Origin of the sequence: Planococcus sp. ISL-109 (assembly GCF_018613655.1) — a bacterium.
GTDB lineage: Bacteria > Bacillota > Bacilli > Bacillales_A > Planococcaceae > Planococcus.
The window spans coordinates 55,871-113,175 of the sequence record NZ_JAGGPW010000006.1 but is presented as its reverse complement, the minus strand read 5'-3'; the positions used below and the strand labels follow the sequence as shown (position 1 = coordinate 113,175).

Below are 57,305 nucleotides of genomic sequence, written 5' to 3'. Positions count from 1 at the left end.
CAAATGGGCATGGATTTAGTGGAAGGGCGCGATCTGGTCGTCCGCAATAATATCGTGTACATGAAATCAATCCGTGGGCTGAGGCGTGTCGACATCATTTACCGGCGCATTGACGATGACTTCCTTGATCCTGAAGCATTCCGGGAAGATTCGGCGCTTGGTGTCCGTGGATTGATGGAAGCTTACCATAAAGGCAACGTCGCCATCTTGAATGCGGTCGGCAACGGAGTCGCGGACGATAAAGCGATCTATGCGTATGTGCCGGAAATGATCCGTTATTACTTAGGGGAAGAGCCGATCATCGATAATGTCAAAACTTATTTGCTTGATAAACCGGAAGAGCGGGAGTGGGTACTGGAGCGGTTGGATGAGCTCGTTGTGAAAAATGTCGGCGCATCCGGCGGCTATGACATGCTCATCGGACCCCATGCATCCAAAGAACTGATCGAAGAGTTCAGGGGAAAGATCCTTGAAGCGCCCCATCAATATATTGCTCAGCCGACGATCAAGTTGTCACGCGCACCGGCCTATCAGGGAAATCAGTTTTATCCTTGCCATGTCGATCTTCGCGTATTCGTCATGAGAGGCAAGACGACACATGTCCTTCCAGGAGGCTTGTCGCGTGTCGCACTCAAGGAAGGTTCGCTCGTCGTCAACTCGTCACAAGGCGGAGGCGGAAAAGATACATGGGTGTTCAAGAAGAAAGACGAAAGGGAGGATGCGTAGATGTTAAGCCGTGTTGCGAATTCATTGTATTGGATGTCACGAAACGTCGAGCGGGCGGAGAACAACGCACGCATCCTCGATGTGCAATTGCTGCAGATGATTGAAGCGGCTGATGAAGAACTGGTGCGCGATTCGGATTGGAGGCTGATTTTCGAGATTTGCGATTCCACGGAGACGATGCGTGAAATCAAACAAAACCCGAAATACGAAGAAGCTGAACTTGTGCAGCATCTGGCGGTCGCTAGTGAAAACTCCAATTCGGTCGCAAGTTGCGCGATGGTTGTCCGGGAAAACGCCCGTATCAGCCGTGATCATATTCCGGATGATTACTGGGAAACGTGGAACCGTGCGTATTTGAATCTACAGGATATCGATTTGGAAAATAGCACGGTCAGTGAAATGAAGAAATTTTTGGAGGAAGTGAAAACGACTTCGCTTATCTCTCAAGGGATTGTCGAGTCTTCGATGTCCCGCGGTGTGGCGTATCAAATGATCAAGATCGGCAAATGGCTCGAACGGGCAGAAAAGACGGCCCGCATTTTAAACGTAGTCTGTGAACGGACGCATGAGCGGTTCCGGAAAGAAAATACAGATGATTATTATTTCTGGCTGGCGGCGCTGCGGATGACCAACGGCTACAGCGCTTATCTGCAAAACAATCCACCGCGCATGGAACCGAAAAAAGTACTGGACTTCCTCATTTCCGATAAGAGTTTTCCAAGGTCGATCCGCTATTGCCTTGACCACGTAAGGGATGCAGTGGAAGAACTCGAAGGAGGCAAAGTGTCGCATTATTCATGGGAGTTGTATGCCAAGTTAGATGAAGTGCGGACCTCGTTCAATGAAACAGATATTGAATCGCTCGATTCCGATGAATTGATGCATTTCTTAAATCGTTTTCAGGATGGCTGCAATGACATCAGCAGAATTTTCTCAAGCACATACTATCTGACCGATCCGGAAGCGGAGACGGCTGTGGCCTTCCAATCCCAAGGGATGGAAACGAAAGGAATAACTTCTATGAAATACAAAATCGAACATACTAATATTTTTGAATATGAAACGATCGTCGACCAAAGCATGAATACCATCCGGCTGAAGCCAAGAACCGATGAATGCCAGCGCCTGTTGTCGTACCGTGCGGATATTACCCCGGCGACACTGACGACAGATCATGTGGATATATTCGGCAACAACGTCGAGACCTTCTTTATTGCTGAGCACCATCAGCATCTGGAAGTGAAGGCGACGTCCATCGTCAGCATCCAGAAAAGCCCGTTCATCCACCGCATCGATTATTCGCGGGAAATGAATATCATCTTCCACTCCCAATTGTTCGCCGAGCATTACATGGCGTATTTAAGTAATACCGCCTATACGTACATCCTGCCGGAGCAGATGGAACTGGTCGACCGTGAACTTGGGGTGATGACCAATCCGGTTCAATACTCGATAGATGTGATGGAATACTTATTCGATCATTTCACTTATGACGGTGACTCGACCACCGTTACGACAAAAGCGAGCGAATCGTTTGATCTGAAAAAAGGCGTATGCCAGGACATTACGCACGTCATGCTGGGCATCTTGCGCAGCAAGCATATCCCGGCCCGCTACGTCAGCGGCTATTTATACGTCGGTGAAGATTCCGCGCTTGTCGGCGATGCAGCGAGCCATGCGTGGGTTGAAGTCATGGTGCCTGGCATCGGCTGGGTCGGCCTCGATCCGACGAATAATGTCGAAGCACTGGAAAATCATATCCGCGTCGGCGCCGGCCGTGATTATAATGATGTCAGCCCGGTTCAAGGCGTATACAGAGGTGGCAGCCAATCACTTGATGTGAAAGTATCGGTAAGCCTGCTCGACCAATAATGCCAATAATCGCTTAACTGCAAAACCGCCCGATCCGTGCCATAATGAAAGGATAAGACAGATGAACGGAGAAGGAGAAACTATGAACACAAATCAATTTAAAGCTTACGGGCTCAGCGAACCTATCGTAAAAGCGCTTGAAGGCCTGGGCTACCAAGAACCGACCGAAGTGCAGCAGCAAGTCATCCCGGCAGCTCTCGAAAAACACGACTTGACCGTCAAATCACAAACCGGCAGCGGCAAGACGGCTGCATTCGGCATCCCGCTTTGTGAGCTCGTCGATTGGGAAGAAAACAAGCCCCAGGCGCTCGTATTGACCCCGACGCGCGAACTCGCCGACCAAGTGAAAGAAGACATCACCCATATCGGCCGCTTCAAGCGCATCAAGGCAGCTGCCATTTACGGCAAGCATCCGTTTGCGTATCAAAAAGCGGAACTCAAGCAAAAATGCCATATCGTCGTCGGCACTCCAGGGCGTGTGCTCGATCATATCGAGAAAGGTACATTGCAGCTCGATAAAATCGAGTATTTGGTGCTCGACGAAGCGGACGAAATGCTCAATATGGGCTTTATCGAACAAGTCGAGTCGATCATCAAACAGCTTCCCAAAGAGCGGACGACAATGCTGTTCTCGGCAACGTTCCCAGGACACTTGGAGAAGTTGCAGCGTGATTTCATGCGCTCTCCGCGCTATATCGGGATTCAGGCAGCCGACACGTTGGAAGAACGGATTGAGCATTCGCTCTATATCGTTAAGGAGCAAGAGAAATTCCAATTGCTGCGCGATGTGACGGTCGTCGAAAACCCGGACAGCTGTATTATTTTCTGCCGCACGAAAGACCAAGTCGATGCCGTATCAGAAGGGCTCGAACGGCTATTTTATACGAGCGATCAATTGCACGGCGGCATGACCCAGGAAGACCGTTTCGGCGTCATGGATGATTTCCGGCGCGGCGAGTTCCGTTATTTGGTCGCGACAGACGTTGCGGCACGCGGCATCGATATCGATGGCATTACCCATGTCATCAATTACGATTTTCCGCTGGAGAAAGAAAGCTATGTCCACCGGGCAGGACGCACGGGACGTGCAGGAAAAAGCGGCAAAGCAATTTCATTTATCACGCCGTTTGAAGACAAATTCCTGAAAGAGACAGAAGACTATTTAGGGTTTGATATTCCGCAAGTGGAAAGGCCATCAAGAGAGCAGATCGCTTTGGCTAAACCGGCGTTTTCAGAAAAAATCGAGAGCCGCCAAAAACCGAAGAAACATAAAGCGGCAGCGCTCAATCAAGACATCATGAAGATTTATTTTAATGGCGGCAAAAAGAAAAAGCTCCGCGCTATTGATTTTGTCGGCACGCTGACGAGCATACCAGGAATCACCGCAGAAGATATCGGCATCATCAAAATTCAGGACGGTGTCACGTATATCGACATTCTGAACGGCAAAGGTACGCTCGTATTGAAGGCGATGAAAGACAAAACCGTCAAAGGCAAAACCTTGAAAGTCCATAAAGCCCGAAAATAACAGAACGGCCTTTCGGAAGCAGACATGCTTCTGAGAGGCCGTTTTTTGCATTGGAAACGAGCGTTTAGGCGTTTGTAGGCGGGATGGAATGGGTGGAAAGAAATTGTGATTTGATGACATAAGTTTTTTTGTCACGAAAAAATGCTGAATTGTAATCAAATGTGCCCAATGCTGTCACACAACTGTAACCTTGGCGTGCTATTTTAATTTTACTAACAAGCTTACAGCATCTTGGACATAAAGGTAATCAACCAATACGCAAAGGGGATAGGAACTTGAAAAAATTAATGGCGGCTTTGGGCATGGCATTGTTTTTATTACTCGGCACTTCACTTACCACTTCTGCAGCATCTGACGTATACACGGTAAAAAGCGGAGATACCCTTTACAAAATTTCTCAACAAACAAAAGTATCCGTTACCAACTTGAAAACATGGAACGGTTTAAAATCCAATCTAATTCATCCAAAACAAAAACTAAAGCTGAAGAAATCGTCCGCGAAGCCAGTAGCGGCTTCCAAGCCGACGCCTTCCCGTTCAGCCAATGGCACGGTAGCGAAAGAATTTACCGTTTCAGCGACTGCCTATACGGCTTCATGCAAAGGCTGCTCAGGGATTACGAGAACAGGCATCAACTTAAAGAAAAATCCGGGGCTTAAAGTGATCGCGGTTGACCCGAAAGTCATCAAGCTCGGCACTAAAGTATGGGTGGAAGGTTATGGCTATGCGGTGGCCGGGGATACGGGCGGCGCAATCAAAGGCAATAAGATTGATGTCTTTATCCCGACTCAAAGCCAGGCGCTCAAATGGGGACGCAAAAACGTAAAAATTAAAATCTTGAAATAAGCAAAAACCGGCCTATAAGCCGGTTTTTTTGTGTCTTAAAACAAGTGATCGTTTATTTGTCCTCTTATAAAACAGTGAGTCAGAAAAGATGTCTTACATTTTTCATCTTTAAATAGCTGGGGCTATGAGATTGCGCTCCAGGGGCGGACGTCGAACCAAGGCGGCTAAAGAGCGCGCCGCCATTGTTTCGCCAGTCCCGCGCGGTCCCCCAGGCGTCGCCCCCTTCCGCTCCGTCTCTAGGTTTATAGGTATTGACCGTTTCTTCATCCTCTCACACTAGTAAGGAGTCGAAGATATCTCTCTATAGCCACAATCGATATTGCACACTTTTCCCGGCAATTGGATATACGAAAAATATTTTCAACATCCACTGAACGAGCTAAGTCGGTTTTCTGTTGAGGACGTCCCACTAAGGAAGCGATTTCTCCACCAGTGAACGAAAGCTCAACCCTAAACAAGTGTATTGCTACACGGAAATTCATCTCTTTCAGCGCAACAAAAAAGCGAATAAAACACGGCAATTAAAGAGTCAAATGATTCGTTTTTTAGTGGAGATATGTATATACTGTTTGTATAGTTAATGTATAACTTTTATAGGGCGAAACGGGGGCTTACGCAATGGAAAAACGAATGATTATTATTGGAGCGGGGCCGGGTGGCTTGGCAGCAGGCATGCTTTTAGCGAGCAAGGGCTACCAAGTCGACATTTATGAAAAACTAGATCGCGTCGGAGGGCGAAATTCCGCTTTGACTCTTGGGGATTTCACGTTTGATACGGGTCCGACGTTCTTGAGCATGATGTATCTCGTGGAAGAATTGTTCGAAACGACAGGGCGCAATGTCCATGATTATATGGAAGCAATCGAACTTGACCCAATGTATGAGCTGCGCTTCGAAGATCAGAATTTGGTGATGACGCGTGATGCAGAGGCGATGCGAAAACAAATTGATGAGAATTTCAAAGGTGACGGGGAAGGTTATCAGCGTTTTATGAAAGAAACGGGCAAAAAGTTGGAAGCACTGTCGCCGCTCTTGCAGACAAAAATGGACCGCATGACGGATTTATTGCAGCCGAAAGTGATCAAGGCATTGCCTGAACTAGAAGCCGGCAAGACGCTCTATGATGTGTTGTCGCGTTATTTCAAAGATGAGCGTTTGAAAATGGCATTTGCATTCCAGTCCAAATACCTCGGCATGTCGCCTTGGGAATGCCCGGGTGCGTTTACAATTCTTTCGTATATGGAGCACGCGTATGGCATTTACCACCCAATCGGCGGCGTCAATCAACTGTCCGCAGCTATGGCGAAAGCGTTTGAGGAGATGGGCGGCCGTATCCATACCAGCAAAGGCGTACAGAAATTGTGGGTGGAAGGGCGCACGGTAAAAGGCGTCGATCTGCTTGATGGCAGCAGGGAAGCGGCGGATGAAGTGATCATCAATGGCGACTTTGCCCATGCAATGACCCATTTGGTGGAGCCTGGCATTTTGAAGAAATATACACCGGAGAAGCTCGATAAGAAAAAGTATTCGTGCTCGACGTTCATGCTGTATTTAGGGCTCGACAAGAAATACGATTTGTCGCACCATACGATTGTCTTTTCGAAGGATTATAAAAGGAATGTAGAAGAAATGACGAAGTCGAGAATTTTGTCGGCCGATCCGTCAATCTATGTGCAGAATGCCAGCGTGACCGATCCGACTTTGGCTCCAGAGGGGAAATCCGCGCTTTACATATTGGCGCCGGTGCCGAATAATTTCAGCGATATCGGCTGGGAAAATGAACACGAAGCATTCCGGGAATTGGTGTTGGATATTATTGAAGAAAAAACGGATTTTAAAAACTTACGCGACCACATCGAAGTAGAGAAGATATTGACGCCATTCGGATGGGAATCGGATTATTCCGTTTACCGGGGGGCAACATTCAATTTGGGCCACCAATTATCGCAAATGATGGTATTCCGGCCGCACAACAAATTCGAAGAGCTCGGCAATTGCTGGCTGGTCGGCGGAGGAACGCATCCTGGCAGCGGTTTGCCGACTATTTTGGAATCTGCCCGCATTACAACGAACGGCATTCTAAAGCAAGACGGCAAAACGGGGATTCCAATCGGGCCGCTTCCGAAAGTGGAGGGATTCGCATGAAAATTGCCATAATCGGCGGTGGAATCGGCGGATTGATGGGTGCGCTTTATTTAACGAAACAAGGCTATGATGTCACTATTTACGAAAAAGAACATAAACTCGGCGGCAGGATGGCGTTTGTGGAGCGTGACGGGTTCTGCATCGACCAAGGGCCGACAATTGTCTTATTGCCGGAAATGTTTCGCGATTTGATTGCGCAGGCAGGAATCGATCCAGGGAAAATCGAATTATTATTATGTGACCCGCTTTATACTATCCGTTTCACTGATGGGAAAGTGTATACGAAATATCCAGGCCGGGAACGGCAATTACAGGAAATTGAAGAGCAATTTCCGCAAGACAAAGCAGGCTTTATCCGCTTTATGGATGAAGGGCAGAAGCGCTTCGACATCGGCAAGCCTGCTTTTCTGGAACATGATTTCGTTCGTAAGGCGGATTTCTGGACGTTCCGCAATATCCGCAATTTGATGAAGCTCAAACCCCAACAGTCTGTCCACAGATTGATGGAAAACTATTTCAGGGATGAGCGTTTGCAGCTAGCCTATTCCTTGCAGGCGCTCTATATCGGGGGCGACCCGTACCGGGCACCGGCGATGTATTCGCTCGTGCCGTTCAGCGAGCACGAACATGGCGTCTATTACGTTAAAGGCGGCTATGCAAGCATCATTCCGGTGATGGAAGAAGAATTGCGCTCCCGAAAAGCCGACATTCGGACTGGCACAACCGTTAAGCGCATCTTAAAGAAAGATGGCCGCGCAACGGAAGTCGAAACGAAAGACGGCATAGAAGCATATGATGCGATTGTCTACAATGGCGATTTTCCCGGCATGAAAGAACTGGTGCCGGCCAAAAAAGAAAAAGAGTTTACAGCTTCTTCCGGCTGTATGTTGCTGTATTTCGGGTTGGACCGGGTTTATGAAGACGTAAATGTCCACCAATTCTTTATCGGTGATGATTATAAAGAGCATATGGAAGATGTGTTTGTCAGAGGAGAGAAGACGGAGAATCCGGCATTTTATACGTTCCATCCTTCCGTCATCGATGACTCACTCGCACCACTTGGCAAGTCGGTGCTGTATGTACTGATACCGGTTCCATCCGGTACGGAAATCGACTGGAAGGGCGATGAGGAATGGATCGGCCGTATTTTGGACCGCATGGAGACACTGTCGTTTCCGGGTATCCGGGAAGCGACCGAGTGGATGGAAGTGCGGACACCGAAAGATGCGGAAGCGTTCGGGTTGTTCAAAGGCGGTAGTTTCGGAATCGGCCCGACATTGAAACAATCCGGTGTTTTCCGCCCGCAGATCAAGCCGGATAATACAGAAAATCTGTATGCGGTAGGGGCATCCGTCCACCCGGGCGGCGGTATTCCGATTGTCATGCAAGGCGCAAAATTACTGGCCGAGAGAATCCACAGCGATCTGAAGGAAAGGGGCGGTTCATGATGGAATTGAAACAAGCCTATAGCTATTGCGAACGCGTTATTGCCGACAATTCAAAAAGTTTTTACAAGGCATTTTCCCTATTGCCTAAAGAAAAGCGCAAAGCGGTTTGGGCAGTTTATGCCTTCTGCCGGAAAGTCGATGACATTGTGGATGAGGGAAGCCAGCCAGAAACCGAATTGCATGCATTCAGAAAAGAGTTTGATGAGTTTCTGGCGGGTTCGATTCGCTGGGATGACCCGATGTGGCTGGCGCTAGAAGACGTATTTGAAAGCTACGATATGGATGCGAGCGCTTTTTACGGTTTGATTAAAGGACAGGAAATGGATTTGACGATCAATCGCTACCGGACGCTCGATGAATTGCTCGATTACAGCTATCACGTGGCCAGTACGGTCGGTCTGATGCTGTTGCCGATTTTGGCGCCGGGGCGCACCGCGTTATTGAAAGACGGGGCAATTTCCCTCGGCTATGCGATGCAGATCACCAATATCCTGCGCGACATCGGTGAAGACTTGTCGATGGACCGCATTTATTTGCCGCAGGACATCATGCGCAAATACGGGCTCGCTGAAGAATCCCTCGGCAATGGAACGGTTTCGGAATCGTTCATCCAAGTATGGGAAGAACTTGCCAAAATCGCTGAATTCCACTATGATCGCGCCTTTGAGACGATGGACGATTATCCTTTGTCTTCCCGCGTGCCAGTCAAAGGGGCCGCGCTTGTCTACAGGGAAATATTGTCGACGATCCGCTCGAAAGAATACACCGTCTTCCACCAAAAGCATTACGTGACGGAAGACTCCAAGCAATCGATCTTGGCATGTTTATAAAGAGCAATTTCAATCAGTGGGGTTCTTCATTATTCCATTGACCGTTAAAGCGGGATAAAAAAGAAGCTGTTTGCATCCGTCGTGAAATCGACGGATGCAAACAGCTTTTTTGTGTTTGTTATGAATAATTCCGGATCAAGCGCCGGGCGACGTTCAGCCCGCTCAAGGTCACCATCGGGGAGCCGCCTCCAGGATGGACGCTGCCGCCGACAAAGTACAATCCCTTGACGTCGCGGCTGGCATTTGCCGGGCGCAAAAAGGCATCTTGCGGGCGGTTGGAAGAAGGGCCGTATAAAGCCCCCCGGTAAGATCCGAATTTGTCGCAGATAAAAGCAGGTGTGAAGATCCGCTCTTCTTTTATATGTCCCCGGATAAAGATGCCGTAGTGTTCCAATAAATCATAGATCCGGTTTTTGTAGCGTTCAGGGTCGACTTGCAGCTGGCCATCTGCTGTTAAGGCAGGTGCATTTACGAGAATGAACAAATTGTCGCCGAGCGGCGAAACGGCGGAATCCGTATGGGAAGAATTGCTGATGTAGATGGTCGGGTCGCCGCTATAGTTTTTATCAGCGAATAACTCACGGAATTCGCGCGGATAATCGGCTGAAAAAAAGACGTTATGGTGCTTTAATTCCGGTAAGCGGATATCGAGTCCGGCTGTAATGACGAATGCGGAAATCGACGGCTCGAACTTATTGCGTTTTGCATCGCGAAAAGATGGGCGCTCTTGTTCGTCCACGAGTTCCGGGAAAGCGGATAATAAATCCCCGTTTAAAATGACGGCATCGGCTTCCACTGTGCGTCCATCCGCAAGTTCCACGCCGCATGCTGCACCTTTCTTTGTCAGGATGCGGGTGACGGCCGTGTCCGCATGAAGTTCTGCTCCGCATTCGGCTGCTACAGCCGCGAACCCTTCCGCAATCGATGTATTGCCGCCTTTCGCATAAAAGACTCCTTGCGCGAGTTCCAAATGCGCAATCATGGCGAAAGTTGCCGGGGCCTTGTACGGTGATGAACCGATATAAGTAGCGTAGCGCCCAAATGCCTGGCGCAAGCCGGCGTGTTTGAAATAGCGGCTGAAAAAGCGGTCCATCGATTCGTATGGACGCACCTGCAGCAATGCTTTTCCGAGTGCAGGGGACAGGTAATCGCGGAACGACTGGAAACTCAAAGGGAAAAAATACTGCTCGGATAAGCGGTAAAGGCGTTCAGTCTCTGCCAGAAAATCAGGGTATCGCTCTGCTGCGAACGGATCGAGCGTTTCGAGTTGTCGGATCATGTCTTCGCGGTCTGCGGTAAAGTCGATATGGCTGCCGTCAGTGAAATGGTTGCGCGTATGGACAGCGAGCTTTTCAAGTTGAAAATAATCCTCAGGGTTGCGTCCTGTTTGCGCAATGACTTGCTGAAATAGGCCAGGCATGGTGATGGTGTTCGGGCCGAAATCGAAACGATAGCTGCCGAGTTCGACGGGCATCAGTTTGCCGCCGAAATGGCTGTTCTTTTCAAACAGGCTGACGCGCATGCCGGCGTGGGCAAGCGTCACAGCAGCGGCCAAGCCGCCAAGCCCGCCGCCGACGATGGCAATATGTTGTCGGTTCATGAATAATGCCTGCCTTTCCATGTATAGGACTCATTTTTAAACGATTTGCGCATGGCGGTCAGCATGACAGCGAGCATCGCCGCTGCCTGGAACGGCATAAGAAACGCCAAGTACCAACGCTGGTTCGTCACCATGTCGACATACCAGCGCTGTAGAACGGTCAAAGCATAAGGGAGGAGCCATAATATGTTCCCGGTGAAGGCACCGGCGACTGCAAGAAACAGCGGGAAAATATAAAAGGCTGTATAAAATAGCGTCAGAAGGATGGCGATCAGCGGCGAGCGGCCGATGCCGGTATAGCTGTTTTTCAAAAAGCCTTCCCATACTTCCCCAGGGGTTTCGTACATCCGGCATTTGACGGAAGCGGTGATGTTCGCGAGCAGCACTTTATGGCCTGCTTGTTTTAGTCGGCGTGCAATATGTACATCTTCGACGAGTGAGGTACGCACTGCCCCGTGGCCGCCGATCGACTCGTACGCCTTCCGTTCAAATGCCATCCACATGCCATTGGCGGCGGTGGCCGCCGGGAATTTCGTATAATTGGCGAGCAGCAGCGGCAGATGGAATAAAACGACGAAATGGAGCATCGGCACAAGCAGCTTGCTCAAGAATACCGGCACTTCGAATGCGGGGAATCCCGACAGCAGCGCGGCTTTTCGTTTTTCCATCAAACTCAATGTCTGGCGTATAGCTTGCTTGCGGAAGCGGACATCCGCGTCAACGAAAAAAAGATAGTCACCACTGGCGTGCTGTTGCAGCTGATGGCAAGCATGGACTTTGCCGATCCATCCGTCTGGCAGTTGAACGCCCTGCAAGACGGTGAATCGGCTGTCGCCGGCAATCTCGCGGTCAAGTATGGCCTGGGTGCCGTCGGTCGATTGGTCGTTCAAGATGATGAATTCGGCGCGTTCCCAGTCCGTCTCTTTCAGAGAACGGACGATGGACGGGACGTTACGCTCCTCGTTGCGCATCGGCACGAGAACGGAGATGAAAGGATCTGCATTTAGGACGGGCTGTTTTGGCAGCGATGGAAGGAAAGAGCGGTTGATGACGATCCACAGGAAAAAGGCGATGTGGATGGCAATTAATGCTGTCATGATTTCCGCCCCCTTTTCAGCAGTTTGAGGAACTCCTCGTAATTTTCCTCGAGAACTTCCTGCTTCAAGCGGTCAAGCGCAGCCGTTTCGCGGTCCTGCAGCCACAGCGTCCTTTCGTGCCTCGAGCCTTCTGGAATATCGATGAGCGATAAGGCTTCGCCTTGGTCGATCCACACTTCCGGATTTTTCTCCCTGCGCATCGAATAATAAAAGCGCACAGGAACGAGCGGCACTTGCGGACATTTCTCCATCAAATAAAGGATGCCTGTATGAAACTGCAATGGGCGCGTCTCCAAGTGAAACTCATCGCCTTGCGGAAACAGGATGACCGTTTTGCCTTCCTTCAGTAATTGCTCTGCATAGCGCAGCGAGGCGAGGATGTCTTTCGGATTGCTTCGGTCAATCGAAAAAGCCCCGAGGCGGCGGAAAAAAGGAAACTGTCTCAATCCCCGCTCGTGCATCATAATGTGCACATCCAATTTCCAAACGCGGTGGTTCAGAAAGAAGAACAATAAGCCGTCCCACCAGGAACTATGGTTCGAGATGATCAAAGCTGGTCCTTTAGGTGCGCGGATGCCGCGGCCATAAAGATGCGAGAACGACTTGTGGATCGACGGCAGCAAATAAACAGCGAATGCGCGTTCAAGAAGCGCGGATTTTTTTGCCCTGATCATTGCGGCCGCCTCTTCCATGCCACAAAGACAATGAGCGCTGTGAGGACAGCGGTCAACAGAGCTGCGAGCCATAAGCCGCCGATGGATCCGAGGAGTATGAACATGGCGATCATCAGCACATATAAAAGGACCATGCGGTTTTCAGCTTGCCCCGCTTCGACGCGCAGCCTCTGCTGTCGAAATGCAACGTCCAGAATCAAGTGGAGAACGAACGCCACGATAAACCAACCTGTGAAGTTGGTCCATGGAATGCCGTAATAAAAGCCGGTATCTTCCCATAGCCAGTAGCCTTTAATCTGATACGCGACAGGGTCGATGATCAAATCGATGATGACTGCGGCGATGCCGCCGACTGCAGCGTAGGCGATGCCGCCGGCCGGCACGATCCAGCGCGCGATGACATGGCTTGTCGCCATGACCATGAGCCAGGCGAAACCGATGGCGATCGGTACGCCGAAGAGATTCGGTGCAAAGCGGTCGGTGTAATCATAGGAGCCGAACAAAAAGCCGCTGTCGGCGCCAGCCCATTCAACGATGAAGGTGGAAATGAAAATAAGCACACCGATCGTTCCGCCGACTACGGCGCCGAAGCGGTTCCATAAATAAAGAAAGCCGAGCGTTCCGGCGAGGATGAGGAAGAATGCATTGGCCCATTCCAGCCAAGAAGGCAATAAATCAAAACTCAGCAAGATGACGCCGCAGATATACCAGAAAATAAACAGTTTGAAAATCCGATCTTCCCATTTCAAGAGCAGCACCCCATCTAAATTTGTTATACAAATAGTGTACAACAATAGTCAGAAAAGACGAAAGAAAAGGGCAGGGCACTTTGCATGCAGGCCGCTAAAGTTTTTTTTGCCGTGTTCGCTGGGACTTTGAAGCTTGATATAACAGTATATTTATGAGGGATTACTTATAAATGCTTGCTGAATTTTCAGTAAAATATTGAAGGGAATCCTGCAGTTGTGTATACTGAATAGAAGCAATAGAGCGTGTTCTAGCAATGGGGGAATGGAATATGCAGGATTTACTGCGAAATGTGTCAGCTTTTTATAAAGATTTCAGTTCAGGGCAGAAAAAGATTGCGGACCTATTTTTCCGTGAACCGATTTTCCTCGCTTTTTCACCTGCCCTGGAAGTCGGGAAGCGGGTCAACGTCAGCGAATCGACCGTCATCAGATGGACGCAAAAACTCGGCTACAGGGGTTATACAGAGTTTCAGCACACGCTACAGCGCAAACTGGCAGAAGAGCGGCTGGAGAAGGCGCAGCAGGAACGGCCTGCAACGGCGGTGGATCAGTCGTTTCTGGAAAATCTACTTGATGCGGATATTTCGAGCATTTTAAAACTTAAGCAAACGATTAATGAAGATAATTTATTGCAAGTGGTCGACCGCATCAGCCGGGCTGAGCAGCGCTACGTGACAGGCAATTTCTTCGATTTCGGCTTAGCCGAATGGTTCGGGGGCTGGCTCACCAGTGCGCTTGGGGATACATCCATGATGCAGCCTGGAACTGCCGTTTATTATAGGCAAATGGCGGATCTTGGGCCGAACGATACGGTGATAGCATTCGCCTTTCCGCGCTATACGCGCACCATAATTGAAACCTTGGAGTACGCAAGGCAAAGAGGCGCAGCGGTTATCGTCTTGACCGACAGGGAAGATTCGCCGGCAGCCAAGTACGCGGAGACAGTGCTCACCGTTTCCGTCAACACCAATCTCAACATCGATTCCTATACGGCGGTCCATGCACTGCTGACGTCCGTCATGCGCTTTGTTTACGTCAAGGAGCATGCAAAAGTGAAAGAAAAGCTCGCGCAATTGGAAGCGGCATACACCGACCAGGACATCTTCATATAACCCAACCCATTGCTGGCACGTCCCGAATCGCTTCGGCGTTTTGGATAACTATATACGAAAAGGGGAGAGCAAGATGAATAAAAAATTTGCAACGGCAGGCGTAATTTTAACAGCAGGTATTCTTTTGGCAGCCTGTGGATCGGATGACTCAACAACCGGCTCGGAAGGATCAAGCACTGAAGGAACAGGCAGCGACTTGAACTTGGTAGAAGAAGGAAAGTTCACGACCGCATCAAGCGGCTTGTATAAACCGTTCAACTACGAAGAAGGCGGTAATTTGACCGGCTTCGATATTGAAATCGGCAACGCACTCGCAGAAGAGATGGGCCTTGAGCCGAATCCGGTGACAACGCCTTGGGAAACGATTATCCAAGGGTTAACGTCAAACCGCTTTGATGCCATCTTAGGTTCAATGGCCATTACTGAAGAACGTGAAAAGCAACTCGCTTTCTCTGATCCGTATTACTACTCAGGCGGCGTCATTTTCGTCCGTGAAGGAAATACAGAAATCAAATCTGAAGAAGACCTTGAAGGTGCAACAATCGGCGTTGTCGGACAAAGTACGTATGACACGGCCGCTCAGCAATACACGGACGATATCCAATATTATAATAGTGATGTTGTCGCTTTGCAGGATTTGACGGTTGAAGGCCGCCTAGACGCTGTTATTACCGCAGACGTTGTCGGCTTTGAAGCACAAAATGCTGGACTTGAAATCGAAATAGTCGGCGAGCCGCTTTGGATTGAACAGGCCGCTGTAGCCGTCAATCCGGAAGATGAGGAATTGCTGGCAGCGATCAACGAAGCACTGGCGGCAATCATCGAAGATGGAACATATGCTGAGATTTCCAATAAATGGTTCGGCCGAGACCTCCTCGATGTCGATCTTGAAGGCGTCGAAATTCTCAAGTAAAGATAGCTGAGAAGAGGGGGAGAGCGAATTATGTTTGAATTGATTTCAACAGTTTTTGAAGTATTCATGCGGACGTATCCAGGCTTCTTGCGAGCTGCTGTGGTTACGCTTCAATTAACCGCAGTCGGAGTTATATTGGGGACATTTATCGGTCTGGCCTTTGCCCTGATGAAAATTTCGGGATCCAAAATCCTGCAAGGCATCGCGAACGTCTATATTACGATCATCCGCGGTACACCGCTGATCGTACAGATCATGTTCCTATATTTCGGTATTGTGGAAATATACACAATGTCGAATTTCTGGGCAGGCGCCATCGCACTCGGTGTCCATAACGGCGCGTATATCGCGGAAATTTTCCGCGGCTCCATTCAAGGGGTCGATCCGGGACAGCGCGAAGCGAGTATGTCTCTCGGAATGAACCGCAAGCAGACTATGCAGCGGATCGTGTTCCCGCAGGCGCTTCGCCGCTCGATCCCGCCGCTCGGCAACCAATTTATCATTACGTTAAAAGATTCATCGCTTGTATACATTATCGGTGTCGCGGAGATATTCTCCCTCGCCAACCGGGAAGCGGCGCAATCATTCCAGCCATTTGAATCGTTCATCGTCGTAGCGCTTTACTATCTCGTGCTGGTCATGATCTTCACGTACTTGCTGCGCTGGTATGAAAATCGACTTGATGTGGACAAAACCTAAGGAGGAGTAGTTATGATTATTGGAGAGAATATACACAAATCCTTTGGTGATCTCGAGGTGTTGAAGGGCGTGGATTTGCACGTCAAACCCCAAGAGGTGGTTGTTCTGGTCGGAGTCAGCGGATCCGGCAAAAGTACGCTGCTCAGATGCTTTAACTTCCTGGAGATGATCAACGAAGGTTCCATCACCATAGATGGAAAAAAAGTCGATCCGAAAAAAGACAATTTGACGAAAATCCGCGCTGAAGTCGGGATGGTGTTCCAGCATTTCAATTTGTTCCCGCATAAAACAGTGCTCGAGAATGTCATCGAAGCGCCGGTGACGGTCAAGAAAATGAATAAAGACGCGGCGAGAAAGCTGGGCCTGGATTTATTGGAAAAAGTCGGCCTGAGCGATAAAGCGGACGTCTACCCGAGCAAGCTGTCAGGTGGACAAAAGCAGCGGGTCGCCATTGCGCGCTCGCTCGCTATGGAGCCGAAAGTGATGCTCTTTGACGAACCGACTTCAGCACTCGATCCGGAACTTGTCGGAGAAGTGCTGCAGGTTATGAAGCAGCTCGCTGAAGAAGGCATGACGATGGTCGTTGTGACACACGAGATGAAGTTCGCCAAAGAAGTCGCAGACCGCATCATCATGATCGATCAAGGAACCATCATCGAATCGGCGGATCCAAAGAATTTCTTTGAAAATCCGCAGCATGAACGGACGCGCCAGTTTATCCAATTGGTGGAATAATATTGACGGAAAGTCAGTAAAGCTGAAAATACCTCAACAAGTAAACTTGTTGAGGTATTTTTTGTTTCTTTAAGCCGCCTTGAAAAAATGACCATTCATCAATATATGCCGCATCACTGCCTTAAACTCGAATATAAAGCCTTTCTTTTGTGGAATGACGTTTTCAATGTCCAAAAAAGGATAAAGAAGACTAATAGAGTGAAGTTGAGGAGGAAACGGCATGAAAGTAGTGGAAATTATGACCGCGGATGTGGAGACGTGTACACCGCATGCGACAATCCAAGATATCGCCGCCAAAATGCGCGAAATAAATGTCGGATCGATTCCTATTTGTGAGGAAGGTCGGCTGGTCGGAATCGTTACGGACCGGGATATCGTCATTCGGGGAATTGTGGAGGAACTGGCATCGGATGCCCCGATTTCTGAAATCCTGTCGGAAACTTTAATTACCGGCACAGAAGAAATGCTTGTCGAGGAAGCGGCTTCCTTGATGGCGCGGCATAAAATCCGCCGCTTGCCGATTGTCCGGAAAGAGCGGGTTGTCGGAATCATTTCGCTCGGCGATATCGCGGTAAGAGGCAAAACACCAAAAGAAGCGGAAACAACGCTTGAGACACTATCAGAACCAGCTAGTCCGCGCGCTGAAGGAAAACCCTGAAAGGAGGCGCCAAATGGAAATCTTAAAAACTCCAGACGTTTTAAGTGACAAAGCGAAAAAAAGCGCTCCGGTGCTGCAACTCGAAAATGCTAAGGTGCTGAACATCCAACTGCGCAAAGGGGAATCAATTCCGGAGCATCACGCAAATGCCGAAGTCGTCATCGTCGTCCGTCGAGGGCGTGTGGAATTCACCGTAGAAGGGGAGACAGTGGTTGCAAGCCCGGAAAACGTCCTGCACCTGGCTCCATTGGAAAACCACCAGCTGACAGCGCAAGAAGACAGCGACCTGCTCGTCTTTCAAATCAACGCATAGAAAATCCCGCGCATATGTGCGCGGGATTTTTTTACCATTCCACATTTTCCGGATATTCTGCTTGAATGCCGATTTCGTGGATCGGCTGTTTGCCAGGCGCAGCCGCACCGATCACTTGTTTGCGGAAGGCCTGGTATTCAGGGTCCTGCATGGCGAGTTTCATGGCAATTGCAGACAAGCTTTTCTCACGCTGCTGCCTGGTCATATCAATATACTTCAAATTCAGCAAGTCGACATACTGGGTGGCGTAGCCATTGACCGTTGGGGCTTTGAGGAACGCCTCCAAAATCGCTTCGTATTCTTCTTTCGGCACATGGCCTTGCAGGCAATCGAGAACGAGCGCCTGAAACTTGGCGATGGCCGGCGCATGGATATCGGCCAATAAATTCCCTTGTTTGCCCTGATAGAGCCAGATGAAATCCCGCAGCGCATAGGCTGCATAAAGCAGCTCCGGCCATAACACTTCCGCTGAGAAGTAAATGTTCTTATCCGGTGCGATAAAGCCATGCTGTTTTTTCGTGTGCTCGTGTAAGCCGTTGAAGACGAAGTCGACGTTGCGGTCACCTTGAGCGGCGTGCCGGATTTCATAGGAAATACCGAGAATCCGCAAGCGTGAACCTTCGTATCCCTGATATTCGCCTTCTTTTCCGATCACTTTGTAGATAGCCTGGTTCAGCTCATCCAAATCGAAGTAATCCCCGCTGATTTTAACGCCGGTATGATTTGGCGTCGTTTTCATGCTTAACATTAAACTGCCTCCTTAGCGTTTCGGTTGATAGCTGAGCTGCTGGAACAGCTCGTGCTTTTCGTCTTCGGTCAAATTGCGCCATTCGCCGACTTTCAAATTGCCGAGACGCAGGTTCATGACGCGGATGCGCTGGAGGCGCCTCACTTCATAGCCGAGTGCTGTACACATGCGGCGGATCTGCCGGTTGAGCCCTTGATTGATCGTCAGCTTGAATACTTGCTGGGCAATCTTTTCCGCTTTAGCAGGGAGGGTTACCGTATCCAAAATTTCCACTCCGTTCGCCATGTTTTCCAAAAACTCATCGGTGACCGGTTTATCGACGGTGACGATATATTCTTTTTCGTGCTCGTTTTCAGCACGCAAAATTTCATTGACGATGTCGCCGTCATTGGTCATTAGGATGAGCCCTTCGGAATCTTTGTCGAGCCTGCCGACATGGAAGATGCGCTCGGGATGGTTGATGAAATCGACGATATTGCCGTCGATATGGCGCTCGGTCGTGCTCGTGATGCCAATCGGTTTATTGAGCACCAGGTAAACATAGGCGCGCTCCGGCTGTTGGATCAGCTTGCCGTCAACGTGCACTTCATCTCCATAATCGACTTTGCTGCCGAGCTCGGCTTTTTGCCCGTTGATCAGCACGCGGCCGGCTTCGATGAATTTATCCGCTCCTCGGCGGGATGTAATGCCTGTTTCGCTCAGGAATTTATTGATTCGCATAAAAAAGTCCTTTCGGTTTGAGTATTTCCTCTATGTCGTCCCATCCCATTATACTCCAGATGTCCCGTGGAATAAAAAAAATTGTAGGCAAACAGTTGCAATTTTCCGATTAATTTGACAATATGTAGAGGCGAGCTCCAAAAAATGTGTGCGTACGAAACGATTGTGTAAGCGCATACAAAGTGGGGCGAAACCAAACGAAGGAGAGATGTAGAATGGTTTATGCAGTTCCGAACACAGATGGGGCAAAAGTTAATTTCAAAGAGCAATATGATAATTATATAAACGGTGGATGGCAGGCGCCGAAAAAAGGCCAGTATTTTGAAAATCTTTCGCCGGTAAACGGCAAGGTTTTCACAAAAGTGGCGCGTTCAAGCGCAGAAGACGTCGAATCGGCGCTGGACGCGGCACACGCAGCGAGAGAGGCGTGGGGGAAAACCTCGACGACAGAGCGTGGCAATATGCTGTTGAAAATCGCTGACCGCATGGAAGAGAACCTGGAAATGCTGGCAGTGGCAGAAACGTGGGATAACGGCAAGGCAGTCCGCGAGACCTTAAATGCCGATTTACCGCTTGCGATTGATCACTTCCGTTATTTTGCTGGTGCAATCCGCGCACAAGAAGGCGGCATCAGCCAAATCGACAACGACACGGTCGCTTATCATTTCCATGAGCCACTCGGTGTGGTCGGCCAGATCATTCCTTGGAACTTCCCGCTGCTTATGGCTGTGTGGAAGCTCGCTCCGGCACTCGCTGCAGGAAACTGCGTCGTTTTGAAGCCTGCTGAGCAGACGCCGGTAAGCATTCTGGTCTGGGCAGAACTGATCGGGGACTTGCTTCCTCCAGGCGTCTTGAACATCGTCAATGGCTTTGGCCTCGAAGCCGGCAAACCGCTGGCATCGAGCCCGCGCATCAGTAAAATCGCATTCACCGGAGAAACGACGACAGGACGCATGATTATGCAGTACGCTTCCCAAAACCTGATCCCTGTAACGCTCGAACTCGGCGGGAAATCGCCGAACATTTTCTTCAAAGACGTCATGGACCAGGACGATGCGTTTTTGGATAAAGCAATAGAAGGATTCGTTATGTTCGCGCTGAACCAGGGCGAAGTGTGTACGTGCCCATCCCGGTCATTGATCCAGGAAGACATTTACGAAGAGTTCATCAAACGCGCCATCAAGCGTGTGGAAGAAATCAAAACCGGCAATCCGCTTGACCCGGCAACGATGATGGGTGCCCAAGCTTCAAACGAGCAGCTGGAAAAAATCCAGTCATACCTCGAAATCGGGAAGCAGGAAGGCGCGGAAGTGCTTGCCGGCGGTGACCGCAATAGGTTGGAAGGCGATCTTTCTGAAGGCTTCTATATCCAGCCGACCGTCTTTAAAGGCGACAACAAAATGCGCATTTTCCAGGAAGAGATTTTCGGGCCGGTGCTGGCAGTCACCACATTCAAAACAAAAGAAGAAGCGATGGAACTCGCCAACGATACGCTTTACGGACTTGGAGCTGGTATTTGGACACGCGATACGAATACAGCGTACCGTTTCGGACGCGGCATCCAGGCAGGGCGTGTGTGGACCAACTGCTACCACCAGTATCCGGCGCATGCGGCATTCGGCGGCTACAAGATGTCCGGCTTCGGGCGCGAGAACCACTTGATGATGCTCAGCCATTACCAGAACACGAAGAACATGCTCGTCAGCTACAGCGAAGACAAGCTTGGGTTCTTTTGATCAGAAAGAAGGCTAGCCATGACAGAACGGGTAATCGCCACAGACGCAGCACTCGAACTGATCGAGTCTTTGAAACAAAAGCACGGCCCAGTCATGTTCCATCAATCTGGGGGCTGCTGTGATGGCAGTTCGCCGATGTGCTACCCGGAAGGTGATTTGATGGTCGGCGATCAGGATGTATTGATGGGCGTCATTGGTGGCAGCAAGTTTTATATGCATAAGAGCCAATTTGAATATTGGAGCCATACACAATTGATTATCGATGTTGTGCCAGGCCGCGGCGGGATGTTTTCGCTTGATGGTTCGGAAGGAAAACGCTTTTTGACCCGCTCGCGAGTGTTTACGAAGGAAGAAACAAAAGAATTGCAAAATCAGTAAGTTGAAAATCCCGGATGTTTTGCATCCGGGATTTTTTATGTGGAAATAGCAGTTTGAGAGTACTGCACATCGGCTTTGGAAAAGCTTCCATCAAGCCATTTCAAACGCTGAAATAGAAGCTTTTAAAGGGGCGAATAATGGAAAAAAACGTCCGAAAATGGTACAATGAAAGAATGAAAGGTGGTCAACCATGTGACGAATTTAGCTAACCGGGTATCCCATGAACAAGCCAATCACGCGATTTCCTGTGCCGCACACTCTCTTATAACTGAAGGGTTTGATGTGACCCATGAAGACCGGAATTTTGTCCGCTCCGTATTGACCGGGGAACGGACCGAAGCTCAATTCCATCAGGCCATCAAAGCACGTTTCGATGTCTAAATACCAGCACAGTTCCATGTATAGTTACCCTGGAACCGATGTGCTAGTGAATGCATTCGATATTCGCGATGAAGACAAATTAAAAGAGATTGAAACGGTCTACGCGCTCTACCGGTTGTCTGAACTGCAATTGAAAGAGCCGAAAGACCCGACCGATATGGCTGTGTTCCTCGACATCCACCGTTGCCTTTTGCAGGATGTCTATCCGTTTGCGGGCAAGCTGCGGGAGGAGATGACCTCGAAAGGGAGCTCGACATTCGCCCATCCAAAACATTTGGCAGGGCAATTAAAGCAGCTCTTCGACGAATTGGCGGAGGAGCGCTATTTAAAAGGTTTAAAGAAAGACGAATTTGTCCGGCGGCTTGCACATTATTTGGCTGAACTGAATGCGCTTCACCCTTTCCGTGAAGGCAACGGCAGGGGGGTCAGGGAATTTGCCCGCCAGCTTTCGGAAAATGCCGGCTATCGGTTGGATTGGGAAAAGATCGAAGAGCCTGCCCATATCATTAACGCGTTTGTGGACTCTTTCAATAAAGACAATGAGCGATTGGAAGCTTTATTAACAGAAATCATCCATTGAGCAGGCAGGATGGGAAATAGGCTGAAGTTCCGGAGAATTCCGGTCTTCAGCCTATTTTTTATGTGGCGCTTCACTGTTTTTATGGTCTGCCTGCTCTATCGGTGAAGGATTGGCCTCTAGCCAATCGATGGCGAATTCGACGAGCGGCTGCATAGCAACAAGCTGAACAGCAGCTTGGCCAAGCGCACCTTTTGTGATAGCTCCCGGAAAGTCTTTCGCTATTTCAGGGAAACGATCCGAATCCATATCGACGCAATCGTACTTGACCCATTGTCGTTCGCCGTCGACGAACATCGCAGCTCCTTGCGGTGATGTAGTGCGGTTTGGTTGGGCAAACTCGGCATAATGAAGTGCGGTGCAAGAGTCGAAATCGGTACCAATCAGCACAATTTTCACGTCTTGTGCCATCATTTTACCGAGTGGGGAAGCAGGGCCGAATGAATCATCCAGCGGCTGATCACGCATCCATTCTGCCGCATCGCGTCCCCAAGCGATAAAGGAATGGGTAGGGTGCGGGCTGCGCTGAGTAGCCGGATGACGGTGGAGGCATTCCGGAATTTTCCCCATGCCGCGCATATTCGTTAAATCAGGGTCATAAGCGGGCATATGATCGCGCGTCGGCTGATGCCAGTTCTCAGGAATGGGCGGAGCCATCCAGTAGACGGGATCCGAATTATCGGCAGATTGCGAAGGCATTACGAGCGTCCCTTGCGGTGTGAGGACCTCCATGAGCGCTTCGACGACTGCTTGCGCCCCTCCGGCAACCCAACCGATCGATTTCAGCGAGGAATGGACCATCAAATGATCTCCGGCTGCAATGCCAAGATCCTGCAATTGCCGCTTCAGCAACTCTTTCGATTGGAATTCCGGTGTGTTGAGTATTTGGAAAAGATCCGACATGATTATAATTCCCCCTTTTTTCCACTTTACCATAGAGAAGCTGTTAGGGATTTTCGTTTTTTTATAAGTGAGATGAATACCCCACTGATTGAAGTTTCTCTTTATCGGGAATGGCTGTGTAAAGGAGGACTGCATGATGGAAGCTAGAGCTATGAGTGAATCGCGGACAATCCAGACCAAATTGGTGCTGCCGCCGGATACCAATCACATGGAGTCGATTTTTGGAGGGAAAGTGCTAGCCTATATCGATGAAGTGGCCGGCATTTCAGCGATGAAGCATGCGCGGCGCCATGTTGTCGTGACTGCATCGATCGACTCGGTTGATTTCTTGTCGTCGGCGAAAGTGGGCGATGTGCTGGAACTCGAAGCGAACGTTACTTCGACCGGCAGGACATCGATGGAAGTATATGTACGGGTCAAATCGATCAACTTGGAGACCGCGGAAGAGCGCTTGACGACTGAATCGTTTTTGACGCTCGTCGCAATCGGGGATAACGGCAAGCCGACTGCCGTTCCGCCGGTCTACCCGGAAACAGACGGCGAAAAGCTGTTTTTCGAATCGGCTCCAGCGCGCCGTGAATACCGGAAAAACCGGGTCAAAACGCCAAGATAAAAAGGATCCTATAGCGGATCCTTTTTTTCTTCCCCTTTGACATTGGCGAGTGCACTGCCCGCTTTGTTGGAAATGACCGACATACTGCCATCCGTTTCCAAGATGACGGCTTGGATATTCTTCAAGTCGCCTTCCCCTGAGTTGCGGATCACCTGCATGATTTCAATGTCTTTAATGCGCTCTTTGCGCATGGCTTGTGTCAAAAATTCACCCTCGAGAAATAACAGCTGCGGTTCGGATTTGATCAATTGGTTAAACCCTTTTGAGCGGACAGCGGTAAATGTAATCAAGTATTGCAAGATAATAAGTACAGCAAAGGCAGTTAAGCCTTCCCAAAGACTAATGCTGTTATCCAATAATACAGTCGCGAGCGTCGAACCAAGAGCTACTGTCACGATCAGATCAAATGCGTTGAGTTTCGTTAATGTCCGCTTGCCTGAAGTTCGCAAAAATATCATCAAGCCGACATAAGCTAACACTCCTACAGTGACAATGCGGATAAAACTATCCCAAGTAATTTCAAACATTAGTTACTCCCCCTTGTTTTGATTTGCATAAGCCGGACTTATCAACATGTGGATAAGTCCGTGTTTATTAAAAATCGACAGTAAATTGCGATATTTACCCACATAACCCACGGAATTTTATTAGCAATTGTGTATAACTTGCGATTTTGCGGGCGTTAACTTGCTGGTTCCCTTGAAAGCGGTTCAGTAAACAAAATTCTGTGGATAGTTGCGGCGTAGACGAAATTCGTGAGCTTGGTATGTGGATAGCCTAAAAAGCTGAAATGGTGATTTGAACTGATTTGAACTGATTTGTCCTGTTCAATTTTTCTGGTTTCGGGAATAGTGACATTAACTATATTTTAAAGAGAGGTGAGATAGGATGACAGTCCTCCGTTTTTTCCGTTTTGTCGGCTTGGCTGTATTTTTCATGAGCAGCGCGCTATTTCTGATCACTTTGCTGAATAGCTGGCTGGGTTTTGCTGCCACCGATTGGCTGAAGGACCCGTTTTGGCGTGTTTATCTATTCTTCGCAGTTTCCGGGATCCTGTTATATATTCTCATTACGTTCAGGCGGAAAAACGCAACATAAAAAAGCACCGGACGAGTCCGGTGCTTTTAGCTGTTTACTTTTTAGCGAGCAGTTCTTCGAAATAAGAACCAAACTCTTTTGAACGTTTCAAAATCGTGCTTGAAGAAACGCCGAACTTTTCACTCAAGTCTTTTGCGGAAAGCATCGGTCCTTGAATAAGTTCATGGTCTTGAAGGAAACGCCAATAGCCGGCGACAAGTGCTTCCGGTTTTTGGACAGTCGGCTGTTGGCTGATCAAATAACTGTTCAGGATGCTCGTCACATTCGTCACGGTTTCTTCATCAAAATCAGCAGCATCGATGTGCTTGTTCAATTCATCCATGACAGACTGGTGTTCTGGAGAAAGCTCAATGCTTTCTTCCACAATGCCTGTGGAGTACTGGACGATATGTTCAACCACTTCGAGGTAGTGCTCGCGCAGATAGTCTTCGTTCACCGACGTGCCTTTTTCTTCGATGCGCGTTTGCAGCTGTTCAAAGAACGGCGCGAATTTGCCGACAATCGTCAAATAGCCGTTCAAGAACAAAATGCCTTTTTCGCCGGCGCGTGGATCCGGCAGAAGAATTGCAAGAAGTCCTTGGTTTTCTTCCATATCCGTCGGCGGTTGATCCGCCATGATGTATGTTTCGCCTGTGAAGGCATCTTTTAGTTCCGCTTTTTCTGTATTTCCAGACACCAATTGGCCGAGGAATACACGGAAGTTCGGCCATTGCGCCAAGACTTCTTTCGTCGTTGGGCGCGGAGTTTGCTCAATGTGCTTGTCCAGGAAGTTTTTCCATAGTTCCGGTTTTTGCATGAACAGGAAATTTTCGATGACAAATGCTTGTGCATCGTTTTCCGCCATCGATTTCATCAAACGGGGCTGCCATTCCTGCTGAAGTGCACGGAAGTCCGTTAGTTGGTCACGGTTTGGGTTTTCCGAGAAGAATTGCTGTCTGACTTGGAACAGCTCTTCGTTCACCAGATCATTGATGGAAACCGTTTGCTGTTTCCCGTGGCATTTTTTGTATTTCTTTCCGCTGCCGCATGGGCAAGGATCATTTCTTCCTACCATTCTAATCACCTACATTTTTTCTTGAGTGTAACATAAAATCTTTCGAGGCTCAAAAGTCTGACGATTCTGACGCCATTTCGGACGGTGCTCACTCAGTTTTTAAACATTTGGAAGCCGAGTCCACCGAGTACATGATTCGGCACAAAGAAGCGGGCAGTGACGAGCGGATCGACCACTTGGCTGATTTGTGTTTCGCCGGCGGCACTCATGAGCATCGTCATTTCACTGATCGTCAACTCACTTTGCGGCTGCAACAAGTCGATCATTTCCTCGACTGCAACCGACACGGCCTCATCCAAAGTCATCGCCGACACTAGAAACGCTAAGCCGTCTCCATTTTGCAGCAAAGGGTGCTTCAAGCGGCTGCCTTTGATGACATCGAAATGGACGGTCGCGCTGCCGGGCACTTCAATGCCGGAGACGCTGATTTCCCCGTCGCCCATGGCCGCATGAAAATCACCAAGCGCAAACAGTGCACCGTCAACCGCAACAGGGAAGTAGAGTGTCGCGCCCTTGGTGATCAGTTTGGTGTCCATGTTGCCGCCGTGCGCGCCCGGTGTGCCGCAGGAGACCGGTTCCCCTTCAGGTGCGACGCCGATTACGCCGATCATCGGATTGAGGGGAAGATGGAGGCGATCATTAAAGAGCGCTTTGCCGTTTTTGATGGGAATGATTTTGGATTCCATCGCTTCCATCCGGTGCCCCATAACACCGAGTTCGGGCCCTGTCACCATGACGCCTTGCTCGCCGATCTCCAGTTCTTCGATCGTCACTTTCAAGACGTCCCCGGGCGCTGCGCCTTCGATGAAGATCGGCCCGGTCGCCGGGTTTACTTGATCCCAGTTGATGGCAGAAACTTCCTGATCAGCTGATTGGATCTGGTTTTTAAAGCAGTCGAATGTATTGATTTTTACGGTTTCCCCATCAGCGACACGCATGCTTGGCTTGTGGTTTTTGGAAAAAGCATAAATGACCTCTTGTGCCGGTAGAATTTTCAACGGTACCACTCCTTTTCGTCTGATAGAATTTCACTAGGTAAATGTCTGATAATTCTTTCAATTCACATAGACCTATTATCGAGCAAGGAAACTCCGAGTGCAAGCGATTGGAGGCTGTAGTAAAATAAAGGGCAAAGAAACCATGAGGCGGGAGGGGAAACAGTGAACGAAGAACCGGTCAAAGAAATGTTGGCGTGGATGAAAGTACTGTTATTGACAGCGCTGATCATACTTGGGACCCGCCAGTTCCTGTTCGAGCCCGTGGTCGTCGACGGGGGTTCCATGCAGCCGACATACAGCGAAAACGATAAACTGCTGCTCGGAAAAATCACCGAGATCGAAAACTTCGATACCATCGTCTTTTTTGCCCCTGATGGCAGCCGGTTTATCAAACGGGTCATCGGCATTCCGGGTGACAGCATCCGAATGGCGGGAGACCGTCTTTATTTGAACGGCCGGCAATTGGACGAACCTTATTTGAATAAAGCGAGCAGCACATTTATTGAGGAATATCATGGCTACGTGAGTGAATTCACTGTTCCTACCGCCAGCTATTACGTACTCGGAGATAACCGCAACAATAGCACCGACTCACGTGTGCTCGGCTTTATTCAAGAATCGAACATTATCGGCGAAGTGAAATTCCGTTTTGCACCGTTCGCGCATTTCGGGTTTGTCGATTGAATCAATCTGCTCATCATTGCAAATACGCTTTCTCCCAGCCGTATTTGGTTGTTGGGGAAAGCGTATTTTTAGCTAATACAAGCCTGATAGTATGTAGGATTATTTGAAAGAGCTAGTCCGAAATCTTCCGTGCCGAAAACCCTGAAATCTCTGTTCACTTTAATTAGTTCGAAATATTCACTTTTTATTTATTTTTAGTTCAATTGAATTATGTTAGTATTTAAATACTGATTATTAAAAAAAGGGTGGAATGCTTAGAAAAGAATGGGGGGATCAAAATGGCTTGGGGAACATTGGCGAAATGTTTTTTCATAGTGATGATCGTTGGTGGAATGACTTTTCTGGCCGACGGGGGACAAGCAAAGGCGGCGCAAGGCGGGATAGATATCACAGCATCGAGCCTGATGGAGGGGCAGCGCCAAGCCTATCAATCGCATCTGACAAATTCCCTATTATTTATGGATAGAGAATTTTTGAAATTTGGAGAACAAGACGATTTCTACCCGGCTTCCCATATCGCCTTTGCGCCAGGGAGTGATGAATCGCAAATGAATTTCTCCTGGTATGCACCGAGTACATCACGTCCAGGTCAAGTCCAGGTGACGAAAGTTTCTTCCGGTACAGAGAAGTTTCTTGAAACCGGTGCGGTGACTGTTGATGCAAAGCTGAAAAATGCCACCTACGGCTACTCCGCCCATGAAGCGACCATTACGCAGCTTGAGAATGAATCGGACTATATGTACCGCTTAGGAGATGGCCGCGGCAATTGGACGGATGGCTTCCATTTCCAGACGCAAAATCCGGAGTCTTATGAATTTCTGATGATTGCCGATCCGCAAATCGGCGCATCAGGCGATATTGAAGAGGACCAAAGAGGGTGGGGGAAAACTTTACGTCAAGCGGTTTCCCGTACACCAAACAGCAGTTTCATCCTGTCAGCTGGCGACCAGGTCGATGCCCGCTATTCCGAAAACGAATATGCAGCCTATTTTGCCCCCGAACCGCTGCGCAATTACCCGACAGCGACGACAATCGGAAATCACGACAACACTCATCATTACTCCTATCATTTCAATGTTCCGAATGAAAATTGGGAACTTGGAAACTACGACAATTCAGGAGGGAATTATTACTTTTCCTACGGAGACACCTTATTCATGAATTTGAACTCCAATAGTATGAAACCGGAAGAGCACATTCAGTTTATGGAAGAAACGGCTGAAGCGACTGCGGACCGGGAGTGGAAATGGAAAATCCTCGTTTTCCACCATTCGATCTACAGCGCAGCCGCACATTCCCAAAGCCAATTCGTTTTGGAACTGCGTGAGCACTTAGTGCCGACAATTGACGCAATCGGGTTCGACGCTGTTCTGATGGGACATGACCATTCCTATGTGCGGACCTATCAGATGCGGAATTTCCAGGCGTTGAAAAATCATATGATGCAAGGCGATACACCGGTCAATCCGGAAGGCACCTTGTACATTACCGGCAGTACCGCGAGCGGCAGTAAATTTTACGGCATGCATACGGAGCGTGAGCCTTATTCGGCGGTCCGCGCACAGTGGGGTGTGCCGACTTATATGAGCATCAGCGTTGAGCCGGAGCGCTTAAGCTTAGAGACTTACCGAACGGATACTGAAGAACTGGTCGATGAGTACGAAATCATCAAGGATCCGTCCATCGAAACGATAGTGCCGGCACTTGAAGAAGTAGAACTCATCACGAGCAATACGGTGCTGGCAACGGAAGAAAATTCATTTTATCCTGAAGTGGAATTGAAAGTTAAAGGGCAGAATGTTGAAGGCGGACAATACGATATCTCCCCTGAGTCGATCACTTTCCGTACCAGCCGGGACGATGTCCAAATAAAAGATGGCTCAGTCCAAGCGGCAAAAGATGCACAGATTGGGATAGTGGAAGTCTACGCGGAAGTGGCGGACGGAGAGGAAATTTGGGACAGCAATGTGATCGAGCTCGAATTGGTGAAACATGATGAGGTCAGCCTTTTAGAAGGCGGCAGTGAGTGGCGCTATTTGGATGATGGCAGTGACCAAAAAACCGAATGGCGCTCAACTGAATTCGATGCCGGCGATTGGGAACAAGGAGCGGGCCCGCTTGGCTTCCCTGAAGATGAAGAACGCCCGGAATTTGGTGCTATTGAAACACTCGTTGGCTATGGCTCTGATGAGACTGATAAAATCGCTTTGACGTATTTCAGAACGGAATTCGATGTGGAAGACGCAAAAGAAATCGGCGATCTTGGCTATGTGGAGTTCGGGGTGGACGATGCCGTCATCCTCTACTTGAACGGCGAAGAAATCATGCGCTTTAATATGCCGGAGACGGGCGAGTTCGGATTTGGAGATTATCAGAGAGCGGTGATGGAGGAATATTACGGCGATGAAAGCCGGATCGAACGCATCTACCTGGACGAAACCGCTTTGTCACATGTGCAAGATGGGCGCAATGTATTGGCGGCGCAAGTGCACCAGGACGACCGCTTCAGTTCCGATTTGTATTGGGATATGGAGTTTGTGGCGAATACAAAATAAAAAAAAAGGCGCAATGCCTTCTTTTTTTATTTTTCCTACTATTCATCGAAAAGCCCCAACTTCTCGATTCGCTGGATTGCTTCCACGATCCGCTGTTCTGTAACCAATAAGCCGACACGGACAAATCCTTCACCGCCGGGGCCAAAGCCGCTGCCAGCCGCTACGGCAATGTCTGCTTTGTCGAGAAGATAATCCGAAAACTCCACACTCGTGAAGCCTTCCGGCACCGGCAGCCAGGCGAAGAATGATCCCTCCGGCGCTTCGACTTCCCAGCCGATCCGGCGGCATTCGCCTACTAAAGTCTTTCTTCTTTTTTCGTACAACTCGACGAGTTCATCGACGCATTGCTGGCTGCCGTTCAAAGCTTCCGCCGCAGCAAGCTGGACAGCCGGGAAGATGCCGGCGAACAAATGGTCCTGGATCAAGTTCAATGCTTCAATCATTTTGGAGTTACCGACCGCAAAACCGATGCGCCAGCCGGCCATATTATAGGTCTTCGATAAGGTGTACATTTCGATGCCGACCTCTTTTGCGCCTTCAGACTGCAGGAAGCTGACCGGTTTTTTTCCGCCAAAGCCGATGCCGCCATATGCGAAATCATGCACGACCGCGATGCCTTGTTCTTTGGCGAACTGTACGGTTTCGTCAAAGAACGTTTTGTTGGCTGTGGCGCCTGTCGGGTTGTTCGGGTAGTTTAAATACATCAGCTTGGCGCGCTCTCTTACAGACTCTGACACATCGTTATAGTCCGGGAGATAGCCGTTTTCCTGTTTCAGCGTCATCGTTTCAAATTCGATGTCGGCGAGCGGTGCCCCGGACAGGTAATCGGGATAGCCCGGATCCGGCAGCAAGAGCGAATCGCCCGGATTGAGCAATGCAAGCGGCAATTCGACAAAGCCGATTTTTGTGCCGGAAAGAATAGCGACTTCGAGGTTCGGGTCGATGTCGACGCCGTATTCCCGCTTGTAGAAATCTGCGGCGGCTTTCCTCAATGTACCGAGCCCGCGAAACGGTGAGTAGCGGTGGGTTTTCGGGTCTTCTACCGCGTCTTGCAACGCTTTGACGATATGCGCGGGGGTCGGCTGATCCGGATTGCCTTGCCCGAGATTAATGACATCGCGGCCTTCGCCGACTGCTTTTGCAGCTTTTGCGACGAGTGCGGCGAAAAATTGATCCGGAAGATTTTGTAAGCGATTTGAAAAGTCCATGGAATCCTCCTCATTTTCTAAAAAATTGCACATCTATCCCAAATCTTATAGAGTTTAACGTAAACTGTCTACAGGGGGAGAGAATATGAAAATCGCTTGTGTACAGATGGATATCGCGTTCGGGGAACCGGAAACGAATTTTCAGCGCGTAACAGAATACTTGGAAGAAGCGGCCGAAAACGGGGCGGATGTCATTGTCTTGCCCGAAATGTGGAACACCGGCTATGCGCTGACGGAGCTTGAGAAATTGGCGGACGGGAATGGCAAGACAGTCGACTTCCTGAAGCGGTTCGCCAAACAACACGGCGTTCATGTTGTCGGAGGCTCGGTATCGACGAAAAAAAAGGACGGTTTCTATAATACGATGTATGTCGTCGACAAAACGGGCGTGCTCGTTTCCGAGTACGATAAAGCCCACCGCTTCGGTTTGATGGACGAGCATATTCACCTCGAGGAAGGGCAGTCGCTCGGCACATTTGAGCTCGACGGCGAAACGTTCGGCGGAGTTATCTGCTACGATATCCGCTTCCCGGAATGGCTGCGCGCACAGGCACTGAACGGGGCGAAGGCGATTTTTGTCCCAGCGGAATGGCCGCTTGCGCGCATCGACCATTGGCGCATACTGCTTCAGGCACGCGCTATCGAGAACCAATGCTTTATCATTGCCGCCAATCGCATCGGCCATGATCCGAAAAATGAGTTCGGTGGCCATTCGATGGTCATCGCGCCGTGGGGAGAAGTACGTATGGACATGGGCAATACTGAAGGCATCGCTTATACAGACATCGATCTTTCAGAAGTGGACGAAGTGCGCACGCGTATTCCGGTATTCGACGATCGGCGCGTTCAATTGTACAAAAAGTTTGAAAAATTGCATTGACAAGTGTCCATACTGGCGCGTAAGATGGGAATCAACCAAATACGTATGCTTATCAAGAGAGACCGAGGGTAAAGGCCCTATGACGTCCGGCAACCCCCAACGCGGGAAGGTGCCAAGTCCTGCAGAATGGCAATCATTCTGAAAGATAAGTCGGAATTCTAAATTTTCGATGTCTCTTTTTGATAAAAGAGACATTTTTTATTTGCCTGGGGGAGTGGACAGCATGATTCAGATCGAACAACTGAGCAAAACCTATCAAACAAAGCACGGCACTGTCACAGGTGTAGACGATGTCAGCCTGGAAGTGAAGACCGGGGAAATTTTCGGCATCGTCGGTTATTCCGGAGCCGGAAAAAGTTCCCTCATCCGCTGTATCAATTTGCTCGAACGCCCAACCGCCGGGACTGTCTCGGTAGGGGGACAGGATTTGACGAAACTGCGCGGCGAAGGGCTGCGGAAAGCACGCCTGAAAATAGGCATGATCTTTCAGCATTTCTATTTGATCAGCCAAAAGACGGTCGCTGAAAACATCGCGTTCGCACTGCGTGCAGCCGGCACACCGAGCAAAAAGATCGGGCCGCGTGTCGACGAATTGTTGGACATGGTCGGCTTGACGGATAAGCGGGGCGTCTACCCGGCACAGCTAAGCGGCGGGCAAAAGCAGCGCGTCGGCATCGCCCGTGCACTCGCCAATGAACCAGCTGTGCTGTTATGCGATGAAGCAACGTCAGCGCTCGACCCGAACACGACCTTGTCGATTCTGCGATTATTGAAAGACATCAACCGCAAGCTCAACATCACGATTGTCCTGATTACGCACGAAATGAACGTCGTCAAGGAAATCTGCGACCGGATGGCGGTCATGCAAGGCGGCCGCGTCATCGAAGAAGGAAATGTCTACGATATTTTCGCCGACCCGAAAACGGCGTTGACAAAAGAGTTTATCTCAAGTGTCGTGTCGTTCAACGTACCGGAAGAAACTTTGAAGAAATGCGACGGAACGATCATCAAAGTGTTGTTTAAAGGGGCAGTCGCCGGGGAAGGCATCATTTCCGATATGTTGCAAACCTACCCGGTCAAAGGTAATTTTTTACACGGAGCGATTGAATACATTCAAGAACGGCCGCTTGGGATTTTTGTGATGGAGCTGAAAGGCGGACAAGCGGAAGTCCAGCAAGCCATCGTGTACTTAGAACAGCGGGAAGCGATTGTGGAGGTGATGGATCATGGGAATTGAATGGGAAAGAATAATCGATCTCTGGCCGGAGATTCAAGTGGCGTTTTACCAGACATTGGTCATGATCGGCATTTCACTCGGTGTCGCTTTAGTTGTCGGCTTGCCACTCGGCATTCTGTTATTCATCACAGACCGCGGTTTGTTCTTGGAAAACCGGTCAGTCAATTCGGTGATCGGTTTTGTCGTCAACATCGTTCGGTCGATTCCGTTCATCATTTTGCTGGTCGCGCTCATTCCATTGACTCAAGCCATTACCGGCACCACAATCGGGCCGGTCGCAGCCAGTGTCTCCTTGTCGGTCGCGGCGATTCCGTTCTTCGCACGCATTGTGGAAACGGCACTCCGGGATATCGATAAAGGCGTCATCGAAGCGGCGGTTGCCGTCGGTGCCACGCCGTGGATGATCATCAAGGATGTGCTGCTGCCGGAAGCGAAGGCCAGCCTCATCCAAGGCATTACGCTGACAGTCATCAGCTTGATCGCCTACTCGGCCATGGCAGGCGTTGTCGGAGGCGGTGGGATCGGCGACTTGGCGATCCGCTTCGGCTATTACCGGTACGACAATACGATCATGATCGTCACGGTCGTCATTTTGATTGTGCTCGTCCAGCTGATCCAGCAGGCGGGCGACTTTACAGCTAAAAAACTAGATAAACGATAAGGGGAGATTGACATGAAGAAATTTGCGTGGGTTGTAGCAGCGAGCACGCTTCTACTAGCCGCTTGCGGCGGAGAAGAAACGAATACAGATACGGCAGAAAACGGCAACGAGTCAAAAGACATTAAGCTCGGCGCCACAGCAGGACCTTACAGCGACATGCTGAACGCGGCGATCGTCCCCGCACTTGAAGAAAAAGGCTATACCGTCGAAACAATCGAATTCAGCGATTATATTCAGCCGAATAATGCGTTGAATAACGGGGAAATCGATGCGAACTTATTCCAGCACACGATTTACTTGGAGAACTTCGAAGCGGAAAACAATATGGATTTGAGCGCGTTGATCACGGTGCCGACCGCGCCGATGGGCATTTACTCAAACGAGTTCGACTCGTTCGACGGGATTGCGGACGGTGCGACGATCGCTATTCCGAACGATCCGGTAAACGGAGCCCGCGCGCTGTTGATGCTGCAGGACCAAGGACTCGTTGAACTTGATCCGGAAGCGGAAGTGCTGAAGGCGTCCGAGCGCGACGTGACAGAAAATCCGAAGAACTTGGTGTTCCAGCCGATTGAAGCGGGGCAATTGCCGCGTGCTGTCGAAGGAACAGATCTTGCAGCTGTTCCGGGCAACTTTGCACTGGCAGCTGATATGGACTTGCTAGACGCACTGGCGCTTGAAGACATGCCGGATGAATACCGCAACGTAGTCGCTGTCTCAGCGGAGAACGAAGATAGTGAACTGGCTGCCGACTTGATCGAAATCGTTGAATCTGAGGAGTTTGAAGCGATCATCGACGAACAGTTCGAAGGCTTCGGCAAACCTGCGTGGATGGCTGAATAATAAAATAATCAAGCCGGAGAAAAATCATTTTTCTTCGGCTATTTCTTTGAGTAAAAATAGCTCTCTTTCGCTATGTGCGGCCTTTTTCCTTGCCCTGTCTGTTTTCGGCTGAAATAATAGGGAAAGTTAATTTCAATGAGCCGCTGCCAGGCACCATCTGCAGTTATATATGTTGAACTAAAGAAATATCAGTGAATTACCACGACTACTTGACCACTAAAAATTTGCGAACAAACAAACAGATATGGAGCAAAACTACGGAGAAAACCGTACTGCTCCCACCGTGCTGAGCAAAGCTTTTCTCGGAGTGGTTTTGCGGAATATCTACAGTGGAAATTTATTAGTTCAACTTATATAGCAAGGTTTTACTGGAACCGCATGCCGAAGACCGAAGCGCAATTGATCGAATGCGCCGCGCAACCGGCTGAGCGCCCTTTGTGCGATGCGGGCGGGAGCGGTTACCGCCATGCCGGCCGGGTATGGAAGACGTGGGAGATTGGAAATAGACAAGAGGAGGAAATAAAATGGCGTTACATAGTTTTCACTTGAAAGCAGATTGGCCCGGTGACCGCAACGATGTCGGGGTGATCGAGTCGGGAAATTTAAAGACGCAAATATCGATTCCGCCTGAAATGGACGGACCGGGAGTCGGGACCAATCCCGACGAGATGCTGCTCGGAGCGGCAGCGACATGTTATATCATTACGCTTGCGGCGATGATGCAACGCAGCAAGCTACCAAAAGAGTCGCTGACGATGGATTCGGAAGGAATCGTCGAAGTGGTAGACGGGGTGATCACTTACAAAAAGATCATCCACCGGCCGCAAGTCGTACTCTTGGCGGATGCGGGCGAGAAAGAATTCAAGCTTGTCCGGAAGCTCGCGGAAAAAGCCGAATCTTCCTGTATGATCACCCGCGCCATCCAAGGCAATGTCGAAGTTGAACTCGAGGCTACCATTACAAAAGCATAATTCTTGAGAAGCCTTTTCTTCCGTGTGGAGAAGAGGTTTTTTTGTGAAAGCAGCCGGAAATGATATTTTTAGATGATTCAAAGAATTTTTTCTTCCGCCCGTTTCGGGATATGGTAGACTACATTTAATGAAAATGGACCATAGGAGACGAGTGGGATGAAAAAACTATCGCTACAGACAAAAATCATTTTACTCAGCACATCGCTCGTGCTATTGACGACGGTGGTGTTCGGCGGAATCTTGAGCTATCAGGAAATTGCCGAAATCAAGGAAAATATCGGCCAGCGTGCACAGGAAACCGCAATCGGGATCTCAGCAATGCCGACCATCGTTGAGGCGATGGATGACGAAAATCCATCGCTCCAAATTCAGCCGCTCGCTGAATATATGCGCAGGCAGGTAGGGGCGGAATTCATCGTCATCGGCAATACCGACAGTGTCCGTTATTCGCATCCGGATACAAGCAAGATCGGTGAGAGGATGGTCGGCGGGGACAATGATCAGGCACTGATCGACGGAAAAGTGTATGTATCGGAAGCATTCGGCTCGCTCGGGAGAAGCTTGCGCGGCAAGGCCCCGATTTATGATGGGGACGGCAGGGTCATCGGCGTGGTCTCTGTCGGCTATATGGTTGAAGACATTGAAGAAATCATTGTCGGCAATATTTTGGATGTCTTAGGGCTTGCATTGTTGACGCTCGTCATCGGAATTTTGGGCAGCATCCTGCTGGCCAAAAACATCCGAAAAGATACGATGGGGCTGGAGCCGCGGGAAATTTCCCGCTTGTATCAGGATAGGGAAGCGTTGCTGTCATCGATTATTGAAGGGGTCATCGCCATCGACAATGAAGGGCGCATCACCGAATTGAACAGTTCCGCAGAAAAGATGCTCACGATGGATCAGAGCTTTTTGCAGAAGCCGATAGGCGATATTTTGCCGGAATTGCGGATGAAAGAAACACTGGCGACCGGCCATTCGTGGAGAAATAAAGAGATACTGATTGGTGGGACGGTCTTTATCGTTAACCAAAAGCCGATTAGGACAGACGGGTATGTGGTCGGTGCAGTATCGACGTTCAGGGAAAAGACAGAAGTGCAGGAAGTGCTCGAGACGCTCTCGGAAATTAGGCAGTACTCGGAAAGCCTGCGTGCACAAACCCATGAATACGCCAATAAACTGTATGCCATTTCCGGTTTGCTGCAACTCGAGGAAACCGAGGCAGCGGTGCGGCTGATCCAAGAAGAAACCGTTCATCATGAAAAACAGACGAAGCATACACTGAATCATATCGAAGATAAAAAAGTCCAGGCGATTCTGCTAGGCAAGATGGGAAAAGCGTCCGAAGCAAAAGTGGAATTAACGGTAGACGAAAACAGTTCCCTCGCCCAGTTGCCCCCTCATGTCGATATATCGAAAGTGATTCATATCGTTGGGAATTTGATCGACAACGCGATTGAAGAAGTCGAGGCGAGCGGCACGAAAAAAATATCCTTTTTCATCACCGATATCGGCAACGACTTGGTCATTGAAGTGCAGGATAGCGGACGGGGAATCCAAGCCGAGCATTTGGACCAGCTTTTTGTGCAAGGATTTTCCACAAAACTTGAAAAAGTCGACAGAGGGTATGGGTTGGCGATCGTCAAACAAGCGGTCGAAGACTTGAACGGCTGGATTGAAGTGGATTCAGCACTGGAGCGCGGCACTGTGTTCAGCGTCTTCTTGCCGAAAAAATCAATGGAGGTGGCGTGATGCTGCGGGTGGTTATTGCAGAAGATGATTTTCGAGTAGCACAAGTGCATGAGAAGTTTTTAGCGAAAATCGGAGGCGTGGAGCTGTTGGCGAAAGCGAAAGATTGCAGCGAGACGCTGTCAGCTGTAAAAAAACACCAGCCAGATCTCGTGCTGTTGGATAATTATATGCCGGATGGGCTCGGAATCGAACTGATTGATGAGCTGCGGAAAGAAAGTCCGGAAACCGACATCATTTTGGTATCGGCTGCCAACGAGCGGGAGTATATTGAAACGGCGTTGCGCAAAGGAGTGAAGGGTATTATCCTGAAACCCGCCGAGCTTGCACAGTTTACTGCGACCATCGAGAAATACCGGAAAGATGCAGGGCGACTCTCGCAGCAAGAGACGGTCGACCAAACGTATTTGGATGAGCTATTCGGCGTCACAGCGGCAAAAAAAGATGTGGCCGTCGTAAAAGGAATCGACCCGCTGACGATGCAGAAGGTGCAGAAGCTATTAACTCAATATAAAGAAGGCATCACCGCGGAAAAAATGGGCGAAGAAATGGGCGCCTCCCGGACGACGGCCCGCAGATACTTGGAATACTTGGTCTCAACGGGCGATTGTTACGCAGAACTCGGCTACGGCATCGTCGGCAGGCCAGAGCGGCAGTATTTCGTTAAATGACGCGGTGAATCACATTGCCAGCACCATAAAAAGCAACTTCCTGAGAGACAGGGAGTTGCTTTTTTGTGGCGTTTTTTGGGTGCGTCTGAATTAATCGGTATTGCATTCGAAATGGGTCATCCTCCAGCCGCTTTTTTCAATCACGGGCAAACCGCCCAAATCGTAGCATTGATCAGCCGCTTGCGTCACTTCCAGATAACTGAAAAGAGACTGTGCGGCAAAAGCGATAGACAGAGCGATAACAGTAGCCATACTAAGGAGAACGATTATTTGGCCGGCAGAGATGGACCGTATAGGCTTCATCAATAAAACCTCCTTGTTGATTTATACAGAATAGCATAATTTCCTATCTCTTCCTATTAATGAAATATAAGCAAAACATATTCTTCCTCCTCATTCCCTGTGAACTTTATGAACAAAATGTGCATAAAAACCTTTATACACCTTATTTTGCAAACGGTTACATTCTGAAAATTCCGAGTTATACTTCGATACATAAGAAACATAATCAGACTAAGGGGGAAAACAAAAATGAAAAAAACAGTCTTTGCATCAATGATAACTGTAAGCGCTCTTGCATTCGCAGGGTGTGGATCTGACGATACGGCAAGCACAGGCGGAGAAGGCGGCAGCTTCGAGCCGTCCCAAACAATTGAAATGGTAGCACCAGCCGGATCAGGCGGCGGATGGGACACAACAGCACGTGAAGTCGCACGTGTATTCGGAGAAACAGGCATCATCGATGAAAATATGACGGTCATTAACCGTGAAGGCGGAGGCGGAGCAATCGGATGGGCTTACGTCCACGGGAAAGAAGGCGATCCGCACAGCATGTTCGTTGCTTCGCCGCCGTTGATGTTCGTTCCACTTAACGGCCAATCGGAATACGGTCATGAAGATTTCACTCCAATCGCTAATATGATCGCGGATTACGGTGCATTTGCTGTACGAGAAGACAGTGAGTTTGAAGATTTGAATGATCTGTTCGATCAAATGAAAGACGATCCGCAGAGTATAACGGTCATCGGCACATCCGCTCCAGGAAGCATGGACCATATGCAGTTTGTCCGCATTGCGAAAGCGGCAGGCGTGGATCCGACGCAAATTAAATACGTATCTGACCAAGAAGGCGGCGCTTTGACGGCAGTTCTTAACGGTTCAGTGGATGTATTCTCGACAGGTGTTGGGGAAACAATCGAGCAAGTGCGTGCAGGCAATATCAAAGTACTTGGTGTCACAGCCGAAGAGCGCATGGAAGGGGAAGTGCTTTCTGATTTCCCGACAGCGATCGAGCAAGGCATCGATGAAAGTTTCGTCAACTGGCGCGGATTCTTCGGGCCTCCGAACATGGACCAGGCAGCTGTCGATTACTATGAAGCAAAATTCCAGGAACTAAGTGAATCCGACGAATTTGCGGAAGTCCGCAAAAAGTACGGATGGAATGAAATGTACATGAACAGTGAAGAATACAGCGAATTCCTCGAAACTGAGAAAGAGGAGATTGCAACTTTGCTGGAAGAAATCGGACTAGGACAATAAGTAGGAAGTGAAACCGAATCTTATGCATTCGGTTTCTCTCTTTTCAGTTAAAAGGAGGCGTTTCGATTGCTCGCTAGCATAAACCAAAGATTGGGCCTGCTTCTTTTCGTTGTTGCGGCCATCTACCTGTATTTAAGTTTTCAATTGCCCAACTACCAATATGCCCCTATAGACGCGGATGTGATTCCGAAAGGACTCGGAATCCTGCTTTTGATCTTGGCGGTGCTGTTGTTCTTCTCACGTGCTGTGGAAACAGAGGCGGAAAAGAAAAAACGCGATATCCCGAAAAAAGAATTTGGCGTCCTTGCCACAGTATTCGGCATGATTTTCCTGTATATTCTTTTGTTTGAACTGGTCGGTTTTGTCATTATGACGGTCTTGTTCATATTCTTCTGTTCATGGTTTTTAGGTTATAGAGCATGGAAGACAAATGTATTGGTCTCCCTTCTGTTTCCGATTGTTATGTACGCTATTTTCGTTTTCGCGCTGGGGATTAATTTGCCGCGCGGCATCTTGCCACTTTAAGGAGGGAGCTTCCATATGGATGCGTTTCAAGGTCTATTGACCGGTTTTCAAGTTGCTTTAAGTCTTGAAGGAATCTTGTTTGTGTTGATCGGCGTCATCGTCGGGACCTTAATCGGAATGATGCCAGGACTTGGCCCAATCAGCGCCATTGCAATCATGATTCCGATTACATACGGAATGGATCCAGCACCGGCACTTGTCATGATGGCGGGCGTCTATTACGGAGCAGTCTTCGGTGGATCGACATCTTCGATTCTCTTGAATGCCCCGGGGATTTCCGGAACGGTCGCCACGTCTTTCGACGGCTACCCGATGGCCCAGAATGGCCAGGCCGGGAAGGCACTCGCCATTGCAGCAATCGCTTCGTTCGTCGGCGGAACTGTGTCGGTCGTACTCTTGATGCTGTTGGCGCCTGCACTATCGAGTGTGGCCATTTCCTTTGGGCCACCCGCTTATTTTGCCCTGATGTTTATGGGCTTGACGGCGATTTCCAGCTTGTCTGAAGGGTCGACGATCAAGGCGATGATTGCTGCCGTTGCAGGATTCATGGTCGTAACGATCGGGATTGACCCGCAAACCGGGACGCAGCGCTTTACATTCGGCAACGTCAACTTATTTGATGGCTTCGACTTTTTGATCATCGCTCTCGGCCTCTTTGCGGTGGCAGAAGTATGTATTCTCGTGTTGAACCGTAAAAATCGCAGCTTGAGCGACGATCAGAAGCTCGGCAGCTTGCGTTTGTCCAAACAAGATTTGAAAGAAATGAGCGGCCCTGTCACCCGCCAGTCATTCGTCGGCTTCATGCTCGGCGTGTTGCCTGGTGCAGGTGCGACAATCGCTTCTTTCATCAGTTATATTTTTGAAAAACGCATTGCGAAAAATCCGGAAGAGTTCGGCAAAGGCTCGATCAAAGGAATTGCTGCACCGGAAAGCTCCAATAACGCAGCAACAAGCGGTGCTTTCGTGCCGCTACTGAGCCTTGGGATTCCGGGGTCCGGTACGACGGCTGTCATGCTCGGTGCGTTTCTCGTACTCGGTGTACAGCCAGGACCGCTTCTCATGTCGGATCGTCCGGAAATCTTCTGGGGCATCATCGCTTCGATGTACCTCGGCAACATTTTCCTGTTGATCTTGAATTTGCCGCTCATCCCGTATTTGGCGAAAATCTTAAGCATTCCACGTCCGTTGCTCATTTCTTTGGTCATCATGTTCAGCTTGATTGGCGTCTATTCCATCAGCTTTAACGTCTTTGACTTGTATATGCTCCTGGTGTTTGGTGCACTAGGATTTGCCATGCGAATCTTCTCGTTCCCTGCACCGCCATTCATTTTGGCATTTATTCTGGGAGGCATGATGGAGCAGGCGTTCCGCCAATCCATGACCATCTCCAACGGCAGTTTGAGCATCTTTGTTGATACGCCGCTGCCGCTATCATTGCTATTGATTTCCTTGCTGTCATTAGTGATTCCTGCATTTTTAAAATGGAGAGGCAACAGACTGGCCGCTAAACAACGTTAAGGGGTGAGAAAGTGAGAAACTCAAAGCTTGTGCCGCGCGTTCTTGCTTTTTTGCTCGCTGGCGGGTTTGCCCTTTTGTGGGCGATCGGCTTTATGGATGCTTACACTGATGACCAGAAATTGACGCTGCTCTTGCTCGGCATCGCGATCGGCTTATGGACTGTAAGCGTTATGCCGCTCACTGCTTCGAGCCTGCTGGTGCTTGGCCTGCTGGTTTTCTGTCGGATGCGCTTTACTTTATTTTGGCGTTGACTTTAGTGTCGAAAGTATTGGTGAAAGCTCAAGCCGACCAAGTGTTTGTCGGCATTTTACTAAAGCTGAGCAAAGGCAAGGTGCAGCGCTTGCTCATCGGTTTGCCTTTGTTGATTGTTTTTTTGCCGATCCTGCTACCTTCTGCTGTGGCAAGGTTCCGCATACTTGAGCCGATCATTGAACAAGTGAATGACCGCTTTGAACTAGGCGACAGAAGTGTTTTCCGCCAATTCAGCTTATACGTTATCGGAATGATGAACCAAAATTCGACGATGATCGTCTTTACCGGCGGCGGGTTCCCGATACTCGCTGCCCAATTGTTCAGGGATTTCGGAGGCGTGCAAATTTCCTGGCTCGGCTGGTTCTTGCGCATTGCTCCGCCGCTATGGATTGCACTAGTGATCATCAGCTTCGGCGTCTGGTTCTTTTTCAAGCGGCAGAACGGCGAAATACGGCGCATGGAACAGATGGAATTCACACCGTCCGCGCGCTTACCGGAGCGGTTTTGGTGGGTGATCGTTCCGTTTATCGCGATGATCATTAGCTGGATTGTCGTTGACCAAGAACAGATTTCACTTATTGTCGCACCATTTCTGCTGCTTGCTTATTATGCGCTGCCGGTGAACGGGCTCGTCGATGACCGGCTCGTACGGGAATATGATTGGGAAACCTTCCTGTTGCTCGAGGCTTCGTTTTCACTCGGCTATTTATATAGAAGCAAACGGAACGGCCGGTGTCTTGACAAGCCAATTGATCCGCCTTCTGACGCAAGGGATGGGGGATGCTGGGAATATCATTTTTGTCGCGCTGCTCATTTTCGCATTGAGATTCCTGTTCGTTATCCCCTTGACTGCCATGATCGTCATTTTTCCGATTATCATGAGCTTCGCTGGACAGCTTGGTTTGTCGGTGTTGGCGATGGCGTTTCTGCTAATCATGATTGTTGGCGGTGTCACCATTTTGCCGATTCATTCACCAACGACGTTTTTGGCGTTTCAAAAAGGAGCCCTTTCCCGGAATGAACAATTGCTCATCGGTAGCTATTCGAGTTTTGTGATCACTGCAGTTGCCGTTATTTTTGCGATTTTTATTTGGTGAGGCAGTTTATCGGCCTTATCTGCAAACGTAAAGCCAGCCCGCAATTTGGGGCTGTTTTTTTGTGTCCGCATTTGTGCATATGTTTAGTGGAAATGATAGGGGGTAGGTTAATGCTAGAAGCGTTTTAAACAGAGGAGGCAGAAAAATGTTTGATTATACTGTTACAACAAGCAAATCGGTGGACGAAGCAGTCGCATCACTGGAAGAGAATTTGAAAGAACAGCAATTCGGCGTATTGTGGAATTTCGATTTGACGGCGAAGCTGCAGGAAAAGGGACAAGAATTTGATACGCCATACAAAATCTTGGAAGTATGCAATCCAAAAGAAGCGAACACGGTACTCTCTGAAAACTTGATGGCCGGTTATTTCCTGCCATGTAAAATCGTTGTATATAAGGAAGGCGAAGAAACGAAGATTGGAATGCCAAAACCTACATCTCTGATCGGCATGGCGGAAGACGGCGGCAAACTGATTACTGTAGCTGAAGATATTGAAAAGCGCTTGATCGAGTGCATCGAACGGACGGCTTAAGTTCGGCATAAAGAGAAACTTCAATAAGCGGGAGTTTTGAATTTCCGTTAAAGCGGGATAAAACAAATGATGGAGGGATCTTTACATGACAGTCAAATTTACATCTGCTGAAGAAATTGCAGAAAAAGTGATGAACAATGAATCTGTTGCGATTCTCGATGTCCGCAGTAAAGAAGATGTGGAAAATTGGCATGTAGAAGGCAGCAATGTCGAGCTGCACAATATTCCATTCAATAAGATAGAAGAAAGCCGTGAAGAGATCGGGAATTTGCCGAAAGAAAAACCGTTATATACCATTTGTGCAAAAGGCAGTACATCCGAAAAAGCGGCTGAGTATTTACAGGGCCAAGGCTTCGACAATATTATCTCGATTGAAGGTGGAATGGCGTCCTGGAGTGAGCAATTGGAGCCGGTGAAAATCGGGGACTTGAAAAGCGGCGGCGCCATCTATCAATTTGTCCGTGTCGGCAAAGGATGCCTGTCCTACCTGATTGAGTCGGACGGTGAAGCTGCAGTAGTTGATGCAGCACGAATGATTGAACCATACGAAACCTTTGCAAAAGAGCATTCGGCAAAAATCACCCATGTACTGGATACGCATTTGCACGCCGATCATATTTCCGGCGGCCGGAAGCTTGCCGAAAAATTCGGGGCTCAGTATCACCTGCCCCCTGAAGATGCGGAGGAAGTTGTTTTTGGCTATGAGCCGGTTGAAGATGGAAAGACCGTAGCAGTAGGAAGCGTGAAAATCGAAGCGTTCTATTCGCCGGGCCATACAATCGGCAGTACATCGTTCATCGTAGACGGCGAATATTTGATGACGGGAGATATTTTGTTCATCGAATCGATCGGCCGTCCAGACCTTGCCGGGAAAGCGACAGACTGGGCAGAAGACCTGCATGAAACGCTTTATGGGCGTTATGAAAACTTATCGAAAGAACTGGTTGTCCTGCCTGCCCACTATGGTGACATCCAAGAAATGAACGAAGACGGCAGTGTCCATAAAAAACTCAGTGATTTGTATGAACAGAACGAAGGGCTGAACATCGATGATGAAGAACGCTTCATTAAACGTGTTACGGAAAACTTGAAAGAGCAACCGAACGCTTACGAAGATATCCGGAAAACGAATATGGGGAAAATCACCCCATCCGACAGTGAACAGAAGGAAATGGAAACAGGCCCGAATAATTGCGCAGTCTAGCGCAGCAGATGATAGAGTGAGTCCCCGCTGTAAGTGCGGGGGCTTTTTATGGTGAAATGAAAGTATTCAGCAACGAAAAAAAGGATGAGTTTATCAATTGACATTATACCCAAGGGGGTATAATATAAGGGCATAACAACTACAATTTTTATTTTGAACAGGAGGCAAGTAAGATGGATTACGATAAAAAAGTTGAGAACCGTCTCAAACGGATCGAAGGGCAATTACGCGGCGTCATCAAGATGGTCGAAGCGGACGGAGAATGCCGCGATGTCGTCACACAGCTCTCAGCAGTCAGAAGCGCAGTAGATCGGACAATCGGCGTGATTGTCAGCGAAAACCTCCAAGCTTGTGTGCGGGATAGCCTCGAAAAAGGCGAAAACACTGAAGACGTTGTAAAAGAAGCGGTTGAACTTCTCGTAAAAAGCCGATAAAAAGAAAAAAGATGTTTCCTGTTGACATAGCAGAATAAATGCTTTAATATACCCTATAGGGTATTAGAAAAAGTGCGGCGCACTATAAAACGTTCTTTTTTTTGGACCAAAAAGATACCCCTAGGGGTAATTACTGGAGGAATTCACACAATGGCAGAACAGAAGAAAACATCAATCGTACTTTTTAGCGGAGATTATGATAAAGCAATGGCCGCATACATTATCGCAAACGGAGCAGCAGCTTATGATCACGAAGTTACCATTTTCCACACGTTCTGGGGATTGAACGCACTTCGCAAAGAAAATCCACCAGCAATCAAAAAAGGACGTCTTGAAACAATGTTCTCAAAAATGATGCCGCGTGGCGCAGATAAACTTGGACTTTCCAATATGCAATTCGGAGGCATGGGCCCGAAACTCATCAAACAAGTCATGAAAAAACATAATGCAATGCCGCTTCCGGATTTGATTGAAATGGCGCAAGAGCAAGACATTAAGCTTGTGGCTTGCACAATGACGATGGATCTTCTCGGACTTCAAAAAGAAGAGTTGCTTGATGATATCATTTACGCAGGCGTCGCAGCTTACCTTGGCGATGCAGAAGACGGCAACGTCAACTTGTTTATCTAACTCCCAAAAGTGGAAAGGATGAAGTGTAGGATGGAATGGTTACTCTGGATCGCAGTCGGGATTATAGCATATTTCGTAATCTCCCGCTTTACTGCGCCGACTAAAGGAATTAGAACAATGTCCACGGAAGAACTAAAAGCTGTACTCGGCAAGAAGGACAAGCAATACGTCGATGTACGGACACCGGTAGAGTTCAAAGCAAATAACATCAAAGGATTCAAGAACATTCCATTGAATGATTTGCCGAAACGTTTGAATGAGCTATCGAAGGATAAGGAAACACTCGTCATTTGCCAAAGCGGCATGCGCAGTAGCAAAGCAAGCCAATTGTTGAAGAAAAACGGTTTTACCGATGTAGTGAATATTCGAGGCGGAATGAGCAGTTACCGCGGATAATTTGAGGAGGAATTTAGCATGAAAAGCATGACTACACAAGAAGTCCAGGAATTCATCAAAAAGAATCCGGATGCATCGCTGATTGATGTGCGCGAAACTGAAGAAGTCGCTGCAGGAAAAATTCCAGGAGCCGTCAACATTCCGTTAGGCCTGTTGGAATTCCGTTTACAGGATATCGATAAATCGAAAGAACATATCATGATCTGCCGTTCCGGCAACCGCAGCGGCATGGCCAGCCGGTTATTGGAAGACCGCGGCTACAACGTCATCAATATGGATGGCGGCATGATGGAGTGGGAAGGCGACACCGAGTAAACTTTCAACTAAACACACGAATTCACAAGAGGAGGAGAATGAATAATGGTTCAAACAGATAAAGTATTGGACGCAAGAGGGCTTGCATGCCCGATGCCGATCGTCAAAACGAAAAAAGTGATGAAAGATATGGGTTCCGGAGAAGTGCTGGAAATTCAAGCTACTGATAAAGGCTCTACAGCCGACCTGCAAGCATGGGCGAAAAGTTCAGGCCATGAATACATCGGCACAGAAACAGAAGGAGACGTCTTGCTTCACTACTTGCGCAAAGACGGCGCTGGCACAGTGGAAGAGACAATCGAAATTCCGGAAGTGACGCTTTCCGATTTTCAGGTGCGCGTTGAAAACGGCGAGCAATTGAACATTCTGGATGTCCGTGAGCAGGAAGAATACGATGAAGCACATATTCCAGGCGTCAAGCATATTCCGCTCGGTGAAGTGGAATCCCGCATGAACGAATTGGAGCAGAAGCAGGACCAGGAAATTTTCATCATCTGCCATTCAGGCCGCAGAAGCGGAATCGCTGGCGATATGATGGCGAAAAAAGGCTTTAAAACTTTGTATAACGTAGTGCCTGGCATGCGTGATTGGACTGGCAAAACCGAGTAGTCGGGCCAGTCCCCCAAAATTGAAGGAGCGTGTTCACTAATGACGAAAAAAACAGCAATTATCGCCTCTAACGGCGGATTATTCGATGCATATAAAGTATTCAATATCGCCACAGCAGCGGCTGCAAGCGACCACGAAGTGTCTATTTTCTTCACTTTCGAAGGATTGAATCTGATCCACAAAGAAGCGAATCAGCAATTGCCGATGCCAGAAGGCAAGGAACATTTTGAAGAAGGCTTCAAAAAAGCGAATGTGCCGGCAATTCCGGAATTGATTGAAATGGCGCAAGAACTTGATGTGAAATTCATCGGCTGCCAGATGACGATGGACGTTATGGGGCTTGAAAAAGAAGCATTCGTGGACGGCATTGAAGTCGGGGGAGCGGTAACATTCCTTGCTTTTGCACAAGATGCAGACGTGACACTTACATTCTAAATAGACCGATACCAAAAAAATTACGAAAAAATATACTCCAGGGGGTAATTAATATATGTCAGCAAAACCAATGACGGCTGCGCAAGTGGCCCGCAAAGTAATTGATAACGAGCCATTGTTCATCCTCGACGTCCGCAACGGTGACGCGTTCGCCGATTGGAAAATCGAAGGCGGCAATATCCAGTATTTGAACATCCCGTATTTCGATTTATTGGACGGCGTTGAAGAAGTCATCGATCAAATGCCGAAAGACCGCGATATTTTGGTCGTCTGCGCCAAAGAAGGATCTTCCATCATGGTCGCAGATATGCTTGCAGATGAAGGTGTAGAAACGGCTTACCTGGCAGGCGGCATGAAAGCATGGAGCGAGCACTTGGAGCCGGTGAAAGTCGGCGACCTAAAAGACGGCGGAGAACTTTTCCAGTTTGTCCGCATCGGCAAAGGCTGCTTGTCTTACATGGCAATTTCCGGCGGGGAAGCGGCAATTATTGACGCGACTCGCATGACGGATGTCTTCTTGAACTTCGCGCAGGAAAAAGGTGCAGAAATTAAGCATGTATTCGACTCTCACCTTCACGCCGACCATATTTCAGGCGGCCGCAAAATCGCGGAAGCAACAGGCGCAACGTATTACTTGCCGCCAGCTGATGCAGAAGAAGTGATCTTCGATTTCACACCGCTTGAAGGCGGCTTTAAGGCAGCATTCGGCAGCTCAACAGTCGAGGCACTTTACTCACCAGGACACACAATCGGCTCGACTTCATTCATCGTGGATGATCAGTATTTGATGACAGGCGATATTCTATTCATCGACTCGATCGGCCGTCCAGACCTTGCCGGACTTGCAGATGACTGGGTCGGCGATTTGCGCGAATCGCTTTACAGCCGCTACAAGGCGCTTGCAAACGAATTGGTCGTTCTTCCGGCTCACTTCATGATTATGGAGGAATTGAACGAAGACGGCAGCGTCGCGAAAAAATTGGGCGAGTTGTTTAAAGAGAACCATGGCTTGAATATCGAAAATGAGCAGGAGTTCCGCGATATGGTAACGAAGAACTTACCACCGCAGCCGAACGCTTATCAGGATATCCGCAAGACCAATATGGGCAAAATCACACCAGAAGAAGAAATGCAGCGCGAAATGGAAATCGGCCCAAACCGCTGTGCCGTACGCTAAACGCAAGTTATAGCTGATTGATGAAGAAAAAAACCATATTCTAAAGGAGAGATTTTGATGAACGCAGATAAAGTATTAGACGCAAAAGGCTTGGCTTGCCCAATGCCGATCGTAAAAACAAGAAAAGAAATGAAAGCTTTGGAGTCCGGGCAAGTATTGGAAATCCAAGCAACTGATAAAGGTGCTGCAGCAGACTTAACTGCGTGGGCAAAATCAGGCGGCCATGAACTCTTGGAACAGCAAGTCGACGGCGACGTGCTGAAGTTCTGGATCCAAAAGGGCTGAAGAGTGAAGGGCATCGATTGATGTCCTTTTCTTTTTACCTTTTTTCACTTGCAAAAGAGTGGCAGGTGGATGATTGGAGCGATGATGGGAGATAGCGGTTGTTCTTTCTGGACCTGGCGGCAAGCTTTTGCCGAAATCCTGTTATCACATACACTTTCACAAAATAGATGTTCTGTTAAAAGGAGGAAGCAATGTGTTGAAAAAATGGATTCCGGCTCTTGAGTGGATGGGAAGCTATAAGAAGTCCGATTTGAGCGGGGATATCAACGCGGGTTTGATCGTGGCGATCATGCTCATCCCACAGGGTATGGCGTATGCCATGCTTGCCGGATTGCCGCCGGTCATCGGCCTTTATGCTTCGACCATCCCGCTGATTATCTACGCACTTTTCGGGACGTCCAAGCAACTTGCTGTCGGACCGGTCGCAATGGTGTCTTTACTTGTGCTATCGGGTGTCTCGCTTTTAGCGGAGCCCGGCACAGATGAATATATCTCACTCGTTTTATTACTGATGCTCATGATTGGGGTCATCCAATTCCTGTTGGGTGTCTTCAAACTCGGATTTATCGTCAACTTCCTGTCTCATGGAGTCATCAGCGGCTTTACTTCGGCTGCTGCCATCATCATTGGCCTGAGCCAGCTAAAGCAATTGATCGGGGTCAGTCTCGAAGCGGACAAAAATGTTTTCCTTATTCTTGCGGAAACTGTCCGGCGCGCAGCTGAAATAAATCCTGTTACGCTTGTAATCGGTCTCGGCAGTATCGCAATGCTGATTGTCATGAAGAAATACGTCAAGAAAATACCAGGACCGCTTTTTGTTGTCGTCTTCAGTATTCTAGCGGTTTACCTTTTCAACTTGCAGGACTTCGGCGTTAAAATTGTCGGGGAAGTGCCGTCCGGCTTGCCGTCGATATCACTTCCTGCAATGCAATTGGATGCTATCATCGCTTTATTGCCGATCGCTTTAACGATTTCGTTCATCGGTTATATGGAATCGATCGCGATGGCAAAAGCAATTGCAGCAAAGGAAAAATACAAAGTCAATCCAGACCGTGAACTGGTCGGATTGGGGCTCGCAAACGTCGGCGGTTCCTTTTTCGCAGGCTATCCTGTAACGGGAGGGTTCTCACGCTCTGCCGTCAACTACCAGGCGGGCGCACGGACACCGCTCGCTTCGATTATTACAGCATTTCTGATCATCTTGACCTTACTGTTCTTCACCGGCTTATTCTATTATTTGCCGAATGCTGTACTCGCGGCAATCATCATGGTCGCTGTCTATAGCTTGATCGATATGAAAGAAGTGAAAAACCTCTTCAAAGTGAATAAAGTGGACGGTTGGACATGGATGCTGACGTTCCTTGCAACCTTGTTCATCGGAATCGAGCAAGGCATCATCATCGGCGTGATTTTCTCCTTGATTGTCTTTATCCGCCGCAGTGCATATCCTCATGTCGCTGAACTCGGCTATTTACCGGAGCAGCAAGTCTACCGGAACACAAAGCGTTATCCGGAAGCGGAAGTCGATCCGGAAGTGCTTATTTTCCGAGTAGATGCATCGCTTTATTTCGCCAATATGACGTTCCTCGAAGACAAACTTTGTGCCCGTGTTGCCGAAAAGCCGGAAACGAAATGGGTCGTCTTCGATTTCTCAAGCGTCAACTCGATCGATGCCGTTGCGGTTCATGCACTAGAAGAGCTGATGGAACAATGCCATACAGGCAAAGTGGAAATCATCTTCGCAGGAATTAAAAACACCGTGCTCGATGTTTTGAAACGTGCGGATTGGGATACCAAATATCCGGAGAAAATCTATGCGATGAATATTGAACAAGCGCTGGCTTCGATTAATAGGGAGGAGGCACAGAAGTGAAGAACACCGAACTGAAAAAGTTGAATGAAGATTTTATCCAGAAGATCAAAAAACAAGACCCGTCTTATTTCGACGAATTGAAAAAAGGACAATCTCCTGAATATTTCCTGTTATCTTGCAGTGATTCGAGAGTCAGTCCTTCGATCATCACCCAAATGCCGCTCGGCCAGATGTTCATTCACCGTAATATCGCGAATCAAGTAGTCGAGGAAGACGAAAGCTTTGCAGCCAGCCTTTATTTCGCGCTGGAGCATTTGGGCGTTAAGCAGATCATCGTGAAAGGCCATACTGGCTGTGGTGGTGTGAAGGCTGCTTGGGAAGAGAATAGGGAACCGGAACTGCAAAAATGGCTTGCCCATATCAGGAAAGGGTTACCCGAAAAAAAAGCTAAAGAAAATCCGGATTTGGATGAACTGGCGAAAATCAACGTGCTTAAGCAAGTGGAGAAACTATTGCAGCATCCCATCTATAAAAAATACGGTCAGGAAACAGAAGTAACCGCTTTCGTCTTTCACGTTGAAAGCGGCGAATTGGAACAAGTGTATCCGGAAAGTTAAAAGCGGCGTAACTTCAAGTCTGCTATAGAAATCAGCTGCTTATTGAGCGGCTGATTTTTTTGTCAATTTTTACGATTGTTCCAAAAAGATTGCAGGAATGTAAAGTTTCCATATTTTGAGCAAAACTCCTTTTCTTTTTTACCCCAGGGGGTATAATGGGAAGTGACAGTAAATAGAGGCATGGAAAGGCGTAAGTGTTTTTCCAGAAAGGTGAGTTTTTATGAGTATTGATTTTATGATTGTTATTTTCTTGATCGGCTTTATCGGCTCCTTCATTTCAGGGATGGTCGGAATTGGCGGCTCCATTATCAAGTATCCGATGTTGCTATACATTCCGGTCATGTTGGGATATACAGCATTTTCAGCCCACGAAGTATCGGGAATCAGTGCGATCCAAGTGTTTTTCGCCACGATTGCGGGCGTTTGGGCATACCGGGGCAGCGGTTATTTAAATAAAGCGTTGATCGTCTATATGGGCGGTGCTATCCTTGTCGGCAGTTTCATCGGCGGTTTTGGTTCCACGCTATTGTCTGAATCGGCCATTAATATCGTTTATGCGGTTCTAGCGACAATTGCCGTCATTATGATGTTCATACCGAAAAAAGGGTTGGACGATATTCCAGCAGATCAGGTTACTTTCAATAAATGGCTTGCCGCAGGGCTTGCGTTTGTTGTCGGGATTGCCGCGGGGATTGTCGGGGCAGCAGGAGCATTTATTCTGGTGCCGATTATGTTGGTCGTCTTGAAGATCCCGACGCGTATGACGATTGCGACTTCGCTTGCGATCACGTTCATTTCGTCGATTGGTGCAACCATTGGGAAAATCGCGACCGACCAGATTATATATGGGCCTGCTGCAGTGATGATTGTGGCAAGTATCATAGCCGCTCCGATTGGCGCGAAAATTGGACAAAAAGCGAATACAAAAGTATTGCAATGGATTTTGTCGCTGTTGATTCTAGGGACAGCAATCAAAATCTGGTTGGATATTTTATAAGACTGAAAAGCTTCCGGCTATTGCTGGGGGCTTTTTTTTGCTGAAAGGTGTATATAGGGTATGGAGAAAGCGTGGCATAGGAGATGAGCGGTGTCTAAAAGCTTGCGTGGTGAGATTGAGCTCTAGGGGCACGCTTGGGGCCCGCAGTATGCGGGTCATGGAGTTGACAAGTTGCATTTTAATTCTAGACAGGACTACGCTTCAGGGGAACCCTTGCGCTCCGTCCCTAAATTTAGAGTGAAACTGAAATTTGTCATCTTCTTATATCAGTAAGTGATGAAATAGGGAATCCATTTAGTTAGATTAAGCCGGTATTTTATTTTCCGAATTTCTAAAAAGTGAAAAGTCATTTCCGGCACTCAACACCTTAACTAAGCGACGTATCCAAAGGTGGATAATCCGTACAGAAGCAGGTACACCGTACTCACCCAATCAACGAAATATAAAAGCCCCTCGCGCTCACGGGTGAAGCGAAGCAATAAGACAGATGCTCTTTCTGGATTATTGCGGGAGCTCAACACAAAGCGAGGCGGCGAATCCATTCGCGATGCGGGAACAACCAGTGAAACACTTCTGCACAATAATTTCCGCTCATTACCACAGTTCTACAGCAATAAGGAAGAGTTTCCCCGAAAGCGGGCAAATATTACGGTGCCCCTAAAAACGAACAACTCCCCATTCCCACACACCCATTTTAAATTTCCACAAAAGCGGTTTTTCATTTGGATTTTTTTTCGGAAAGAGTACAATGAAACAAAGAGTATGGGAGAGGAAGAGCTGTATGAAACCAGTGATTGTTGCCGAGAAGCCGAGCCAGGCAAAAGCATATGGCGAGGCGTTCAAGACGGTGAAGCGGGAAGGCTTTATGGAAATGGCGCCGAATCCGATTTTTCCGGAAGGCGCGTTCATTACATGGGGCATCGGCCATCTTGTGGAATTAAAAGAACCGAAAGCATATGACCCGAAATGGAATAAGTGGTCATTGGCCTCACTGCCTATTTTGCCGGTCGAATACCAATTTCAAGTAGCGCGCGGCAAGTCGAAGCAATTCAACGTCATCAAGAAATTAATTAAAGAAACTGATACGGTCATCAATGCGTGCGATGTGGACCGGGAAGGGTCGAATATTTTCTATAGCATCTACCGGCAGACGGGTGTGCGCAACAAAAAGATTTTAAGGCTGTGGATCAATTCACTCGAAGTGGACGAAGTGCGGGAAGGCTTCCGCAATCTGCGTGATAACAAAGAAGATCTGCGCCTGTATGAAGAAGCACGGGCGCGCCAAATCAGCGACTGGCTCGTCGGAATGAACGGTTCACGTTTGTATTCGCTTTTGCTTCAGGAGCGTGGCATTCAGGAAGTGTTCGCGATTGGCCGGGTGCAGACGCCGACTGTGTTTTTGATTTATCAGCGACAACAGGAAATTGAGGCGTTCAAGCCGGAGCCTTTCTATGAAATCGAAGGGAAATTCAAGGCAGCGAAGGGCAGTTATAAAGGCAAAGCCAAGCTAAAGGCGAAAGAGCGCAAAAAAGCCGAAGAACTGCTGGCCAAGCATCATTTGACAGATAGTAAAACGGAAGGTTTTGTCAAAGAGCGCAAAACTGCAGAAAAGCGGATACTGCCGCAGCCTTTGCATTCCTTGTCGAGTCTGCAAGCTGCAGCGAACCGGAAATGGAAATACAGCCCGCAAAAAGTGCTGTCCGTCATGCAAAAGCTGTACGAGAAAAAGCTCGTCAGCTATCCGAGGACTGATGCCCGGCATATCACGACAGCGGAGTTCGGTTATTTGGCGGCTCAAGTCGAGAGCTATCAAAAGCTGATCGACGCCGAATTTCCAATCGCCTCGAAAACACCTAAAAAGCGCTTTGTCGACAATTCGAAAGTCCAGGAGCATTACGCCATCATCCCGACGAAAAGTGTGCCGACCACGCGCAGAATAGCAGTTTTGCCGCCAGACGAACGGAATTTATACGAAGAAGTGCTGCGCACGACTTTGGGCATGTTTCACCGTGATTACCGCTACGAAGAAACGAAAGTAGTGACTGATGTTAAAGGGCTCGAGTTCCATACGACCGGGCGCACGGAACTCGATAAAGGTTGGAAATCGCTGTTCCCGGTTTCCAAGGAAGCGACACAGGAACCGCCGCTTCCGGAACTTGCACTGCAGGAGACCGTGGCGGCAGCGATCGCCATCATCGAAGGCATGACCACCCCGCCGAAGCCGTACACGGAAGGCCAGCTGATCGCCATGATGAAAACGTGCGGGAAGTTTGCGGAAGACGTGGCGGATAGCGAGATCCTGAAAGAAGTCGAAGGGCTCGGAACAGAAGCGACACGCAGCAATATCATCGAAACGATCAAGCGCCATAATTATATCGAAGTAAAGAAGAACATCGTTACCGTGACCGAAAAAGGGCGCATGCTTTGCCAGGCGATTGAAGGGAATTTATTGTCCAGCCCGTCCATGACGGCGAAATGGGAAAGTTATTTGAAGAAAATCGGGCGCGGCGATGGATCGGCGGAAGTTTTCCTCGAGACAATCGGCAAATTTATCGAGAAGCTGCTGCAGGACGTTCCGGAGCAACTGCGGAATAACGGCATGCCGGATCAAATGCCGGCTTTGCAAGGGACAGCGATTGCTTTATGCCCGCGCTGCCGCAAAGGATCGATTGTTTCCCGCAGAGGCGCTTACGGCTGTACGGAACATGCGAACGGCTGCAAGCAATCATTCCCGGCCGTGTTCTTGAAAAAACGGCTGACCGCCAAGCATATCGAATATTTATGTGTGAAAGGAAAAACACCGGTCATCAAAGGCTTTGTTTCAAAGAATGGCAAAAAGTTCAATGCCAGTTTGGAGTTGGAAGACGGCAAACTGAAGATGCGATTTTGATATTTCCTGGGAAATATCGTAAAAGGAGGGTTCACTATGCGAAAAATGACGATTTATGTGACAGAAGCGAAATCTGGGCGTTCAATCTTTGAACTGGAGGCGCTATTGCTGGAAGAGCCGGGTGTTGAACGGGCGCTGGTCGTAGTGGAAGATGGAGAAGTCAAAATCGAGCTGGATGAAACAAAAATCAAAGAAAGCCATATTATCCAGATTATTGAAAAGGCAGGATTTCATATCGAGTGAATCCTTGCCCTTAGGGGAGGGTTCATGTAAAATAAGGATAGTGAGTAAATAAAAATTATAAATAACAGGTCAAATGCCGCGGACAATAGCGCCGGAGGCAAAGCCGAAAAGAATCCTTTCATCAAGGAAGGCTCTTTTCGGCTTTTTTACGGGGAGGGAAACCAAATGGGTTATTTTGTAGATCATCGGACGAAACAAATCCATCACAGCCAGTTTGCAGGTGACCGTTGTGGTTTTTTGCAAACGCCCGTGAAAGAACGGGAGTTCACGGATGATTCAGGTTATATAGAGGGATTGGCGGGCCAAAATGAGTATGGGTTTTGCCCGCATTGCCAAACTGCACAATCTTCTGTTGGATCATATTGATAAAAGCCGCCCACTTGGCGGCTTTTATCTTTTTAAAAATGATTTTTCGGTTCGAGCAAAACGAGGATGTAGCTTTTATCGATCGAGAATTCCCAGTCGAGAAAAACTTCACGGATATCCCTATTGAGCAATTCCAAAAAGACGGTTTCCTTCAGCAGTAAACGCTTTTCGAGAGGGCGTTTCACTTGCTTCAGCTCATCGATCAAGCCGCTGCGGATCAGTTCGCGCTCTATCTCGACTAGAAAGCCGATCCGTTCGATTAACAATGTTCGGTCATTGAGCCAGAATAGCCTTGTGCTTTCTGGTTTTTTTTCGGCTTTTCGGCTAGCTTCGACAACTTCTGCACGAAGCGCTTCATGCTTTGCTTCAGACAGCCAGTCAACATCGGATGCAGCTTCGGGCGCGGACATCACGCCGACGAGCATCGCAGTTTGCTTTTCGAGATGCCAATCTGCATATATTTCCTCCACTTTTTGCCCAGACGAGCGGGAGAAAGCTTCGCAAATGGCTGGTTTCAGTTCTTCAATCAACAATTGGCGAATTTTCATCACATGCTTGTATTCTTTTTTCTTGAGCAGAATTTTTTCCGTAGGGCTCAGAAAGCCGCGAAGATGGACGACGACAAAAGGCGGTTTCACAATGACAAAGACCGAAGTAGGCCCTTTACCGAAGTGCTCTCGGACAACAGTAGAAACATAGCCTCCAATCTCACTTTGCATAGTTTTGGCATTCTGCAAAAAATTCGCCTCCTTAAGTTATATGCCATATAAGTTGAACTAATAAATTTCCACTGTAGATATTCCACAAAACCACTCCGAGAAAAGC

General features: G+C 48.6%; 62 protein-coding genes and 1 riboswitch (1 of these 63 cut by a window edge). Of the genes, 49 read left to right on the top strand and 13 right to left on the bottom strand.

From position 1 onward, the window contains the following. The 7 genes from J7E21_RS08225 to J7E21_RS08195 all read left to right on the top strand — a co-directional run. Positions 1–726, top strand: partial view of a circularly permuted type 2 ATP-grasp protein gene (locus J7E21_RS08225; RefSeq protein WP_215106504.1) — the final stretch only. Its footprint begins 732 nt before the window's first position; the window shows 726 of its 1,458 coding nt (coding positions 733–1,458); the start codon falls outside the window, past its left edge; the stop codon is at positions 724–726. After that, a complete protein-coding gene (locus tag J7E21_RS08220; protein ID WP_215106502.1) occupies positions 727–2,598 on the top strand; it encodes an alpha-E domain-containing protein in 1,872 nt (623 codons plus the stop codon). Positions 2,599–2,680: 82 nt separating this feature from the next. Beyond that, the gene (locus J7E21_RS08215; RefSeq protein ID WP_215106500.1) at positions 2,681–4,126 is read left to right on the top strand and encodes a DEAD/DEAH box helicase; all 1,446 of its coding nucleotides are present in this window, start codon (positions 2,681–2,683) and stop codon (positions 4,124–4,126) included. 275 nt (positions 4,127–4,401) lie between these two features. Beyond that, positions 4,402–4,971, top strand: a complete 570-nt coding sequence (locus J7E21_RS08210; RefSeq protein WP_215106498.1) for a 3D domain-containing protein — start codon at positions 4,402–4,404, stop codon at positions 4,969–4,971. Between the two features lie 618 nt (positions 4,972–5,589). Further along, positions 5,590–7,116, top strand: a complete 1,527-nt coding sequence (locus J7E21_RS08205) for a phytoene desaturase family protein (protein ID WP_215106496.1) — start codon at positions 5,590–5,592, stop codon at positions 7,114–7,116. Next, positions 7,113–8,564 carry a phytoene desaturase family protein gene (locus tag J7E21_RS08200; RefSeq protein ID WP_215106494.1) on the top strand — a complete coding sequence of 484 codons (1,452 nt, stop codon included), beginning with the start codon at positions 7,113–7,115 and terminating at the stop codon, positions 8,562–8,564. Before J7E21_RS08205 ends, J7E21_RS08200 begins: the two co-directional genes overlap by 4 nt. Next, positions 8,564–9,394: a phytoene/squalene synthase family protein gene (locus J7E21_RS08195; RefSeq protein WP_215106659.1), complete on the top strand. Its 831-nt coding sequence runs from the start codon at positions 8,564–8,566 to the stop codon at positions 9,392–9,394. The genes J7E21_RS08200 and J7E21_RS08195 overlap by 1 nt, the downstream gene beginning before the upstream one ends. Positions 9,395–9,512: 118 nt before the next feature. On the opposite strand, the gene J7E21_RS08190 is transcribed toward J7E21_RS08195, so the two are convergent. The 4 genes from J7E21_RS08190 to J7E21_RS08175 are packed head-to-tail and all read right to left on the bottom strand — an operon-like array spanning position 9,513 to position 13,523. After that, complete coding sequence (locus J7E21_RS08190) at positions 9,513–10,994, bottom strand: phytoene desaturase family protein (RefSeq protein WP_251047904.1); 1,482 nt, start codon at positions 10,992–10,994, stop codon at positions 9,513–9,515. After that, positions 10,991–12,091 carry a glycosyltransferase family 2 protein gene (locus J7E21_RS08185; protein WP_215106490.1) on the bottom strand — a complete coding sequence of 367 codons (1,101 nt, stop codon included), beginning with the start codon at positions 12,089–12,091 and terminating at the stop codon, positions 10,991–10,993. The genes J7E21_RS08190 and J7E21_RS08185 overlap by 4 nt, the downstream gene beginning before the upstream one ends. Then, complete coding sequence (locus J7E21_RS08180; RefSeq protein ID WP_215106488.1) at positions 12,088–12,765, bottom strand: lysophospholipid acyltransferase family protein; 678 nt, start codon at positions 12,763–12,765, stop codon at positions 12,088–12,090. The genes J7E21_RS08185 and J7E21_RS08180 overlap by 4 nt, the downstream gene beginning before the upstream one ends. Further along, positions 12,762–13,523, bottom strand: a complete 762-nt coding sequence (locus tag J7E21_RS08175) for a carotenoid biosynthesis protein (protein WP_353047750.1) — start codon at positions 13,521–13,523, stop codon at positions 12,762–12,764. Before J7E21_RS08175 ends, J7E21_RS08180 begins: the two co-directional genes overlap by 4 nt. Before the next feature lie 260 nt (positions 13,524–13,783). Between J7E21_RS08175 and J7E21_RS08170 the strand changes: the two genes are divergently transcribed. From J7E21_RS08170 to J7E21_RS08145, 6 genes are all read left to right on the top strand, one after another. Beyond that, positions 13,784–14,626: a MurR/RpiR family transcriptional regulator gene (locus tag J7E21_RS08170; protein ID WP_215106486.1), complete on the top strand. Its 843-nt coding sequence runs from the start codon at positions 13,784–13,786 to the stop codon at positions 14,624–14,626. A gap of 73 nt (positions 14,627–14,699) precedes the next feature. Then, positions 14,700–15,539, top strand: a complete 840-nt coding sequence (locus J7E21_RS08165; RefSeq protein ID WP_215106484.1) for a transporter substrate-binding domain-containing protein — start codon at positions 14,700–14,702, stop codon at positions 15,537–15,539. A gap of 30 nt (positions 15,540–15,569) precedes the next feature. Beyond that, entirely contained in the window at positions 15,570–16,238 is a 669-nt protein-coding gene (locus J7E21_RS08160; protein ID WP_215106482.1) for an amino acid ABC transporter permease, read from the top strand. Between the two features lie 12 nt (positions 16,239–16,250). Beyond that, complete coding sequence (locus tag J7E21_RS08155) at positions 16,251–16,973, top strand: amino acid ABC transporter ATP-binding protein (RefSeq protein ID WP_215106480.1); 723 nt, start codon at positions 16,251–16,253, stop codon at positions 16,971–16,973. Between the two features lie 220 nt (positions 16,974–17,193). After that, entirely contained in the window at positions 17,194–17,631 is a 438-nt protein-coding gene (locus J7E21_RS08150) for a CBS domain-containing protein (protein ID WP_215106477.1), read from the top strand. A 13-nt stretch (positions 17,632–17,644) separates the two neighbouring features. After that, a complete protein-coding gene (locus J7E21_RS08145) occupies positions 17,645–17,944 on the top strand; it encodes a cupin domain-containing protein (protein ID WP_215106475.1) in 300 nt (99 codons plus the stop codon). Positions 17,945–17,975: 31 nt separating this feature from the next. Here J7E21_RS08145 and J7E21_RS08140 read toward each other — a convergent pair whose 3' ends face one another. Further along, positions 17,976–18,692, bottom strand: a complete 717-nt coding sequence (locus J7E21_RS08140) for a DUF6904 family protein (protein ID WP_215106473.1) — start codon at positions 18,690–18,692, stop codon at positions 17,976–17,978. A 12-nt stretch (positions 18,693–18,704) separates the two neighbouring features. Continuing rightward, positions 18,705–19,412, bottom strand: a complete 708-nt coding sequence (gene rluF, locus J7E21_RS08135; RefSeq protein ID WP_215106471.1) for a 23S rRNA pseudouridine(2604) synthase RluF — start codon at positions 19,410–19,412, stop codon at positions 18,705–18,707. A gap of 215 nt (positions 19,413–19,627) precedes the next feature. On the opposite strand from rluF, the gene adh reads away from it, so the two are divergent. The 4 genes from adh to J7E21_RS08115 all read left to right on the top strand — a co-directional run bounded on the left by adh (position 19,628) and on the right by J7E21_RS08115 (position 22,487). Beyond that, a complete protein-coding gene (adh, locus tag J7E21_RS08130; RefSeq protein WP_215106469.1) occupies positions 19,628–21,148 on the top strand; it encodes an aldehyde dehydrogenase in 1,521 nt (506 codons plus the stop codon). A gap of 18 nt (positions 21,149–21,166) precedes the next feature. Beyond that, positions 21,167–21,526: a DUF779 domain-containing protein gene (locus J7E21_RS08125; protein ID WP_215106467.1), complete on the top strand. Its 360-nt coding sequence runs from the start codon at positions 21,167–21,169 to the stop codon at positions 21,524–21,526. A 192-nt stretch (positions 21,527–21,718) separates the two neighbouring features. Continuing rightward, on the top strand, positions 21,719–21,907 hold the full coding sequence (locus J7E21_RS08120; protein ID WP_215106465.1) for a hypothetical protein: 189 nt from the start codon (positions 21,719–21,721) through the stop codon (positions 21,905–21,907). Beyond that, entirely contained in the window at positions 21,900–22,487 is a 588-nt protein-coding gene (locus J7E21_RS08115) for a Fic/DOC family protein (protein ID WP_215106463.1), read from the top strand. Before J7E21_RS08120 ends, J7E21_RS08115 begins: the two co-directional genes overlap by 8 nt. Positions 22,488–22,538: 51 nt before the next feature. On the opposite strand, the gene J7E21_RS08110 is transcribed toward J7E21_RS08115, so the two are convergent. Continuing rightward, the gene (locus J7E21_RS08110) at positions 22,539–23,387 is read right to left on the bottom strand and encodes an AAC(3) family N-acetyltransferase (protein WP_215106461.1); all 849 of its coding nucleotides are present in this window, start codon (positions 23,385–23,387) and stop codon (positions 22,539–22,541) included. A 136-nt stretch (positions 23,388–23,523) separates the two neighbouring features. Here J7E21_RS08110 and J7E21_RS08105 point away from each other — a divergent pair, with 136 nt between their 5' ends. Then, positions 23,524–24,000 (top strand): acyl-CoA thioesterase, encoded by a 477-nt coding sequence (locus J7E21_RS08105; RefSeq protein ID WP_215106459.1) that lies wholly within the window; start codon positions 23,524–23,526, stop codon positions 23,998–24,000. A gap of 8 nt (positions 24,001–24,008) precedes the next feature. On the opposite strand, the gene J7E21_RS08100 is transcribed toward J7E21_RS08105, so the two are convergent. Further along, positions 24,009–24,527 carry a DUF421 domain-containing protein gene (locus J7E21_RS08100; RefSeq protein WP_215106457.1) on the bottom strand — a complete coding sequence of 173 codons (519 nt, stop codon included), beginning with the start codon at positions 24,525–24,527 and terminating at the stop codon, positions 24,009–24,011. Positions 24,528–24,888: 361 nt separating this feature from the next. Here J7E21_RS08100 and J7E21_RS08095 point away from each other — a divergent pair, with 361 nt between their 5' ends. After that, entirely contained in the window at positions 24,889–25,098 is a 210-nt protein-coding gene (locus tag J7E21_RS08095; protein ID WP_215106455.1) for a hypothetical protein, read from the top strand. A gap of 34 nt (positions 25,099–25,132) precedes the next feature. Here J7E21_RS08095 and J7E21_RS08090 read toward each other — a convergent pair whose 3' ends face one another. Together J7E21_RS08090 and J7E21_RS08085 are read right to left on the bottom strand one after the other, a co-directional pair. Next, the gene (locus J7E21_RS08090) at positions 25,133–26,152 is read right to left on the bottom strand and encodes an SEC-C metal-binding domain-containing protein (protein ID WP_215106452.1); all 1,020 of its coding nucleotides are present in this window, start codon (positions 26,150–26,152) and stop codon (positions 25,133–25,135) included. 92 nt (positions 26,153–26,244) lie between these two features. Then, complete coding sequence (locus J7E21_RS08085) at positions 26,245–27,150, bottom strand: acetamidase/formamidase family protein (RefSeq protein WP_483313489.1); 906 nt, start codon at positions 27,148–27,150, stop codon at positions 26,245–26,247. Positions 27,151–27,312: 162 nt separating this feature from the next. Here J7E21_RS08085 and lepB point away from each other — a divergent pair, with 162 nt between their 5' ends. Both lepB and J7E21_RS08075 read left to right on the top strand, forming a co-directional pair. Next, positions 27,313–27,834, top strand: a complete 522-nt coding sequence (gene lepB, locus J7E21_RS08080) for a signal peptidase I (protein ID WP_215106450.1) — start codon at positions 27,313–27,315, stop codon at positions 27,832–27,834. A 278-nt stretch (positions 27,835–28,112) separates the two neighbouring features. Further along, entirely contained in the window at positions 28,113–30,389 is a 2,277-nt protein-coding gene (locus J7E21_RS08075; RefSeq protein ID WP_215106448.1) for a purple acid phosphatase family protein, read from the top strand. 38 nt (positions 30,390–30,427) lie between these two features. Here the strand turns inward: J7E21_RS08075 and J7E21_RS08070 are convergent, their stop codons facing one another. Next, the gene (locus J7E21_RS08070; protein WP_215106446.1) at positions 30,428–31,597 is read right to left on the bottom strand and encodes a pyridoxal phosphate-dependent aminotransferase; all 1,170 of its coding nucleotides are present in this window, start codon (positions 31,595–31,597) and stop codon (positions 30,428–30,430) included. Between the two features lie 85 nt (positions 31,598–31,682). Here J7E21_RS08070 and J7E21_RS08065 point away from each other — a divergent pair, with 85 nt between their 5' ends. The 7 genes from J7E21_RS08065 (at position 31,683) to J7E21_RS08035 (ending at position 38,606) form a co-directional block, all read left to right on the top strand. Continuing rightward, on the top strand, positions 31,683–32,477 hold the full coding sequence (locus J7E21_RS08065) for a carbon-nitrogen family hydrolase (protein WP_215106444.1): 795 nt from the start codon (positions 31,683–31,685) through the stop codon (positions 32,475–32,477). Between the two features lie 46 nt (positions 32,478–32,523). Further along, positions 32,524–32,629: riboswitch (SAM riboswitch) on the top strand. 71 nt (positions 32,630–32,700) lie between these two features. Next, positions 32,701–33,714, top strand: a complete 1,014-nt coding sequence (locus J7E21_RS08060) for a methionine ABC transporter ATP-binding protein (protein WP_215106442.1) — start codon at positions 32,701–32,703, stop codon at positions 33,712–33,714. Further along, positions 33,704–34,375, top strand: a complete 672-nt coding sequence (locus tag J7E21_RS08055; protein WP_215106440.1) for a methionine ABC transporter permease — start codon at positions 33,704–33,706, stop codon at positions 34,373–34,375. The genes J7E21_RS08060 and J7E21_RS08055 overlap by 11 nt, the downstream gene beginning before the upstream one ends. A 12-nt stretch (positions 34,376–34,387) precedes the next feature. Continuing rightward, entirely contained in the window at positions 34,388–35,218 is an 831-nt protein-coding gene (locus J7E21_RS08050) for a MetQ/NlpA family ABC transporter substrate-binding protein (protein ID WP_215106438.1), read from the top strand. A 524-nt stretch (positions 35,219–35,742) separates the two neighbouring features. Beyond that, positions 35,743–36,189 (top strand): OsmC family protein, encoded by a 447-nt coding sequence (locus J7E21_RS08045; protein WP_215106436.1) that lies wholly within the window; start codon positions 35,743–35,745, stop codon positions 36,187–36,189. 156 nt (positions 36,190–36,345) lie between these two features. Next, positions 36,346–37,938, top strand: coding sequence for an ATP-binding protein (locus J7E21_RS08040; protein ID WP_215106434.1), 1,593 nt, complete (start codon positions 36,346–36,348; stop codon positions 37,936–37,938). Then, positions 37,938–38,606 carry a response regulator gene (locus J7E21_RS08035; protein WP_215106432.1) on the top strand — a complete coding sequence of 223 codons (669 nt, stop codon included), beginning with the start codon at positions 37,938–37,940 and terminating at the stop codon, positions 38,604–38,606. The genes J7E21_RS08040 and J7E21_RS08035 overlap by 1 nt, the downstream gene beginning before the upstream one ends. Positions 38,607–38,696: 90 nt before the next feature. Here J7E21_RS08035 and J7E21_RS08030 read toward each other — a convergent pair whose 3' ends face one another. Continuing rightward, positions 38,697–38,909: a hypothetical protein gene (locus tag J7E21_RS08030; protein WP_215106430.1), complete on the bottom strand. Its 213-nt coding sequence runs from the start codon at positions 38,907–38,909 to the stop codon at positions 38,697–38,699. A gap of 228 nt (positions 38,910–39,137) precedes the next feature. On the opposite strand from J7E21_RS08030, the gene J7E21_RS08025 reads away from it, so the two are divergent. The 21 genes from J7E21_RS08025 to J7E21_RS07930 all read left to right on the top strand — a co-directional run bounded on the left by J7E21_RS08025 (position 39,138) and on the right by J7E21_RS07930 (position 56,480). Continuing rightward, positions 39,138–40,145, top strand: a complete 1,008-nt coding sequence (locus tag J7E21_RS08025; RefSeq protein WP_215106427.1) for a tripartite tricarboxylate transporter substrate binding protein — start codon at positions 39,138–39,140, stop codon at positions 40,143–40,145. Between the two features lie 66 nt (positions 40,146–40,211). Beyond that, positions 40,212–40,670 carry a tripartite tricarboxylate transporter TctB family protein gene (locus tag J7E21_RS08020; RefSeq protein ID WP_215106425.1) on the top strand — a complete coding sequence of 153 codons (459 nt, stop codon included), beginning with the start codon at positions 40,212–40,214 and terminating at the stop codon, positions 40,668–40,670. Between the two features lie 15 nt (positions 40,671–40,685). Continuing rightward, positions 40,686–42,188: a tripartite tricarboxylate transporter permease gene (locus tag J7E21_RS08015; protein ID WP_215106423.1), complete on the top strand. Its 1,503-nt coding sequence runs from the start codon at positions 40,686–40,688 to the stop codon at positions 42,186–42,188. Between the two features lie 11 nt (positions 42,189–42,199). Next, a complete protein-coding gene (locus tag J7E21_RS16270; RefSeq protein ID WP_251047902.1) occupies positions 42,200–42,439 on the top strand; it encodes a hypothetical protein in 240 nt (79 codons plus the stop codon). 5 nt (positions 42,440–42,444) lie between these two features. After that, the gene (locus J7E21_RS08010) at positions 42,445–43,461 is read left to right on the top strand and encodes an SLC13 family permease (protein ID WP_353047749.1); all 1,017 of its coding nucleotides are present in this window, start codon (positions 42,445–42,447) and stop codon (positions 43,459–43,461) included. A 221-nt stretch (positions 43,462–43,682) separates the two neighbouring features. After that, positions 43,683–44,069, top strand: a complete 387-nt coding sequence (locus J7E21_RS08005) for a DUF302 domain-containing protein (RefSeq protein WP_215106421.1) — start codon at positions 43,683–43,685, stop codon at positions 44,067–44,069. Between the two features lie 85 nt (positions 44,070–44,154). Further along, positions 44,155–45,273 carry an MBL fold metallo-hydrolase gene (locus J7E21_RS08000; RefSeq protein WP_215106420.1) on the top strand — a complete coding sequence of 373 codons (1,119 nt, stop codon included), beginning with the start codon at positions 44,155–44,157 and terminating at the stop codon, positions 45,271–45,273. A gap of 173 nt (positions 45,274–45,446) precedes the next feature. After that, entirely contained in the window at positions 45,447–45,707 is a 261-nt protein-coding gene (locus J7E21_RS07995; RefSeq protein ID WP_215106417.1) for a metal-sensitive transcriptional regulator, read from the top strand. A 150-nt stretch (positions 45,708–45,857) separates the two neighbouring features. Further along, positions 45,858–46,337 (top strand): DsrE/DsrF/DrsH-like family protein, encoded by a 480-nt coding sequence (locus J7E21_RS07990; RefSeq protein WP_215106415.1) that lies wholly within the window; start codon positions 45,858–45,860, stop codon positions 46,335–46,337. Positions 46,338–46,367: 30 nt separating this feature from the next. After that, positions 46,368–46,733 carry a rhodanese-like domain-containing protein gene (locus J7E21_RS07985; protein ID WP_215106413.1) on the top strand — a complete coding sequence of 122 codons (366 nt, stop codon included), beginning with the start codon at positions 46,368–46,370 and terminating at the stop codon, positions 46,731–46,733. An 18-nt stretch (positions 46,734–46,751) separates the two neighbouring features. Further along, positions 46,752–47,048: a rhodanese-like domain-containing protein gene (locus J7E21_RS07980; RefSeq protein ID WP_215106411.1), complete on the top strand. Its 297-nt coding sequence runs from the start codon at positions 46,752–46,754 to the stop codon at positions 47,046–47,048. Between the two features lie 45 nt (positions 47,049–47,093). Further along, positions 47,094–47,657 carry a sulfurtransferase TusA family protein gene (locus J7E21_RS07975; RefSeq protein WP_215106410.1) on the top strand — a complete coding sequence of 188 codons (564 nt, stop codon included), beginning with the start codon at positions 47,094–47,096 and terminating at the stop codon, positions 47,655–47,657. Positions 47,658–47,696: 39 nt separating this feature from the next. Then, a complete protein-coding gene (locus J7E21_RS07970; RefSeq protein WP_215106408.1) occupies positions 47,697–48,092 on the top strand; it encodes a DsrE/DsrF/DrsH-like family protein in 396 nt (131 codons plus the stop codon). 55 nt (positions 48,093–48,147) lie between these two features. Beyond that, positions 48,148–49,269, top strand: coding sequence for an MBL fold metallo-hydrolase (locus J7E21_RS07965; protein ID WP_215106406.1), 1,122 nt, complete (start codon positions 48,148–48,150; stop codon positions 49,267–49,269). A 57-nt stretch (positions 49,270–49,326) separates the two neighbouring features. Beyond that, positions 49,327–49,554, top strand: coding sequence for a sulfurtransferase TusA family protein (locus tag J7E21_RS07960; RefSeq protein WP_215106404.1), 228 nt, complete (start codon positions 49,327–49,329; stop codon positions 49,552–49,554). A gap of 193 nt (positions 49,555–49,747) precedes the next feature. Continuing rightward, positions 49,748–51,427 carry a SulP family inorganic anion transporter gene (locus tag J7E21_RS07955; protein ID WP_215106402.1) on the top strand — a complete coding sequence of 560 codons (1,680 nt, stop codon included), beginning with the start codon at positions 49,748–49,750 and terminating at the stop codon, positions 51,425–51,427. Beyond that, positions 51,424–51,984 carry a carbonic anhydrase gene (locus tag J7E21_RS07950; protein WP_215106400.1) on the top strand — a complete coding sequence of 187 codons (561 nt, stop codon included), beginning with the start codon at positions 51,424–51,426 and terminating at the stop codon, positions 51,982–51,984. Before J7E21_RS07955 ends, J7E21_RS07950 begins: the two co-directional genes overlap by 4 nt. 220 nt (positions 51,985–52,204) lie before the next feature. After that, entirely contained in the window at positions 52,205–52,981 is a 777-nt protein-coding gene (locus J7E21_RS07945; protein WP_215106398.1) for a sulfite exporter TauE/SafE family protein, read from the top strand. Positions 52,982–53,762: 781 nt separating this feature from the next. Continuing rightward, entirely contained in the window at positions 53,763–55,871 is a 2,109-nt protein-coding gene (locus tag J7E21_RS07940; protein ID WP_215106396.1) for a type IA DNA topoisomerase, read from the top strand. 36 nt (positions 55,872–55,907) lie between these two features. Then, positions 55,908–56,114 (top strand): cation transporter, encoded by a 207-nt coding sequence (locus J7E21_RS07935; protein ID WP_215106394.1) that lies wholly within the window; start codon positions 55,908–55,910, stop codon positions 56,112–56,114. Between the two features lie 165 nt (positions 56,115–56,279). Beyond that, on the top strand, positions 56,280–56,480 hold the full coding sequence (locus J7E21_RS07930) for a hypothetical protein (RefSeq protein WP_215106392.1): 201 nt from the start codon (positions 56,280–56,282) through the stop codon (positions 56,478–56,480). A gap of 32 nt (positions 56,481–56,512) precedes the next feature. Here the strand turns inward: J7E21_RS07930 and J7E21_RS07925 are convergent, their stop codons facing one another. Next, positions 56,513–57,217 (bottom strand): Na-translocating system protein MpsC family protein, encoded by a 705-nt coding sequence (locus J7E21_RS07925; RefSeq protein ID WP_215106390.1) that lies wholly within the window; start codon positions 57,215–57,217, stop codon positions 56,513–56,515. Positions 57,218–57,305: the final 88 nt, after the last annotated feature.

Coding starts and splice junctions, on each gene's coding strand:
- J7E21_RS08220 (WP_215106502.1), top strand. CDS start 727: ATGTTAAGCCGTGTTGCGAATTCATTGTATTGGATGTCACGAAACGTC.
- J7E21_RS08215 (WP_215106500.1), top strand. CDS start 2,681: ATGAACACAAATCAATTTAAAGCTTACGGGCTCAGCGAACCTATCGTA.
- J7E21_RS08205 (WP_215106496.1), top strand. CDS start 5,590: ATGGAAAAACGAATGATTATTATTGGAGCGGGGCCGGGTGGCTTGGCA.
- J7E21_RS08200 (WP_215106494.1), top strand. CDS start 7,113: ATGAAAATTGCCATAATCGGCGGTGGAATCGGCGGATTGATGGGTGCG.
- J7E21_RS08195 (WP_215106659.1), top strand. CDS start 8,564: ATGGAATTGAAACAAGCCTATAGCTATTGCGAACGCGTTATTGCCGAC.
- J7E21_RS08190 (WP_251047904.1), bottom strand. CDS start 10,994: ATGAACCGACAACATATTGCCATCGTCGGCGGCGGGCTTGGCGGCTTG.
- J7E21_RS08185 (WP_215106490.1), bottom strand. CDS start 12,091: ATGACAGCATTAATTGCCATCCACATCGCCTTTTTCCTGTGGATCGTC.
- J7E21_RS08180 (WP_215106488.1), bottom strand. CDS start 12,765: ATGATCAGGGCAAAAAAATCCGCGCTTCTTGAACGCGCATTCGCTGTT.
- J7E21_RS08170 (WP_215106486.1), top strand. CDS start 13,784: ATGCAGGATTTACTGCGAAATGTGTCAGCTTTTTATAAAGATTTCAGT.
- J7E21_RS08165 (WP_215106484.1), top strand. CDS start 14,700: ATGAATAAAAAATTTGCAACGGCAGGCGTAATTTTAACAGCAGGTATT.
- J7E21_RS08160 (WP_215106482.1), top strand. CDS start 15,570: ATGTTTGAATTGATTTCAACAGTTTTTGAAGTATTCATGCGGACGTAT.
- J7E21_RS08155 (WP_215106480.1), top strand. CDS start 16,251: ATGATTATTGGAGAGAATATACACAAATCCTTTGGTGATCTCGAGGTG.
- J7E21_RS08150 (WP_215106477.1), top strand. CDS start 17,194: ATGAAAGTAGTGGAAATTATGACCGCGGATGTGGAGACGTGTACACCG.
- J7E21_RS08145 (WP_215106475.1), top strand. CDS start 17,645: ATGGAAATCTTAAAAACTCCAGACGTTTTAAGTGACAAAGCGAAAAAA.
- J7E21_RS08140 (WP_215106473.1), bottom strand. CDS start 18,692: ATGTTAAGCATGAAAACGACGCCAAATCATACCGGCGTTAAAATCAGC.
- rluF (WP_215106471.1), bottom strand. CDS start 19,412: ATGCGAATCAATAAATTCCTGAGCGAAACAGGCATTACATCCCGCCGA.
- adh (WP_215106469.1), top strand. CDS start 19,628: ATGGTTTATGCAGTTCCGAACACAGATGGGGCAAAAGTTAATTTCAAA.
- J7E21_RS08125 (WP_215106467.1), top strand. CDS start 21,167: ATGACAGAACGGGTAATCGCCACAGACGCAGCACTCGAACTGATCGAG.
- J7E21_RS08115 (WP_215106463.1), top strand. CDS start 21,900: ATGTCTAAATACCAGCACAGTTCCATGTATAGTTACCCTGGAACCGAT.
- J7E21_RS08110 (WP_215106461.1), bottom strand. CDS start 23,387: ATGTCGGATCTTTTCCAAATACTCAACACACCGGAATTCCAATCGAAA.
- J7E21_RS08105 (WP_215106459.1), top strand. CDS start 23,524: ATGGAAGCTAGAGCTATGAGTGAATCGCGGACAATCCAGACCAAATTG.
- J7E21_RS08100 (WP_215106457.1), bottom strand. CDS start 24,527: ATGTTTGAAATTACTTGGGATAGTTTTATCCGCATTGTCACTGTAGGA.
- J7E21_RS08095 (WP_215106455.1), top strand. CDS start 24,889: ATGACAGTCCTCCGTTTTTTCCGTTTTGTCGGCTTGGCTGTATTTTTC.
- J7E21_RS08090 (WP_215106452.1), bottom strand. CDS start 26,152: ATGGTAGGAAGAAATGATCCTTGCCCATGCGGCAGCGGAAAGAAATAC.
- J7E21_RS08075 (WP_215106448.1), top strand. CDS start 28,113: ATGGCTTGGGGAACATTGGCGAAATGTTTTTTCATAGTGATGATCGTT.
- J7E21_RS08070 (WP_215106446.1), bottom strand. CDS start 31,597: ATGGACTTTTCAAATCGCTTACAAAATCTTCCGGATCAATTTTTCGCC.
- J7E21_RS08065 (WP_215106444.1), top strand. CDS start 31,683: ATGAAAATCGCTTGTGTACAGATGGATATCGCGTTCGGGGAACCGGAA.
- J7E21_RS08060 (WP_215106442.1), top strand. CDS start 32,701: ATGATTCAGATCGAACAACTGAGCAAAACCTATCAAACAAAGCACGGC.
- J7E21_RS08055 (WP_215106440.1), top strand. CDS start 33,704: ATGGGAATTGAATGGGAAAGAATAATCGATCTCTGGCCGGAGATTCAA.
- J7E21_RS08050 (WP_215106438.1), top strand. CDS start 34,388: ATGAAGAAATTTGCGTGGGTTGTAGCAGCGAGCACGCTTCTACTAGCC.
- J7E21_RS08045 (WP_215106436.1), top strand. CDS start 35,743: ATGGCGTTACATAGTTTTCACTTGAAAGCAGATTGGCCCGGTGACCGC.
- J7E21_RS08040 (WP_215106434.1), top strand. CDS start 36,346: ATGAAAAAACTATCGCTACAGACAAAAATCATTTTACTCAGCACATCG.
- J7E21_RS08035 (WP_215106432.1), top strand. CDS start 37,938: ATGCTGCGGGTGGTTATTGCAGAAGATGATTTTCGAGTAGCACAAGTG.
- J7E21_RS08030 (WP_215106430.1), bottom strand. CDS start 38,909: ATGAAGCCTATACGGTCCATCTCTGCCGGCCAAATAATCGTTCTCCTT.
- J7E21_RS08025 (WP_215106427.1), top strand. CDS start 39,138: ATGAAAAAAACAGTCTTTGCATCAATGATAACTGTAAGCGCTCTTGCA.
- J7E21_RS08015 (WP_215106423.1), top strand. CDS start 40,686: ATGGATGCGTTTCAAGGTCTATTGACCGGTTTTCAAGTTGCTTTAAGT.
- J7E21_RS08005 (WP_215106421.1), top strand. CDS start 43,683: ATGTTTGATTATACTGTTACAACAAGCAAATCGGTGGACGAAGCAGTC.
- J7E21_RS08000 (WP_215106420.1), top strand. CDS start 44,155: ATGACAGTCAAATTTACATCTGCTGAAGAAATTGCAGAAAAAGTGATG.
- J7E21_RS07995 (WP_215106417.1), top strand. CDS start 45,447: ATGGATTACGATAAAAAAGTTGAGAACCGTCTCAAACGGATCGAAGGG.
- J7E21_RS07990 (WP_215106415.1), top strand. CDS start 45,858: ATGGCAGAACAGAAGAAAACATCAATCGTACTTTTTAGCGGAGATTAT.
- J7E21_RS07985 (WP_215106413.1), top strand. CDS start 46,368: ATGGAATGGTTACTCTGGATCGCAGTCGGGATTATAGCATATTTCGTA.
- J7E21_RS07980 (WP_215106411.1), top strand. CDS start 46,752: ATGAAAAGCATGACTACACAAGAAGTCCAGGAATTCATCAAAAAGAAT.
- J7E21_RS07975 (WP_215106410.1), top strand. CDS start 47,094: ATGGTTCAAACAGATAAAGTATTGGACGCAAGAGGGCTTGCATGCCCG.
- J7E21_RS07970 (WP_215106408.1), top strand. CDS start 47,697: ATGACGAAAAAAACAGCAATTATCGCCTCTAACGGCGGATTATTCGAT.
- J7E21_RS07965 (WP_215106406.1), top strand. CDS start 48,148: ATGTCAGCAAAACCAATGACGGCTGCGCAAGTGGCCCGCAAAGTAATT.
- J7E21_RS07960 (WP_215106404.1), top strand. CDS start 49,327: ATGAACGCAGATAAAGTATTAGACGCAAAAGGCTTGGCTTGCCCAATG.
- J7E21_RS07945 (WP_215106398.1), top strand. CDS start 52,205: ATGAGTATTGATTTTATGATTGTTATTTTCTTGATCGGCTTTATCGGC.
- J7E21_RS07940 (WP_215106396.1), top strand. CDS start 53,763: ATGAAACCAGTGATTGTTGCCGAGAAGCCGAGCCAGGCAAAAGCATAT.
- J7E21_RS07935 (WP_215106394.1), top strand. CDS start 55,908: ATGCGAAAAATGACGATTTATGTGACAGAAGCGAAATCTGGGCGTTCA.
- J7E21_RS07930 (WP_215106392.1), top strand. CDS start 56,280: ATGGGTTATTTTGTAGATCATCGGACGAAACAAATCCATCACAGCCAG.